Annotated in this window: 50 protein-coding genes and 1 tRNA gene (1 of these 51 running past the window's edge); 21 read left to right on the top strand and 30 right to left on the bottom strand. The window is 48.6% G+C overall.

Going from position 1 to position 57,671, the window contains the following annotated elements; all coding sequences use genetic code 11:
* A protein-coding gene (locus JW878_09985; protein MBN1763382.1) for a lamin tail domain-containing protein crosses the window boundary here: on the top strand, window positions 1-1,598 show its 3' portion. The gene continues 763 nt to the left of window position 1, outside the view; the window shows 1,598 of its 2,361 coding nt (coding positions 764-2,361); its start codon lies beyond the left edge, outside the window; it ends in the stop codon at window positions 1,596-1,598.
* A gap of 148 nt (window positions 1,599-1,746) precedes the next feature.
* Here the strand turns inward: JW878_09985 and JW878_09980 are convergent, their stop codons facing one another.
* Window positions 1,747-2,883 carry a pyridoxal phosphate-dependent aminotransferase gene (locus tag JW878_09980; GenBank protein ID MBN1763381.1) on the bottom strand — a complete coding sequence of 379 codons (1,137 nt, stop codon included), beginning with the start codon at window positions 2,881-2,883 and terminating at the stop codon, window positions 1,747-1,749.
* A 272-nt stretch (window positions 2,884-3,155) separates the two neighbouring features.
* A complete protein-coding gene (gene hisD, locus JW878_09975; GenBank protein ID MBN1763380.1) occupies window positions 3,156-4,412 on the bottom strand; it encodes a histidinol dehydrogenase in 1,257 nt (418 codons plus the stop codon).
* A gap of 109 nt (window positions 4,413-4,521) precedes the next feature.
* Here hisD and JW878_09970 point away from each other — a divergent pair, with 109 nt between their 5' ends.
* Both JW878_09970 and JW878_09965 read left to right on the top strand, forming a co-directional pair.
* Window positions 4,522-5,112: a 50S ribosomal protein L6 gene (locus JW878_09970; protein MBN1763379.1), complete on the top strand. Its 591-nt coding sequence runs from the start codon at window positions 4,522-4,524 to the stop codon at window positions 5,110-5,112.
* 136 nt (window positions 5,113-5,248) lie between these two features.
* A complete protein-coding gene (locus tag JW878_09965) occupies window positions 5,249-5,893 on the top strand; it encodes a V-type ATP synthase subunit D (protein MBN1763378.1) in 645 nt (214 codons plus the stop codon).
* Window positions 5,894-5,965: 72 nt separating this feature from the next.
* On the opposite strand, the gene JW878_09960 is transcribed toward JW878_09965, so the two are convergent.
* The 5 genes from JW878_09960 to JW878_09940 all read right to left on the bottom strand — a co-directional run bounded on the left by JW878_09960 (window position 5,966) and on the right by JW878_09940 (window position 8,593).
* Window positions 5,966-6,493, bottom strand: coding sequence for a hypothetical protein (locus JW878_09960; protein MBN1763377.1), 528 nt, complete (start codon window positions 6,491-6,493; stop codon window positions 5,966-5,968).
* A 60-nt stretch (window positions 6,494-6,553) separates the two neighbouring features.
* Window positions 6,554-7,753, bottom strand: a complete 1,200-nt coding sequence (locus JW878_09955) for a bifunctional 5,6,7,8-tetrahydromethanopterin hydro-lyase/3-hexulose-6-phosphate synthase (GenBank protein ID MBN1763376.1) — start codon at window positions 7,751-7,753, stop codon at window positions 6,554-6,556.
* The gene (locus JW878_09950) at window positions 7,746-8,051 is read right to left on the bottom strand and encodes a hypothetical protein (protein MBN1763375.1); all 306 of its coding nucleotides are present in this window, start codon (window positions 8,049-8,051) and stop codon (window positions 7,746-7,748) included. The genes JW878_09955 and JW878_09950 overlap by 8 nt, the downstream gene beginning before the upstream one ends.
* Window positions 8,044-8,439 carry a methanogenesis marker protein 6 gene (locus JW878_09945; GenBank protein ID MBN1763374.1) on the bottom strand — a complete coding sequence of 132 codons (396 nt, stop codon included), beginning with the start codon at window positions 8,437-8,439 and terminating at the stop codon, window positions 8,044-8,046. Before JW878_09945 ends, JW878_09950 begins: the two co-directional genes overlap by 8 nt.
* A 79-nt stretch (window positions 8,440-8,518) precedes the next feature.
* Window positions 8,519-8,593, bottom strand: a tRNA-Ile gene (locus JW878_09940).
* Window positions 8,594-8,704: 111 nt separating this feature from the next.
* On the opposite strand from JW878_09940, the gene JW878_09935 reads away from it, so the two are divergent.
* Window positions 8,705-8,995: a DUF424 family protein gene (locus tag JW878_09935; protein ID MBN1763373.1), complete on the top strand. Its 291-nt coding sequence runs from the start codon at window positions 8,705-8,707 to the stop codon at window positions 8,993-8,995.
* 49 nt (window positions 8,996-9,044) lie between these two features.
* On the opposite strand, the gene JW878_09930 is transcribed toward JW878_09935, so the two are convergent.
* Entirely contained in the window at window positions 9,045-10,478 is a 1,434-nt protein-coding gene (locus tag JW878_09930; protein ID MBN1763372.1) for an NAD-binding protein, read from the bottom strand.
* Between the two features lie 217 nt (window positions 10,479-10,695).
* Between JW878_09930 and JW878_09925 the strand changes: the two genes are divergently transcribed.
* Complete coding sequence (locus JW878_09925; GenBank protein ID MBN1763371.1) at window positions 10,696-11,361, top strand: DUF115 domain-containing protein; 666 nt, start codon at window positions 10,696-10,698, stop codon at window positions 11,359-11,361.
* 121 nt (window positions 11,362-11,482) lie between these two features.
* Here the strand turns inward: JW878_09925 and JW878_09920 are convergent, their stop codons facing one another.
* A complete protein-coding gene (locus JW878_09920) occupies window positions 11,483-12,877 on the bottom strand; it encodes an FAD-dependent oxidoreductase (GenBank protein ID MBN1763370.1) in 1,395 nt (464 codons plus the stop codon).
* Between the two features lie 185 nt (window positions 12,878-13,062).
* Between JW878_09920 and JW878_09915 the strand changes: the two genes are divergently transcribed.
* Complete coding sequence (locus JW878_09915) at window positions 13,063-14,088, top strand: hypothetical protein (protein MBN1763369.1); 1,026 nt, start codon at window positions 13,063-13,065, stop codon at window positions 14,086-14,088.
* A 249-nt stretch (window positions 14,089-14,337) separates the two neighbouring features.
* Here JW878_09915 and JW878_09910 read toward each other — a convergent pair whose 3' ends face one another.
* The gene (locus JW878_09910) at window positions 14,338-15,480 is read right to left on the bottom strand and encodes a tetratricopeptide repeat protein (GenBank protein ID MBN1763368.1); all 1,143 of its coding nucleotides are present in this window, start codon (window positions 15,478-15,480) and stop codon (window positions 14,338-14,340) included.
* Window positions 15,481-15,737: 257 nt separating this feature from the next.
* Between JW878_09910 and JW878_09905 the strand changes: the two genes are divergently transcribed.
* On the top strand, window positions 15,738-16,634 hold the full coding sequence (locus tag JW878_09905; protein MBN1763367.1) for a shikimate kinase: 897 nt from the start codon (window positions 15,738-15,740) through the stop codon (window positions 16,632-16,634).
* Window positions 16,635-16,696: 62 nt separating this feature from the next.
* Window positions 16,697-17,626: a branched-chain amino acid transaminase gene (locus JW878_09900; GenBank protein MBN1763366.1), complete on the top strand. Its 930-nt coding sequence runs from the start codon at window positions 16,697-16,699 to the stop codon at window positions 17,624-17,626.
* Between the two features lie 66 nt (window positions 17,627-17,692).
* Here JW878_09900 and JW878_09895 read toward each other — a convergent pair whose 3' ends face one another.
* The 3 genes from JW878_09895 to JW878_09885 all read right to left on the bottom strand — a co-directional run bounded on the left by JW878_09895 (window position 17,693) and on the right by JW878_09885 (window position 19,496).
* Complete coding sequence (locus JW878_09895; protein MBN1763365.1) at window positions 17,693-17,908, bottom strand: hypothetical protein; 216 nt, start codon at window positions 17,906-17,908, stop codon at window positions 17,693-17,695.
* Between the two features lie 17 nt (window positions 17,909-17,925).
* Window positions 17,926-18,465, bottom strand: coding sequence for a hypothetical protein (locus JW878_09890; protein ID MBN1763364.1), 540 nt, complete (start codon window positions 18,463-18,465; stop codon window positions 17,926-17,928).
* A gap of 74 nt (window positions 18,466-18,539) precedes the next feature.
* Window positions 18,540-19,496 carry an NDP-sugar synthase gene (locus JW878_09885; protein ID MBN1763363.1) on the bottom strand — a complete coding sequence of 319 codons (957 nt, stop codon included), beginning with the start codon at window positions 19,494-19,496 and terminating at the stop codon, window positions 18,540-18,542.
* Between the two features lie 88 nt (window positions 19,497-19,584).
* Between JW878_09885 and gatC the strand changes: the two genes are divergently transcribed.
* On the top strand, window positions 19,585-19,866 hold the full coding sequence (gatC, locus tag JW878_09880) for an Asp-tRNA(Asn)/Glu-tRNA(Gln) amidotransferase subunit GatC (protein MBN1763362.1): 282 nt from the start codon (window positions 19,585-19,587) through the stop codon (window positions 19,864-19,866).
* A gap of 122 nt (window positions 19,867-19,988) precedes the next feature.
* On the opposite strand, the gene JW878_09875 is transcribed toward gatC, so the two are convergent.
* From JW878_09875 to JW878_09835, 9 genes are read right to left on the bottom strand one after another with little or no spacing between them, the layout of a single operon-like run.
* Window positions 19,989-20,153, bottom strand: coding sequence for a 30S ribosomal protein S27ae (locus tag JW878_09875; protein MBN1763361.1), 165 nt, complete (start codon window positions 20,151-20,153; stop codon window positions 19,989-19,991).
* 15 nt (window positions 20,154-20,168) lie between these two features.
* Complete coding sequence (gene rps24e, locus JW878_09870) at window positions 20,169-20,477, bottom strand: 30S ribosomal protein S24e (protein ID MBN1763360.1); 309 nt, start codon at window positions 20,475-20,477, stop codon at window positions 20,169-20,171.
* Window positions 20,478-20,500: 23 nt separating this feature from the next.
* Window positions 20,501-20,686, bottom strand: a complete 186-nt coding sequence (locus JW878_09865; GenBank protein MBN1763359.1) for a DNA-directed RNA polymerase, subunit E'' — start codon at window positions 20,684-20,686, stop codon at window positions 20,501-20,503.
* Window positions 20,686-21,351 carry a DNA-directed RNA polymerase gene (locus JW878_09860; GenBank protein ID MBN1763358.1) on the bottom strand — a complete coding sequence of 222 codons (666 nt, stop codon included), beginning with the start codon at window positions 21,349-21,351 and terminating at the stop codon, window positions 20,686-20,688. Before JW878_09860 ends, JW878_09865 begins: the two co-directional genes overlap by 1 nt.
* Window positions 21,342-23,744 (bottom strand): phosphoenolpyruvate synthase, encoded by a 2,403-nt coding sequence (ppsA, locus tag JW878_09855; GenBank protein MBN1763357.1) that lies wholly within the window; start codon window positions 23,742-23,744, stop codon window positions 21,342-21,344. Before ppsA ends, JW878_09860 begins: the two co-directional genes overlap by 10 nt.
* A 43-nt stretch (window positions 23,745-23,787) precedes the next feature.
* A complete protein-coding gene (locus tag JW878_09850) occupies window positions 23,788-24,636 on the bottom strand; it encodes a CDP-alcohol phosphatidyltransferase family protein (GenBank protein ID MBN1763356.1) in 849 nt (282 codons plus the stop codon).
* Between the two features lie 27 nt (window positions 24,637-24,663).
* Window positions 24,664-25,668 (bottom strand): HD domain-containing protein, encoded by a 1,005-nt coding sequence (locus tag JW878_09845; GenBank protein ID MBN1763355.1) that lies wholly within the window; start codon window positions 25,666-25,668, stop codon window positions 24,664-24,666.
* A 60-nt stretch (window positions 25,669-25,728) separates the two neighbouring features.
* Window positions 25,729-26,526, bottom strand: coding sequence for a 4-hydroxy-tetrahydrodipicolinate reductase (locus tag JW878_09840; protein ID MBN1763354.1), 798 nt, complete (start codon window positions 26,524-26,526; stop codon window positions 25,729-25,731).
* 53 nt (window positions 26,527-26,579) lie between these two features.
* Window positions 26,580-27,677 carry a GTP-binding protein gene (locus JW878_09835; GenBank protein ID MBN1763353.1) on the bottom strand — a complete coding sequence of 366 codons (1,098 nt, stop codon included), beginning with the start codon at window positions 27,675-27,677 and terminating at the stop codon, window positions 26,580-26,582.
* Window positions 27,678-27,769: 92 nt separating this feature from the next.
* On the opposite strand from JW878_09835, the gene JW878_09830 reads away from it, so the two are divergent.
* Window positions 27,770-28,897, top strand: a complete 1,128-nt coding sequence (locus JW878_09830; GenBank protein MBN1763352.1) for an FAD-dependent oxidoreductase — start codon at window positions 27,770-27,772, stop codon at window positions 28,895-28,897.
* A 48-nt stretch (window positions 28,898-28,945) separates the two neighbouring features.
* Here the strand turns inward: JW878_09830 and JW878_09825 are convergent, their stop codons facing one another.
* The 5 genes from JW878_09825 to JW878_09805 all read right to left on the bottom strand — a co-directional run bounded on the left by JW878_09825 (window position 28,946) and on the right by JW878_09805 (window position 37,836).
* Window positions 28,946-30,907 carry a HEAT repeat domain-containing protein gene (locus JW878_09825; GenBank protein ID MBN1763351.1) on the bottom strand — a complete coding sequence of 654 codons (1,962 nt, stop codon included), beginning with the start codon at window positions 30,905-30,907 and terminating at the stop codon, window positions 28,946-28,948.
* 146 nt (window positions 30,908-31,053) lie between these two features.
* Window positions 31,054-32,049 carry a prenyltransferase gene (locus tag JW878_09820; GenBank protein MBN1763350.1) on the bottom strand — a complete coding sequence of 332 codons (996 nt, stop codon included), beginning with the start codon at window positions 32,047-32,049 and terminating at the stop codon, window positions 31,054-31,056.
* A 115-nt stretch (window positions 32,050-32,164) separates the two neighbouring features.
* Window positions 32,165-35,605, bottom strand: a complete 3,441-nt coding sequence (locus JW878_09815) for a PAS domain S-box protein (protein ID MBN1763349.1) — start codon at window positions 35,603-35,605, stop codon at window positions 32,165-32,167.
* Window positions 35,606-35,815: 210 nt separating this feature from the next.
* Window positions 35,816-37,360: a dihydropteroate synthase-like protein gene (locus tag JW878_09810; protein MBN1763348.1), complete on the bottom strand. Its 1,545-nt coding sequence runs from the start codon at window positions 37,358-37,360 to the stop codon at window positions 35,816-35,818.
* Window positions 37,357-37,836 (bottom strand): Lrp/AsnC family transcriptional regulator, encoded by a 480-nt coding sequence (locus tag JW878_09805; GenBank protein MBN1763347.1) that lies wholly within the window; start codon window positions 37,834-37,836, stop codon window positions 37,357-37,359. Before JW878_09805 ends, JW878_09810 begins: the two co-directional genes overlap by 4 nt.
* A 126-nt stretch (window positions 37,837-37,962) precedes the next feature.
* On the opposite strand from JW878_09805, the gene JW878_09800 reads away from it, so the two are divergent.
* From JW878_09800 to JW878_09780, 5 genes are all read left to right on the top strand, one after another.
* A complete protein-coding gene (locus JW878_09800; protein MBN1763346.1) occupies window positions 37,963-39,828 on the top strand; it encodes a phosphoenolpyruvate carboxykinase (GTP) in 1,866 nt (621 codons plus the stop codon).
* A 175-nt stretch (window positions 39,829-40,003) separates the two neighbouring features.
* Window positions 40,004-41,266: a UDP-glucose/GDP-mannose dehydrogenase family protein gene (locus tag JW878_09795; protein MBN1763345.1), complete on the top strand. Its 1,263-nt coding sequence runs from the start codon at window positions 40,004-40,006 to the stop codon at window positions 41,264-41,266.
* Complete coding sequence (galU, locus tag JW878_09790) at window positions 41,263-42,087, top strand: UTP--glucose-1-phosphate uridylyltransferase GalU (protein MBN1763344.1); 825 nt, start codon at window positions 41,263-41,265, stop codon at window positions 42,085-42,087. The genes JW878_09795 and galU overlap by 4 nt, the downstream gene beginning before the upstream one ends.
* Window positions 42,088-42,099: 12 nt before the next feature.
* Window positions 42,100-43,104 carry an SDR family oxidoreductase gene (locus tag JW878_09785; protein MBN1763343.1) on the top strand — a complete coding sequence of 335 codons (1,005 nt, stop codon included), beginning with the start codon at window positions 42,100-42,102 and terminating at the stop codon, window positions 43,102-43,104.
* 9 nt (window positions 43,105-43,113) lie between these two features.
* Window positions 43,114-44,010, top strand: coding sequence for a glycosyltransferase family 2 protein (locus tag JW878_09780; GenBank protein MBN1763342.1), 897 nt, complete (start codon window positions 43,114-43,116; stop codon window positions 44,008-44,010).
* A 19-nt stretch (window positions 44,011-44,029) separates the two neighbouring features.
* On the opposite strand, the gene JW878_09775 is transcribed toward JW878_09780, so the two are convergent.
* The 3 genes from JW878_09775 to JW878_09765 all read right to left on the bottom strand — a co-directional run bounded on the left by JW878_09775 (window position 44,030) and on the right by JW878_09765 (window position 49,853).
* The gene (locus JW878_09775; protein MBN1763341.1) at window positions 44,030-44,545 is read right to left on the bottom strand and encodes a hypothetical protein; all 516 of its coding nucleotides are present in this window, start codon (window positions 44,543-44,545) and stop codon (window positions 44,030-44,032) included.
* 127 nt (window positions 44,546-44,672) lie between these two features.
* Window positions 44,673-45,581 carry a transcription initiation factor IIB gene (gene tfb, locus JW878_09770; protein MBN1763340.1) on the bottom strand — a complete coding sequence of 303 codons (909 nt, stop codon included), beginning with the start codon at window positions 45,579-45,581 and terminating at the stop codon, window positions 44,673-44,675.
* A 381-nt stretch (window positions 45,582-45,962) separates the two neighbouring features.
* Window positions 45,963-49,853 carry a hypothetical protein gene (locus JW878_09765; protein ID MBN1763339.1) on the bottom strand — a complete coding sequence of 1,297 codons (3,891 nt, stop codon included), beginning with the start codon at window positions 49,851-49,853 and terminating at the stop codon, window positions 45,963-45,965.
* 374 nt (window positions 49,854-50,227) lie between these two features.
* Here JW878_09765 and JW878_09760 point away from each other — a divergent pair, with 374 nt between their 5' ends.
* The 6 genes from JW878_09760 to JW878_09735 form a co-directional block, all read left to right on the top strand.
* Window positions 50,228-51,352 (top strand): NAD-dependent epimerase/dehydratase family protein, encoded by a 1,125-nt coding sequence (locus JW878_09760; GenBank protein MBN1763338.1) that lies wholly within the window; start codon window positions 50,228-50,230, stop codon window positions 51,350-51,352.
* Complete coding sequence (locus JW878_09755) at window positions 51,349-52,389, top strand: GDP-mannose 4,6-dehydratase (protein MBN1763337.1); 1,041 nt, start codon at window positions 51,349-51,351, stop codon at window positions 52,387-52,389. The genes JW878_09760 and JW878_09755 overlap by 4 nt, the downstream gene beginning before the upstream one ends.
* 27 nt (window positions 52,390-52,416) lie before the next feature.
* Window positions 52,417-54,147 carry a flippase-like domain-containing protein gene (locus JW878_09750; GenBank protein ID MBN1763336.1) on the top strand — a complete coding sequence of 577 codons (1,731 nt, stop codon included), beginning with the start codon at window positions 52,417-52,419 and terminating at the stop codon, window positions 54,145-54,147.
* Entirely contained in the window at window positions 54,134-54,817 is a 684-nt protein-coding gene (locus tag JW878_09745; protein ID MBN1763335.1) for a class I SAM-dependent methyltransferase, read from the top strand. Before JW878_09750 ends, JW878_09745 begins: the two co-directional genes overlap by 14 nt.
* A complete protein-coding gene (locus JW878_09740; GenBank protein MBN1763334.1) occupies window positions 54,798-56,348 on the top strand; it encodes a glycosyltransferase family 39 protein in 1,551 nt (516 codons plus the stop codon). Before JW878_09745 ends, JW878_09740 begins: the two co-directional genes overlap by 20 nt.
* A 64-nt stretch (window positions 56,349-56,412) precedes the next feature.
* A partial coding sequence (locus tag JW878_09735) for a hypothetical protein (GenBank protein MBN1763333.1) occupies window positions 56,413-57,671 on the top strand: 1,259 nt, incomplete at its 3' end.

Below are 57,671 nucleotides of genomic sequence, written 5' to 3'. Positions count from 1 at the left end.
ATGCCGAGAATGCATGCCCGATCGACACTACAGCACCGACAACAGCGGTGACCGCGCCTAATTTGCCTGGTGAGCCGAGTCCAATACCGACGGAGCATCAATTGAACTGGACAAATTCGCCGGTGATGCTATCCTTTCTTCGCACTGATGCTAGCGGCGTTGCTTACACTAACTTCTCGACGACGTCGGGCGAAGGAGCGTGGACAACGGTAAACAACACAACCGCTGTCGGTCCGGATGCAGGGCTGGTTTCGGATATCACCGAGCAGACTTTCAAGGTGACGGTAGCTGCAGAGGACGAGACGACGATCTGGTACTACTCGGTGGACAAGAACGAGACGCCAAATGTTGAGACAACGAAGAATTTGACCGTGAGGAAAGACATTGTCAATCCACAGATTATTGCTGTGGACCTTGATCCAACCACGCCCGATCCAAAGGGAGACATACTTGTAACCGTTAATGCCACGGATGCATTGAGTGGTGTCGCAATGGTGACGGCAAATGGCCAGCAACTGACGAAGCAGAACAGTCCGTGGAATGGAACGATAAAGGCCGAATTCTTACCGGGAACGCACGATGTGGAAGTAGTGGTGACCGATAAGGCTGGTAATACGGCAAATGATACGGCACAATATACCGTTCCCGAGGTCTACGGCTTCGAGTTCACCGTTGATGAGAACGCGAAGACGATTGTGCAAGGTGAGACGGCAACATACACCTTAACGGTGACGAACACGGGGAACGTAAATGACACAATCAACATAACAATAGTGTCAGGACCGGGAACGCTGAGTATCAATCCGGAAGTGGCTGTAGCAGTGGGTGAGAGTAAGATGGTTACGTTGTCTGTTAATGGTACCGATGTTACCAATTATGTGACAACGGTGAATGCAACGTCACAGGCCTCAGAGCAGACCGCCAGTGTTACGGTGACGACCACGGTTGTGGCGAAACAGTACGGCGTTACGCTCACACCAGATAAGACCACAGCGATTATCACGGAAGGGCAGACGGTAACGTACACCTTAACGGTGGAGAATACGGGAAATACCGAGGATACAATTAATCTAACAATAGTGTCAGGACCGGGAACGCTGAGTATAAATCCAGAAGTGACGTTAGCGGCGGCTGAAACCAAGGATGTTACATTAACCGTGACCGGTGGCGCTGCAGGAATCTTCGCGACAACAGTAAATGCAACGTCGCAGGGTGATGCAAACAAGACTGCCAGTGTTACGGTGACAACCACGGTTAATAAAAAATCGGGTCCCGTGGGAGGGGTTTCCGGAGGACCAGCACTCGACACCGATGGCGACGGCTACTCTGACATAGTGGAGTGGCTGCAGGGCAGCGACCCAGAAGATCCGTGTGATCCTGATCCGAACTGTGCGGCGTGCGGCAAACCATCAGCAACACCAACCGCAGCACCAACCGCAGCACCAACCGCAGCACCAACCGCAGCACCAACGCCTGTGACAACGCCAGCAGCAACAGCAACACCAACCCCAACGCCTGAAGAGCCAGGTTTCGGAGCAGTGTTCGCAATTGCAGGACTGTTCGCAGTGGCGTACTTGGTACTGAGAAGGAAGCAGTAAAAGCACAAAACGTAAAAAGTAAAAAGGGGCCTTTTTTTTCTCTCCCCTTTTCTGTTATTTTTTTTTTATTCTTTTTCTGTTTGTAGGTTACAATAACTTCACTGTCTGAGTGAGGTGGCTTTCCTTACGTTTCGAGAAGTATCTATTGTCAGATCATCTTTTCGATTCGATCCAACCCTTCTACGATGTCTTCCATAGACGCTGCGAATGAGAACCGCACGTAATCTTTACCTGCGCTTCCGAATGCCGAGCCCGGTGTAACAACGATATACGCCTCTTGTAGCAACCGCTCAGTGAACGCCACATCGTCGCCATGATCTGAGGTATTAACAAACGCATAAAAAGCGCCTTCGGGGTTGACGCAGTGCAGCCCCATAGCGTTCAGCCGCTTCACAATTACCTCCCTGCGCCGTTTGAACTCCGTGACCATTTCAGCCACGCAATCTTGCGACCCGCGAAGCGCAGCTAACGCGGCATATTGCGATATGGACGATGCACAGCTTACCGAATGCTGTTGGATCTTCAGCATCCCTTTCAGTATCTCAGGGGGCGCAACAGCATACCCGATTCGCCAGCCAGTCATGGCATACGTCTTCGAGAAGCCGTTGATGATTATTGTTCGCTCCTGCATGTCGCCAAGCGAAGCGATGCTCGTATGCCTTCGTCCATAGAGGATCTTCTCGTAGATCTCGTCAGAGAGCACGAGTAGGTTGTGCTCGACCGCGAAGTCGGCGACCACTTTCAATTCGTGATCGCTAAGAACATATCCCGCGGGATTGTTTGGACTGTTTATCACCAGCAGTTTCGTTTTGTCCGATATTGCGGATCCCAGCGCTTCGTATGTCAACGCTTCTTCTAACCGCTTCACCCAGCGTGGCTGCCCGCCTGCCAGTTTCACCGCGGCTTCAAAGGTAACCCAGCTCGGGTCGAGCAAGAGCACCTCATTGCCCTCATCCAAAAGGCTCATCATCACTTCATAAATCGCCTGTTTGCCGCCCGGCGTTACGATTACCTTCTCTACGCTCGCCTCGACCTTGTTCTCCTCGCGTATCTTCTTCGCGATCTCTTCCCGTAACTCGGTGATGCCTGCGCTGCTCGTATAGTGCGTGTAGCCAAGGTCCATGGCCTGCTTCGCTGCGTCAGATATGTGCTCCGGGGTTCTGAAGTCAGGCTCACCGAGGGTGAAGTTCAGTACCGCCTTCCCCTCCGCCCGTAATTGCTCTGCTAACTGCCCCATTTTTATCGTTGCTGATTCCGCTATTCTATCCACTCTTTTTGATAGCATGCATCTTACACCATCCATCTATCTGTCCATCCATCACGCCGTAAAGACACGCGCTTATCAGGTTTAAATAATTTCATCAACTTATACTTTACTGCGTGGCGTTGCGTGACTTGACTTGACTTGACTTGGCTTGGCTTGGTTTGGTGTGACTTTGTTACCCTCCCGATCGGAGACACCCTCCAAGTAAACGTGCGCACTAAAATAGCTGGTGCCGTGTTATTCGATCAACATCAGAAGACGACTGGCCAAAGTGGATTCGGCGTAACATTTAGTCAGATAGAGGAATCCGGCAAAAACCGCTCCTCTATCGACCGTGCATGCGCTTCCATGCCTTCTGCCCTGCACGACCGCACGATGACGTCCTTTATCTTCTCTAAACCGCCCTTATCCAGCCATTGTAAGGTGATTCGATGCATAAAGTGGTCGACGTCAAGCCCGGAGAAGAGCTTCGCGTAGCCTGCAGTTGGCAGCACATGATTCGCACCGGTTGCGTAATCACCGGCCGCTACTGGCGCATAATTGCCGATGAACACAGATCCTGCATTCTTGATGCGCTTCAGAACGTCCATTGGCGTCCGCACTATTAGTTCTAGATGCTCTGGTGCATACTCGTTTGAAAATTCGATGCACTCTTCCATGCTCGCACCGACCATTATCCAATATTGCGATCTGCTGCGCGTTTCGTCGGCGGTATCCGCGGCGATTTCGCGCTCCACGTCTGCAGCCAAGCGTGCGGAGTCTGTAAGAAGAACTGCCTGTGACTTCTCGCCGTGCTCCGCTTGTGCACGCATATCCGAGGCAATAAACGAAGGGTTCGCCGTTTCGTCGGCGATGATCAACACCTCCGACGGCCCCGCGGGGAAATCAATTTCAACACCTTCTTCGCGTGCGGCCATCTTTGCTGCGGTTACGTACACGTTCCCGGGTCCCACTATCTTCTGCACCTTCGGAATCGTTTCAGTACCAAAAGCGAGCGCGGCAATCGCCTGAGCGCCGCCAACCTTACAGATCTTCGTCGCACCGGCGATCTTCGCAGCTACCAACGTTAGCGGATCTGCGTTCCCGTCCTTTCCCGGAGGTGTGCAAACCACAATCTCACGTACGCCGGCGATCTTCGCGGGAATTACGCACATTAACGCGCTGCTGAAATACGAGCCCGGGACATACGCGCCGACCACGTCAAACGGCACGTACATCTCACCGAGGAAGAGGCCCTCTTTAAATTCCTCTAACCATGCGCGCTTCTTCTGCCGGTAATGGAAATTTTGTATCGCCGTTGCCGCCTCTTCGATACACCGTACCATCTCGTCATCGACGCGCTCTTTTGCGGCTTCGAGTTCGTCCGGCTTCACTTCTATCTCTGTCAGGGTTACGCGGTCGAACGTTTCGGTATAGTCCAACAGTGCCGCATCCCCGCGGCTCTTCACCGTAGCGATTATCTCCTTTGCAAGTGGCATAACAGCCGCTAAGTCGAATATGCGACTGTGCAATTCCTTGCTCTCACGCACTTCCTTTATCGCTCTTATCATTTTCCGTTCAACGACGTACAAGAAGCGTTTAAAATTTATATAGGTGCTTTATCTATTCTATCCTATTCGACTCTGAACTAAATAAAAAACGAAGTGGTGGTAATTAAAGATGACCGATTCGACGGAAGATACGGACGAAGGTATTAGCGTTACTGTACCGATTCCTGAAGGGGTGACTGTCACGCTAACGGGAAAGGCGGTTATTAAGGTGGAAGGCCCGAAAGGGGCGATAGAGCGAGAATTGTGGTACCCCGGCGTGCGGTTCCAAATAGAGCAAAAGGCTGATGAGGGCAACGCGGTTGTTATACACTGTGGCACGTCAAGGAAGAAGATGCAAGCCATTGTGGGGACGTACGCATCACACATTAGGAATATGATTACCGGTGTGACGGAAGGCTTTTTCTATAAGTTGGCGGTTGTACACGCGCATTTTCCCATGCAGATCGCGCTGACAAAGGAGGGCGACGCCCTTTCCGTCTCGAACTTCTTGGGTGAACGGAAGCCGCGGATGGCGAAGATTGTGGAAGGCGTGAAAGTGGAACTGAAAGGCAGAGAGATCGTGGTTTCCGGCATTAACAAGGAGGCGGTGGGGCAGACTGCGGCAGACATAGAGCAGACGACGAGGATAAGAGGGTATGACCCGCGCGTCTTTCAGGATGGTATCTATTTGGTGGAGAAAGGCGTTGGTATGGGTACATAGCTTTGGTAGTTCCCTGTCCAACAGGATTAAACCGAATCTGCGTGTCTCTCGCCTCGCTCGTCGCGGAGTAGAATAGAATAGAAATTAAATACTAATACCTGCTCGTATTATATCTTAGTGGTAGAGTGAGTGGAGTATGCCGGAGATAATAGAAGGGGTAAGCCCCACGAGGATGGAATTGTTGTACCTGCGTAGAAGGGTGAAATTAGCGGAGAAGGGGCACGATTTGCTACGAGAGAAGCGGGATGCGCTGATTGCTGAGTTCCTGGATGTCGTGGGCGAGGTACGGGGTGCCCGGAAGGAAGCGGAAGAGAAGTTACAGGAGGCTTTTAATTATTTGATACTCGCACAGGCGCGGTTAGGCGTGGATGAAGTGCGGCAATTATCGCTGATGACGCCGCAGGAGATCTCACTGGAGTTTTCGTCACGAAGTATTATGGGCGTGAGTGTGCCCATCTTGGAATTGAAGAGCGAGTTAGCGCGGAACGTTACGGATCGCGGCTACGGCTTTGTGGATTCCTCTGCCGCGGTGGACAAATGTGCGCGCAGTTTCGAAGAGGCGTTGGAGAAGATAATCAAGCTCGCGGAGCTCGAGGAAGCGGTGCGGAATCTTGCAGGCGAGGTGGAGAAGACGAAACGGCGTGTCAATGCGCTTGAATACGTCATGATCCCGCGCTTGAAAACGACGCGGAAATACATCCAGATGCGATTGGAAGAGATGGAACGCGAGAATTTCACGCGCTTGAAGAAGATCAAGATGGTGCTGGAAAGGAAGGACTAATTTCTAAATCAAGAACTAACCTCTTTACTCGTACTGAATTCTGGACATCCTTCGACTAGATTATGCGATCGTTTAGAGCATTGCCAGAACTTGCTGACATTTTTCATCAACTAATTCATAAAAACGATTTAGTTCAGAAATAGCAGATTCTTTCGAGGCATCATGAGTTTCATCCCTAGGATCAAGGAGTAAACTAGTTGAGGGGTCCTCACTTGGTGAGCCACAAGAAACCGTAAAACAAAAGGGGTTATTTCCATGGTGACAAACTCGGTTCCTATATACCACAATCCTATAGTGACAACCCTCTTCGGAATACGGATCTGAAGGTAACGGCTGTCTAGAAGTTGGTGGATGCAGGTTCTCTAATATGGTCTTTATTGGATCATTTGGGTCTTTTTTATTCAGCTCAACACAAACTCGGTTTATTGTCACTTTCTCCGTATCGATTCCGAGACTCTTTGAAGTATTGACTACCTGTGCAAGGAACTCCGTAGCACCCAATAAGTGGAAGAAGAACTCCTGGATCAACTGCTGTCTTTCTTTAGGATCAGCTCCTCCAAGATCTTCACCATCTCTTGTTAACTCTTCTAGGTCTTTCAACCGTCTCCAGGCAAACGATAATCGATCATTTACGGCGTCGAGAGAACTCATCTGTTCTTTCTAAAAATCAGTCATAACCCTGAACTGATCCACCTCTTCGACACCCATCCGCTGCAGGAACGCTCGCGCTGCTCCGTTCACATCCTTTGCCGCGGTAATCGCGCGACCAACCACGAGAATATCCGCCCCGGATTCAAGAGCTTTTTCTACCTTGTCCACACGTATGCCGCCGGCGACCGCAACGAGTACGTTGTTCCCACACACGCGGCGTATCTCACCGATATCGCCCCATGCACTCTCCTGTGCCTGTTCCACATCGATTGCTCGATGCAATTCCACAATGTTCGGCTTCACCGTGAGCTTCTCGAGTACCGCCACCGGGTCTTGCACGTTCAGTGTGTCCATCAGCGAGAGCGCGCCAACTTTCTTGCACTCATCGATAAACTTCTCCATCGTTTTCACGGGCGCTAATCCCGAAAACGCGATCACGTCGGCGGTTGCATCGCCAGCCATCCGCGCTTCTAAGTTGCCCGTGTCCAATGTCTTGAGATCAGCAAGCACAACCGTCTCGGGCCTCAACTGATGGATCTTCTGCACCACTTCAACGCCATACCGCTTGATGAGCGGTGTGCCCGCCTCGATTATGATTGCGTCACTTCTGGGTAAGGCCCTGATAATCCCTTCTACCCGCCTCCAGTCTGGAATGTCCAGTGCAACCTCCAGATAGGGCGGTTTTTTAAGATTATTTATCCTGAATCCTATCATAGCATGTATTGATTTATCTTTCTCTTCTAAAACTTTATCGATATCCGGGAACTTCTGAATCGCTCGTGAGAGTGCGAGCTTTGTCGCGGCATAGTTGTATCGATAGATCCGCTGATAATCCTTGCCTCGGGGATGGATGAAGACGGAAACGATAACCACGAGGTCTTCCACCTGCGCTTTCGGTATAATGCCTTCTTCCACTGCGTCCGCAACGGCCTTGGCAACTGCACTTTGAGCAGGTCCAAACATCTTCTCCGCATCTGCGAGGTTTCGTATGCTCACCTTCGGTACGATCAGCGTCGCTGGTTTGGTCGGAAGATTAGGTCGGATGACGCCAAGGATCGGCGTGTGTGCTTGTCGAGGCTGGGCAAGCGCAGAGGCAAATGCTGCGCCCACAGCAGATCTCTTACTGCCTATAATCAGATCAATATGCGCTATTTCTGGCTCTTCTCCCATAAGAGCCTCGCCCACCAGGAACTCCTCCTCGTTAATCATAGATATCTATTTTGTACTCGTAACCCCGTGCCGTCGCGAAATTGACCAGCTCGCTGTTCTCGTGCCATATCCGTATGTGGAGAAACCCGCCCCGCTCATCCAAACCCATAATCTCCCGTACAAACGTGGGAAAATCTGGAGGAAGGGTTTTATTCGCCCGTATCAGATAATCCAGATAATCCTTAAGCAACGTTATCCTCCCTTCCTTTCCCTTCTCCTTTAATTTTATCTTCAGTTTCTTATGAAACACGCTCTCCTCGTCGTTAAGTTCCTCTTCGTTGCCTTCTTCTTCACTCACTTTGACCACCGATTTTGTTCTTTTTTCCTATTTTGTTCAATGCTACCCGCACTTTAGGAAGCAGTTGATATTCAAGCTCTAATTGATGGAAACCGGGCCGGGGGCCGCCTTTCCTCGTTGCTCTACAGATTCGTGCGTCTCCGATAGGGAACCCGCGCGGCTTTGAAAAGATTCCGTTCGGATCCATCTTCCTCACCTCTTCCGCGATCTCACGTACCCTCGTTGCTTCGCCTTCCAGTAACGCGCCGTAACAGGTCTCTTTTACCCGGACACCGGTGTCGGTCAGGCTTGTATCCTCACTGAGGATCGACAGGATCTTGCTCTTCAACTGTCCGGGCGTTATCTCAGAATCCGGCGCGATCAAAATCACCCTCGTCTCGATCTTCATCTTTCTTCCTCTTTGTTCACCTTTGTACCTACTCTTCCCTTGACCAAGCGCTTCTTCTCGTTTTAAGAAGTGAGTATGATGGGCCCGCGGAGATTTGAACTCCGGACCTCTCGGTTATCAGCCGAGCGCTCCAACCAGGCTAAGCTACGAGCCCCACGCCTTCCGAGCACTATCTCTTTCTACAATCTTATACTATCGTGAACCTTATAACTTTTACCTTTAAGATATCGTATCCTTTTGCTTACTAGGGTGAGCGAGCAAAGCGATGTATGTCAAAGAATACAACTCGGCGTCCGGGCTGCTGGTAGCAGTATGCGACAGGGATTTGCTGGGGAAGAGCTTTGAAGAAGGAGAACTCTCTCTGAAAATCTCTGAACGATTTTACAAAGGCGAAGAAGCGACGGAAGGTGAAGTAATCACGTCGTTACAGCGTGCGACAATAGCGAATTTAGTGGGTAACCGCACGATAAAATGCGCCGTCGACAACGATTTTATCGACGAAGCCTGTGTGATTTTTGTTGATGGCGTACCGCATGCTCAGATGGTGAAACTCTGAAAAGAAAACGATAAGAAAAGCGAGAACGAAGGTACGTGCGTGCGCATACTTATTCGCTCGATTCCTCTTTCATCATCACCGCTAGGAATCGCTTTGTCACCGCATCTTCGACAAGTTGCATAATGGTCTCTTTGTCCTTGAGCCCGCTGAAGATGCCGAGCGGTATCTGCGCAGCAGCCATCGAGGCGTGGCCACCCGCGGAGCCGATATCCCCGAACGCGCGTGCAAAAGCATCGCCTATATTCACCCGGATGTCCTTGCTCCGCCCGGAAATGAATGCCTTATCCTCGTAGAGTCCTATTACGACCACCGTCGCGATTCCTTCCAGATTGAGCAGATAATCAGCTGCTTGAGGGATAGCGTCACGATTCGCCACCATGCCTGCATTCGTGATTAAGTAGCTCCCCTTTATCTTCTTGTTTAAGATCGCATCGCCGACGACGTTTAACATCTCTGTGGACATAGGCGGCGTTTCTATCTGGTCTAGGAGGTCTTTATCAGCCTTTACATGGAGGAACGCTGCGGCGGAGAAATCTGCGGGGTTTGTCTCGCGCTTGAAGCCACTGGTATCCGTTCTTATTCCATGCAAAAGCGCCGTCGCCAGCACCTTATCCACGGGTACTTCCAATTCCCGCAGATATTCTGTCAGTATCGTGGACGTTGCACCGGTATCTGGTCTGATATCGAAAAAATCGGCGTTTACCTTCCCTTTGTTATTCGCGGTATGATGGTCTATGATGATGTCTATATTACCCTCTGGTGGCAAGGGATTATTCATACCAGGAACACTGGCGTCTATAAGCGCCAACTTACTGTAGCCTTTCAAATCGTCCTCGCGCTCTATCCGGACCATCTCTATCCCTAAGATATTCACGAAAGCGCGATTCACATGATGTCCTATCTCCCCGCGGTACGTTATATCCGCAGATACACCTACGTGCTTTGCTATGTGTTTGAGTGCAAGAGCGGAAGCTATTGCGTCAGGATCAGGGCTGTCGTGAACCACAATACCCAATCGCTCTTCTTCGTGCTCTTTTAGCTCCTCTATCATTGTAACCAATTGTTTTGCTTTCATCCGTGACTTTACGCTCTCTAAATCCCCTATTGCAGTTTTTGCGGTTATATCCGGGATGGAGAGGACCACATCAACGCCTAACTCCTTCAAATCCTCTTTATCTGTAGGGTCGACCGCACGCACGACTACACGAGCCTGAGGGGCATCTTTCTTCACATTCTTCAGTGCTTGCTTGTTCCCGGTGCAGTCGTTACTTACGATAAAAAACGCTTCCGCAACTCCTTCGCTTAGGACCTTTCGCGTCACTTCAGGGTCGTTTATATCTCCGACAAACGCAATGAACCCTTCGTCCTTGAGTAATTCCACCTTCTTCTCATCGATGTCCACGATAAGCACATCCAAACCCTTCCCTCGCAACTCCTTTGCTATCGCATAGCCGATTCGTCCACAGCCGAAGATCACTTGCAACACCCTGTCTTTTCCTCTCATATCTACTTTTTCTAATTCTATGCCTTTCTCTTTCCCCTTCTCTTCGCTTTTGCTTTTTTGTTTCGTCTTGCGCTTGGGTGATCTTTTCTCAGCGGTCATCTATCTTTCTACACTACTCTCTTTTGAGATGCATCTTTTATATCTTCGTAAAGACCATTTACATTGATTAATCTTTCTGTTTTCACGGACGCGAGCAATGAAGTATAGCAACTGGGAGCCGATCTATAGGGAGATCCTGAAGGATTTTGGTTTTGACAGAGCGAAGGATGAAGAAGCGGCGAGGGTGGCTTCTGAGCTGATGACGTCGAGGAAAACGAGTGCGGAGAACATCGTAAGAGAGGAAATAGAAGCGCTTATAAGAGGAAAACGAGTGCTCATCTGCGGCAATGCTCCTTGCCTGGAACGCGAACTAAGGGCTAAGGAGAGCGAGTTTGAGGGCTCGTTCTTGGCTCGTGATTTTGTGGTGATAGCGGCGGATGGTGCCACTTCCGTTCTCCTGCGCAATGCTATCATACCGGACATCGTATGCACCGACCTTGACGGCACGATTCCGGATATTATTACCGCAAACCGGCTTGGCTCGATACTCGTGGTGCACGCGCACGGGGATAATATCCCCATGCTGAAGAAGGTGCTGCCCGCATTAACCGAGAACGTGCTCTGCACAACGCAAAGTAAGCCACTGCATAACGTGTACAACTTCGGTGGGTTCACCGATGGCGATCGGTGTGTGTTCCTGGCGAAGGAATGTGGTGCGCGTAGTATCGAACTGATCGGGTTCGATTTCGAGGATGAGCAGGTAACTGCACGGAAGAAGAAGAAGCTGACGTGGGCGAAGCGGTTGATTGGTGAGATTTTGTAAGCATGCCTTGCATCCCATTCCTATACTATGGCCTTCTGGTTCTCCAAAGTTCCAAAAAGGCACAACGTAAACGAACTAGAAAAAAAGAAAGGAAAAAGGTTGGATTTCTGTTTGAGTAAGCTTATGCACTCTCTAAGGCGTTTTTTGCAGCGTCTACTGTTACGTCCTCCAATTGCGCAAGTGACGGGTCGAAGCACCGTTCCATATTTCGGAGTTCCGCTGCGGTCATACCCGTGCGGATGGCAACGGCAAATTCGTTCACTCGTTCGGCAACCGTGGCTTCACCGACCATCTGCGCGCCTATCAATTTCTTGGTGAATGCATCGAAGATCAGTTTCAGGGTCAGCGATGTCGCACCGGGGAAGTAGCGCGCCTTGATGAGCTTCGTGGCCTTACCACTGATTGTTTTTATTCCTGCACGGTTTGCGGCATCGGTAGTCACACCCACGGAGCCCATCAGGAGACCGCCACCGATGTCCGCTACGGTTGGACTGATACAGTATTCATAGGAGGAATACAAACTCGGGAGGTCTTGGATATCGCTGAGTATGTTGTCAGCGATGACTCGCGCCTGAACGACCGCTGTGGAGGCCATTTGATTCAGTTTCGAGCGATAGGTGATGCCGTCAACAACCTCTGCACAGTCACCAAGGGCGTACACAGTGTCCAACGTGTGTCTTCCTCTCTTCACATGCATCGACCGATCAGTAACGATTCCGCCGGTTTCCCCTATCGCGATTCCCGTGTCCTTTGTGAGGTCTGTTTCAGGGACCATCCATTTCCCAATGATCACAATCTCTGCTGGGATTTCCTCTTTCTCCTCGGCCGTCTCGCCGATCACCACCGATTTCACCCAGCCTTCTTTTCCTCGTATCGCGGTTATCTCTCGCCGATCAAGAATAAACCGCATACCTTCTTTCTCCAGTCGCTCTTTGACAAGGTCGCCCATATCGGGATCCAAGCTCGAAGGCAGCAATGAAGGTGGTCCGCCAAGAATAGTGGTTTTGATGCCTCGTTCGGCAAACGCAACTGCCGATTGCAAGCCTATAATGCCACGACCGCGAACAAACGCGTTTTTTACCTCTCTTGCGTTCAGAGTCTCTTCTATTAGACACGCGTCATCTTCGTTATTAAACGTAAAAACGCCGTCAAGTGTCGTCTCTTTCACCGATTGTTTCCTTCCCGTCGCTATGACGAGGTAATCGTAGTTGAGCTTGTCTCCCGTCTTCAGTACCACGTTTTTCTCCTCCAGATTGATTTTCGTCACATCGCTATCAGCTTTGAAATCAACGCCTTGTTCGAGGTAAAACTGTGGTTTCTGTATCTCCGTCCTCTCGAGTTCATACCACCCACGTAACGCGAACGGCAATCCACAAGTGGAGACCCAGCCGCTTTTCTCTCGCTTTATAAGCGTGATGTGCAGTCCTTCTTCCACGTCGTCCTTCTTCGCAAATAAGTTCCGCAAGACGAATATCCCGGCGACCCCACCACCGACAATAACAATCTCTTTCGTCATTTTCTCCTTCTCCTTCTTTTCTTAATGACAAACAAAGGATATGAACTGAATGTATAAATATTTGCCGGTTTTTCATGGTTTTACCCCTCATGAGCGTTTGCACCTGAAGTCCATCAATTTTTCGACTTTAAGAGTAAAATCCATATAGCAGTAAGTTTAAATACTTAAAAAATATTTCATGTATTATGCTCAGCGATTGTATAGTTGCTGCAGATTCTGGAATAATCCGGAGGGGCAAATTTGTTAATCTTACGGGGGTCGCAGTAGAAATCAAAGGGCAATCAGAATTTAGAAGGCACTATTTTGAAATCATAAAGAATTTTTATGAAGAGTATAACATAAATCTGCCTCGATTCGTTTTAAAAACTGAAGATATCATAAAACTAATACCGTCATACGACCTACATGAAGCACACGTAGGATTAACAGAACGTTTATTAAAAATTGAAAATGTTACGCGGATTTACGTAACAGATACCTTCTTGTTTGATAAAGTAGACACTATTAAAGGTCAAATAGACGGACTTGATTTTCTAGAAAAAACGCTACATAATTATTATCCTATTATACCTGTTTGGAGATATTATTGGAATTATCTCGATACTACAGGACATGTCGCTTTAGATGGAATATCGGGAAAGATAACCAAGGCATGGAAATTCATAGGAAAAAAAGCTGAGAAGATAAATATAGTCCCCTACGGAGATCTAACCTATCCTTGCATCTCTTTATGTGACCTCATTTGCGGATATCTTGGAAAAACAGTTCATCATTTTGACGCTAAAGAAATATTCGAACAGCTAAAAGATAGGACACCAGCATTTGTCAAGACAGAATTCGTAGGAGATGCGGAGATCGAATATTTGGCTTCTGACTATCCTCATTCCTTAAAAACAGAACGGCACTTCCCCCATCCACTTATTCTTATCCATAAATCTAAGGAGGTAGACAATAAGATTATTAGGGAGACTGATTTCTTTCAATCACTTTTAAATTTTGCGGGAAAAGAGGGCGGATCGGTATCCTTTGAAGATCTTGTAAACCAACAGATTGCCTTACAGAAGGGGGATTGTATAATATGCTTGGATGAAGAAGGATATTCAAAAATGAAGTTTGTAGAGCGGCTAAATCCTTCCAGAGAAATCAAGGTTTTAAGCGTTGAAGAAGCGTACAAATTGATGGACGAGAAAAATAAACAAACGACTTTATAATCCATATAAAAAAATATTGAAGGAGATTAACCCCCGTGGGGACCAATCTCAATTATTTATAATGTTAACAGCGCATATAAAAGCTTTTCGGTTTTCTTCAAGGGAGAAAAGTATTATCAATCAAAAAAATAGTTCCAGTTCTACGGTTCCTGATTTTTTCGACTTTAAGAGCAAAGCCTGTTTTTATTGCTCCAATTAGGGTTATAATCAGCAGTGAGGAACGGCAAGAGGTCGTACTAAACAGGGATTTTACTTGACGTTCTCCAAACACAATTTTCTATTATAGATCGCATCAACATCCCTCGGATTTATTTCCAGTGCCTTATCGTAGCATCGTATCGCCTCGTTATAGCTGCCAAGTTCATACAGCGCAACTCCTTTGTTATTCCACGCACTTCCATCCCGGGGGTCCAGCTTTAAGACGCTCTCATAGCATTCTATAGCCTCTTCAAGTCTATCAAGATGCCTCAGAGCGAGTCCTTTGTTATTCAAAGCCCTCGCATCGCCGGGGTTGAGCTTCAAAGCCGCATCATAACTGTCTACGGCCTCCTTATACTTACCAATCACATCCAGAGCTATTCCTTTCCTGTTTAATGCGTGATAAGAGTCTGGATTTTTCTCTAATGCATTATCAAAGCATCGTATCGCCTCTTCATATTTACCACGCTCGTATAGATCGAGTCCCTTGTTATACCACTGCAAATCGTCTAACTCGGGCACTCGTGTTTTTGGTTTGAGATCACGCACTTTCAATTCGCGTTTCTCTTGCTCAAACGTATCGGCCTCTTTTAGGGTCTCGATAACCGCTGCTGCACCAGAGCGAACGGCTTCATCTTCGTCTTCCAGAGCCTGAACGAGGGGTTCGACCGCAGGCGTGCCTATCTTTCTAAGAGCCTCTGTTACCGACCGTCGAAGATCGTCGTCGTCATCTTTGAACATCTGAATGAGGGGCTCTACCGCCGTGACATCCTTTATCTCACCCAGCGCTTCTGCTGCCCGACGTCTCACCACTGTATCCTCTTCAGTATCTTCTAAAGTCTGAATAAGAGGCTCTACCGCCTTACCCTCTTGTATCTCGCCAAGGGCCCATGCGGCATTCGCGCGAACAATCCCTCTTTTATCTTCCAGAGCGTGAATGAGGGGCTCTACCGCTCGTTCCACTCGTCTCTTTCCAAGAGCCCACGCGGCACTCGCGCGAACAGCGTCATCCCTATCTTTAAGCGTTTGAATGAGCGGTCCTATTGCCCGTATATCCTTTATCTTTCCCAGAGCTTCTGCCGCTCGCCACCGAACCGTTTTATCTCCATCCTTTAACGCCTTTGTCAGGCCTGTAACATCACTCTTTGCCTCCAGCTTCTTTATGTCTGGCTTGAAGAAGACCAATACGTTCATATCTACGCCCCCTGAATTTATAGCGGCTAATTGAATAGTTTCAGGTATAATTGTAATGCGGGCCGTAATAAGAAAAGGGTATGTACGACAGAGGTATGCTACTATCCCGTAAAAATTTGGTTGCCGGTTCTTTTTGGTAAGGACTCCTTTAAAGTAGGCTTATTTACACTCGCCTCTATTATCACTATCATTAGTTATCAATCCGCTTTGAGCACGGCATACAGAGAAGTCTGGAAGGCACAGGGGGTAGCAAAAGCATGGGCACAGGGAGAAGCGGGAAAGGGCGTGGCAAAGCAAGTGGAGCAGGGACCATAATCAACGCAATAGCGACCTACAAGGGCTCTGCTTTCGGTATCGATTTGTGGACGTATGCGGAAGTGGAGCTCGGCGGGGATTTCAAAGGGATTGAAGGGACTATAGAACAGGCGGCTGGAATTCGGGCGGATACGCGGCTAATAGAGCGATGCGTGGAGTTGGTGCTGACTAAGTTTAATCTACCGTTACGTGCACAGGTAAAGACGCGGAGTGAGATCCCAATTGGAAGCGGGCTGAAGAGCAGCAGCGCGGCGGCCAATGCTACGATCGTTGCTACGCTGGATGCAATCGGAGAAGAGGCGAAAGGCGCAATAGGGACATTGGAGGCGATACGACTGGGTGTCGACGCTGCTCTGGATGTCGGCGTGTCCATAACCGGCGCGTTTGACGATGCCTGCGCTTCTGCGCTCGGGGGGATCGTGATCACGGACAATAAGAAGCGTGAGCTGCTAAAACGCGAGGAGAGGGATTCTAAGGTTCTTATCTTCGTGCCGCGAACAACAGCATTTACCGCGGATACCGATGTGAACCGGTCGCGATTGATCGCTCCGTGGGTGGATCGCGCGTATGAATGGGCAATGAATGGCAGATTTGAAGAGGCGATGACGTTAAATGGCTTTTTATATTGCGCGGCGCTGCATTTTGATCCTGAGCCGATGCTCAAGGCGTTGGAGTGCGGTGTAAAGGGCGTGAGTCTATCCGGTACGGGCCCCTCGTTTGTCGCGTTAGTGGGCGACGAAGAGCAGGAGGAGCGATTACGCGCGGCCTGGCACGAATTAAAGCTTGAAGGGAAGGTAATAAAGCGGCAGATAAACAACAGACCGATCTTATCCTTTTAGCCGGGTATTCTTAAGAGAAAAGTGTTTATACTAAAAAGACAATAATACGAGGGGTGATACTGATGGCAGAGGCTTTTACCGGCGAAGGAAAAATATGGTTGAACGGTGCGTTTGTAGAGTGGAAGGAAGCGAAAGTGCACGTTCTTGTACACGGCTTGCATTATGGATCTGGCGTATTCGAGGGTATTCGGTGCTATGCAACGGAGAAGGGATCGTTCATCTTCAGGCTGAAAGAGCACGTAGAGAGAATGTATCGGTCCGCGGAGGCCTACCAGATGGAAATTCCATATACACGGGACGAGCTGGGGGAGGCGATAAAGGAAACGGTTCGTATCAACAGTCTTGATGCGTGCTACATACGGCCAATTGCGTTCTTCGGGTACCATCACTTGGGGCTGAACCCCACGGAGTGCCCGGTGGATTGCGCTGTTGCGGCGTGGCCTTGGGGTGCTTATCTTGGCGATGAGGCGGCTGAAGGTGGTATACGCTGCACGATCTCGTCATGGCGACGAATAGATCCCAGCACCTTGCCGGTTACCGCAAAGGCGGTGGGCCACTATCTTAATTCGATTTTGGCGTCGTTGGACGCGAAAGGACGAGGCTTTGGCGAGGCGATACTGCTTGATACCAAGGGCTATGTGGCTGAAGGCCCGGGTGAGAACGTCTTCATTGTGAAGGATGGAACTCTGTACACGCCGGAAGCGGGGTCGTCTATTCTGCCAGGAATCACACGGGCTTCGGTCATCGAGCTTGCGCACGATATGGGCTACGAAGTGGTGGAGAAGCTCATATCGAAGGATGAATTATTGAATGCAGACGAAGTCTTCTTTACCGGTACGGCAGCGGAAATGGCACCGATACGCGAGATCGACAACGTAACAATAGGCAGCGGTAAGAAGGGCGAAGTGACCGGCGTGCTGCAAAAGAAGTTCTTCAATGTGCTCAAGGCGCGCGAGGAGAAGTACATGAAGTGGTTGGATCCGGTGAGGTGAACGAACAAATAACTAGAAATGCGTTTTCGCTTTCGAGAAGAGAAGACGCTTCTACACGGATGCCATTTAAACCGCATCCAAGTAGTTTACCGCACCAACCGCAACCGTGATCGCATTTTCTACCGCTTCTTCCGCCTTCTTTTTGTATACACAGGCCAACGGTTCCTGCTTCTCGTCTTTATATGCGTGCTCATCGTTAGCCAGATTGCCAACGACGCCCAGCACGGCACCCGCACGTAACCCTCTCAGTGCGGCAACGGTGAAAATAGCGGAGCATTCCATATCAAAGCTCACTATCCCTAATGCTGGTAGCGCGTCATCACACCTTCGAAATCAGACGCACCGTAAAAAGCGTCATTCGTCCGCACGGTTCCTACACGGTGTCTTACTGCTGTCTCCTTTGCTGATTTCCGTAACGCGGCAACAACTTCCGGGGTCGCAACAGCAGCGGGATCTCCATTGCCAATGTATTCTTTCGTCGTGCCGTCGTCCCGCACCGCAGCTTCCGGTATTACCACCTCGCCAAGTTCTATATCCTGCCGAATTGCACCGGTTGTGCCCACTCGTATAAACGTCTTCACCCCACAATTCGCAAGCTCTTCCACCACGATCGCCGCAGACGGGCATCCAACACCCGTTGAAGTCGCACAGACCTCCTTCCCTTCAAGCTCACCTTTGTACGTGACAAATTCCCGCTGCGCTGTTACCCGCGTGCAGTTTGAGAAGTTCTTGGCGATCTCCAACGCTCGCTCTGGTGCACCGGGTAAAAAAGCAATCTCCGCTGCTATTTCCGCGAGGTTTATGTGCGGCTGAATGCCTTTAAAATATCGCGCGATCATTCGGTCGGCTTCGTTCCCTGTACAGATAGATTGAGTCTACAAGCATTTGTATTCGCTACACGCGTATGCAACCTTTATCTGATACAATCGGTAATCTCTGCTCTCTGTATCACGGCATCTTGGCAAATTACGCAATTATGGAGCGTGGTTTCAGCCACCTGCGCTCCGGGGAAAAGCACTGAATTATACAGTTTGCTGTTGAGTACCGTTGCATGGTTGCCGATAACTGCAGGGCCTCGTATCACGGAATTTTCAATCGTCGCATGGTCGCCAATGGCAACAGTGCCCTGAATATCGCCCTCTTTTATCTCCGCAGTAGCTGCGCATTCAGCACCTTTACGCTCCAATATCCACTGGGTTGCATCCAGATAGCCCTCCAAATTGCCTACGTCTGTCCAGAATCCTTCAACCACGCACCCGTAAACCTCGCGTTGCGCTACGAGCAGGGGGAATAAGTCCTTGGAGAAATCGAATGCACGGCCTTCTGGCACGTACTCCATCGCCTCCGGTTCTATGATATACAAGCCAGTATTTGCAAGATTGGAGAAGCATTCATTCGGAGCAGGTTTCTCCTTAAAAAGCCGTATTCTACCAGTGGAATCTAGTTCAGCGATCCCATATAAAGACGGATTCGGCACGGGCAGAAGCGCAATGGTCACCAGTCCTTCGTGCGCTTTGTGGAACGCCACTAGCTTTCCTACGTCTATCTCCGTGATATTGTCGCCCTGTATGATCACTATCGTCTCGGTTACTCCGGCGTTTTTAACCGAGCCTGCGGTTCCTAACGGCGACGGTTCCTCGGGATAAGTGATCTTCATATCCTTCCTGCTGCTGTTGAGATACGCTATCGTCTGCTCCCTCAGGTAATTCGTGGTGATAACAAACTCCTTCAAGCCATACCCCGCCAAATAGTCCAGGATATAATCGATTACCGGTCGATTGACGAGCGGAATCATCGCCTTCGGCGTACTAAACGTAAGCGGCCTGAGCCGTGTTCCGTAGCCTCCTGCGAGTATTACTGCCCTTGTCATCGTCACTCTTATAGAAAGAAGCTTTAAAAAGAATTCATGTTTTTCTTTTAGTACAGGGGTTCTTTTTTCTAAAAAGAAGAAGTGCGTTATGATTAAGAAAGAGGAGATAGAGCACATCGGCTGGTTAGCGCGGATAAAACTGAGCGAAGAGGAGAAGGTGCTATTCGAGCAGCAATTAAGCTCGATATTGGATTATTTCACGGTTTTAGACGAGGTGGATACCACCGATGTCGAGCCGACCTATCACGTCATTGGCATAACGGATGTGGTCAGGCAGGACGAACCGAAGGCAGCGTTAGAGCAGTCGGAAGTGCTGCGGAATGCGCCCAAGAAGGAAGATGGGTACATAAAAAGTCCGAGAATGCTGTAATGTTTATGCTATGCTATACTCTGTTACGGATTGAACAAATCAGATTGCAAAAATAGAAAGAACGGGTGAGAGGAAGAGTACTTATATTGTACTCACGTGCGCTCCTCCGCCCAGGCAGGCTATTACTTCCTGAATTCGGTATACCCGCATTTACCACAGGAATACCGGTCTTTATGCTCTGCTAAAAACACCCCGGCGCCGCACCGTGGGCATACCTTCCGCTTTCTGCGTGCCGTTACCTTGCCTTTTTCTTCAACTACCTCGTAAAAATCATGTATTGCGGCCATTTCCTTTATTCTCCTTTATTCGCCTTCGCCTTCCTCTTCTCCCGCACCTGCAGCAAAGTTCCGCTTCAGTATATGCTCTCGCTCGATCTCTTTCAGCCGCTCTTCATCCTCGTATACCTTTGCATAGCCAACGGTCTCTCGCTTCCCGAACTCCGTATCCATCTTATCTATAACGAGGAGGTTTGAAGTGCACTTAAGCGCCTTTATCAAGGCTTTCCGTGCTACTTCCCTGCTCGGCGACGCGCCGTCATGATGCAGCGTAAATTTGACTTCCTTCCGTCTCAGCAACTGATTCTTCTTCTCTTCTGTTATCTCTATCTCCATCTTATTTGTCTACCCCTCTTTCTTCACCTCACTTTCAATGCATACTTTCCCGCTTTCTTTATTTCTAATTTTTTCGCGATCTCCGAGCCTTCCGCATCAATAATCGCAACATACCCGCTCCAGTCCTGGCTCATCGAGTTCGAGCCGCATGCGCACACCGCCTTGCCGCTCTCGATTATCCTGTGGCAATCCCTACACGCCTTCTCCATTATTCCTGCTTGCTCTCCTTATTCTCGCGCTCGTGCCCTTCCTCTGCCTTTTCCACTTCCTTCGTTTCCTTCGCTTCTGTCGCCTGCCCGTGCTTGCTTGCCTTCTCTTTCCGCTTCTCCTTCTCCATGTCCTCTTCAATCCACTCTATTTTGCCCAGGCCAGGCTGCCGCATCGTCAATCCGATTTTACTATCACTGGGATCTCGCTCATTGAGCGAAATGGCGACGAGTCGAGCCCGTACTTTATCGCCCTCGCCCAACGTCCTGCCGGTCTCCTTCGTCACGAGCTTCGCATTCTTCTCGTCATACGAGATGTATTCGTCGGTGATCTGGCTGATGTGTAACAAACCATCCAACGGCCCGATTTCCACGAAAGCGCCAAATTCAACAATCTCCACCACGGCGCCCTCGACGATCTCCTGCATCCTCGGTCGGAAAATGAGTGCATCAAAAACGGTCTCATAATAAACGCCGGCGTCTCCTATCATTATCCGACCTTCTTTGATGTCCACGACGTCCAGGATCGCAATAAACATCCCGATCTTCTTATCCAATCGCCCTTCCAGCTTCTCCTGGAGCATCTCCTTTACGACTACCTGCAACTCGTCACCCATCCGTTCCGGCGGCGTTCTTACGACATCTAATGCTCGTATCTTTACGTACATTTTCCAATTCGCTTCTCTACTTCCGCGACATTTAATCGCGTTGAAATAACAGCATCCGAGTTCAACGACATCGAGTCGATCCCACACTCCACCAGGAACTCGGCGAACTCGGGGAAATCGCTCGGTGCCTGTCCACAAATCCCTATCTTCCGTTTGGGCTCGTGCTCATGCGCAACCTTGATGACATGCTTCACCAGCCGCTTCACCGCTTCGTTCCGTTCGTCAAATAGATGCGCTACAAGGTCTGAATCTCTATCAAGCCCCAGTGTCAGTTGCGTCAGGTCATTCGAGCCTATGCTGAACCCGTCAAACACCTCTGCAAATTCATCTGCTAGAATAACATTCGAGGGGATCTCACACATTACGTACACTTCCAATCCATTCTCCCCTTGTTTCAGGCCGAACTCATCCATCGTCTTTATTACCTTCCTGCCTTCTTCCGGCGTCCTGCAGAATGGGACCATCACCTTGATATTGGTCAGCCCCATCTCTTCCCGCGCCTTCTTTATCGCTTCACATTCCAACCCGAATGCCGGTTTGAATTTCGTATCGTAATAGCGGGAAGCACCTCGCCACCCGATCATGGGATTGCTCTCCTCTGGCTCGTACAGATACCCGCCGACCAGATTGGCGTATTCGTTCGTCTTGAAGTCTGATAATCGCACGATAACGTCATTGGGATAAAATCCCGAGGCGATCTTTGCGATGCCCATTGCCAAATTATCGATGAAGAACTGCACTTTGTCCGCATACGATGCGCTACGCTCGTCTATCTCATTAATAATACTCGTAATCTTCGCGTCTCCTTGTGCCTGGCTCTTCAGCTCCTCATAGTCAAGCAGCGCCAGCGGATGTATGCCGATATAAGAATTGATAATGAACTCCTCGCGGGCCAGCCCTACACCATCATTTGGAATTTGACCTTGGGCGAATGCATTTTCCGGCACTCCGGCATTCATCATTATCTGAGTGCACGGTCGTGGAAGGTTCTTTGTTATTAAAGTGTCCACGCGATATTTCAACTTCCCTTCATATATCCGCCCTATGCCTTCCGTACAATCGACTGTAACCTCCTTTATCCCTTTTAAAACCTCTGTACCATTATCAGTCCCGATCACACAGGGTATCCCAAGCTCCCGGGAAACGATAGCGGCATGGCAGGTTCTTCCCCCTTTGTTCGTAACAATTGCACCAGCTATTTTCATTATCGGCTGCCAGTCAGGATCGGTCATCGTCGTGACTAGAACCTGCCCTGACCTGAATTTGTTGATATCGTTTGCATCTTCTATTATATTCACCTCGCCAGAACCAATCTTTTTACCCACCGCCTCGCCTTGAACGAGCAATTTACCTTTCTCTTCAAGCACGTATGTCACTAAGCCCGCGAGATCGCTCTGTGAATGTACCGTTTCAGGTCTCGCCTGGACAATGAAGAGTTCATTGGTCAGTCCATCCTTTGCCCATTCGATATCCATTGGCATCCCGTAATGTTCTTCAATAATGCAAGCCCAGCGGCCGAGCGTGAGTACTTCATCATCACTCAGCACAAATTTCCTCTGCTCTTCCTTCGTGACTTCTTTCTGCTCGGTCCCTGTCTCCTTGTAAACCAGTTTCAGTCTCTTCGCGCCCAGTTTCTTCTCCACTATGGGGCGGAAATCGTTCTTCAACGTTGGCTTAAAGACATAAAACTGGTCAGGATTGACCGTACCCTGCACGACGTTCTCGCCCAATCCATATGCGCCCGTTATGTAAACCGCATCTCTGAAACCAGATTCAGGATCTATGGAAAACATCACACCAGCAGAGGCTAGATCAGAGCGAACCATCTTCTGCACGCCAACCGAGAGATAGACGCTGAGATGGTCAAAGCCATTATCAACGCGATAGGATAGTGCCCTATCAGTGAATAGAGAAGCGAAACAATCCATAACCTTTTCCAACAGTTCATCCTCACCCGTTACATTCAGGTACGTCTCCTGCTGCCCTGCGAAACTTGCGGTCGGGAGATCTTCTGCCGTTGCACTGCTTCGCACCGCGACGTCAACATTTTCTCCGTACCTCTGCTCCATCTCACGATAAGCTGCTCGTATCTCATCCTTAAGATCCTCGGGACACGGTGCATTTCGTATCATCTCCCGTATCTTACGGCCTCGCGTTTTCAAATTCTCCATATCGTGCGTATCCAAATCCGCCAGTGTCTCGCTGAGTATCTCACGTATGCCGGCCTCCTCTATCACGTATTTGTACGCTTCTGCAGTGATAGCAAACCCGGACGGAACGCTCACGCCCTTCCCTTGCAGATTCCGTATCATCTCCCCGAGAGATGCGTTTTTACCCCCAACAAGGGCGACATCTCCGGTCCCCACCTCTTCAAACCACTTTACGTATTTCATAATCTGCTCCCGATTTGATCTGCACTCATATAAACAACAGGATTCACATAAAATTTTCCCTTTTCTTATATAATAAGGGGCTGCAAATATAAAACGCTGTTAATACGGCCACAGCGATTGCGGGATAAATAAATGCCGAAGACGTGATATAAAGGGCGAACAGTGTTAAAAACACCATCCCTGCCGGTATTGTTATTCGTTTATCTCGTATGTTCCGGTATCGTATCCTGCTGGTCATCAAGAGGCAGAGCAGGCCTATTAGTCCTATAAGAATAGGAACGCTTAACGGGATGGGAACCTGTGGTTGTAGTTCGATGGTCAGGAGCATGAACGAAGCTAAAAACGTCGCACTGCCGGTAATGGGGAAGCCCTCGAAAAAGCCGTCAGACACCTTTTCTTTCCCAAAAAGGGAACCTGTGTTAAGAGTTGTTGTTTCCTTGGTGAAGCATTCTTTTTGAAAGAAAGGTTTTGCGTCAAATCGTGCGAGCCGGAGCATGCCGCATACTACATAAGCACTGCATACTGCCAGTACAACACCAGTATACGTGGTGGGAACCCGTAAATGGCTCTTGAAGAGCACATAGGCGGCAATCGCCGGCGCAACACCGAAGGAGACCATATCGGCAAGCGAATCGAGATATTTGCCGATTGGGGAGCTTCCCATCTTCCGCGCTACCGTGCCATCCAAGCAGTCAGCAACGACCGCGAGTAAAATCAGGATAAGCGCATTTTCCAGTGCTCGTTCGGTAACGCTTGTGCCATCAAGCACGAATAGTATCGCAGCGAAGCCGAAGAGCGCGTTGAGGATAGAGAGCAAATCGGCTGGTTTTAGCAGCTTTAACAAGCTCGTGTTCTTTGCGTTTGCGTCTGTGTTTTTCGTTTTAGTAGTCATGCTATCGGTGTGCATTCCGCTATTATTCTATTCTTGCCTCTTCGATCCTTGTAATTGTTTTTTCCCCTTATCTGTGCCCAGATAGAGGAACCGATCCAATCGCCAGCTAAAATCGCTCCAGATGCCCTCTTTACCTTTCTCTTCCTCGCGCTTCTGGAGCTGCAGGAACTCCTTGAGTTGTGAATCGAGCATATCCGCATAACATAACGCTTCCGCCTCTGCGAACAGCGGCTTCACCGGGGAGCCCCATTCGCCGTGCTTATGATGGCTCAGGATGAGATGCAGCAATCGCAGCCGAAGTTCCTCCGGGAAGCCTTTCAGTCTCTTTATTTTTGCCTCCACCCTTTGGTAGCCCAGCACGATGTGGTTAACAAGCCCGCCCTCCTCTGTTATGTCTATTCGGAAGGTATACTCGTACGTCTCGGTCTTTCCGATATCGTGCAGGATGGCGCCCGCAAGCAGCAAGTCACGATCAAGCTCAGGGTAAAGCTGGGCGATGGTCTCGCAAATCGCCGCAACAGACTGCGTATGCTCGATCAGCCCGCCGATATAACTGTGGTGATGTATCTTAGCGGCCGGAGCTTTTTTGAATGAAGTTACAAACGCGGCGTCATTGAGGAAGGCGAAAACCACACGCTTTAAATTCTCGTTCTCCATACTTTCCGCCGTCTTTACTAACTCATCGAATAGGCGGTCGATATCCTTCGAAGTCCGTGGCAGGTATTCCGTGATATCGTAGGTTTTCGTGCTTCGTGCGATTCCGTCTGGCGTGAAGATCACCTGTAAGCGCCCCTTGAAGGATTCCACGACGCCCTTTACGCGCACAATATCCCCGAGTTCGAACCGCGACGCAACGGCCTCCGCCCGATCCCAGCACCGCGCCCATATACTGCCCGTGCTGTCGCCTAATTTCACCTGGAGATAGTAGCCCCCTTTCGTGATGAATTCCCTCAGCTCCTTCTCCATTACGAGAAACGAGGAATCTACCGAGCTGCCGACTTTTAAATCCTTCACCTTCTTATTCCCACTCATTTTACCTCCTTCCTCCGGTTACAATAAATAGAATGATAAAGCGCTTGGTTTAGTGTAACTCTATCCCAGTTCACTCAGCATATCGTCCATCGAGTATATCTGGCCGCTTTCTTTACCGCTGATCCATTCAACAGCCTTGATTGCACCCCGAGCGAGTGCTTCGCGGCTCTGTAAACGGTGGGTTATCTCCAGGCGTTCTCCTTTGCCCGCATACAATACGGTATGCTCGCCAACGATCTCGCCCGCGCGTACTGCATGGATTCCGATCTCCGCATTCGTGCGTTCGCCCGTTATACCCTGTCGGCCATAAACAAACGATCTCGCACCCTCTGCGGGATAGTTGGCTAAAATCTCCGCGGCTTTCAACGCTGTTCCGCTCGGCGCGTCCTTCTTATGCGCATGATGCATTTCGATGATCTCCATGTGGTACTGATAGGGGTGAAGCTGTCGCGCAGCTTCTGCAATCAATTTCCAAAAGACGTTCACACCGATGGAGAAGTTCGGGGAAATAATAGCAGGGACGTTACCCGCAATAGCCTCTTCCAGCTCTTTAAACTGCTCCGGTGAAAAACCCGTCGTGCCAACCACGAGCTTGACGTGATTACGCGCGGCGACTTTTATGTTCTCGACGGCGGCTGTAGCGTCCGTAAAATCCACGAGCACCTGCGGCTTGACCGCCGTGAGCACCTTCTCCATCTCCTCAGGACTTGACACGTTCACGCCGGGCGCCAGCTCGTCACCCACGCCATGAAGGTCGAAACCAGCCACCAGCTCCATCGTCTCGCTCTCTAAAATGCCCTGCACGATTTGACCGCCCGTCCTCCCCTTGGCGCCTGCTACCGCTACTTTTATTGCCATGATGAGTTAAACATAGCTCACCGTTGTTTATAAGCTAAGCGGTGCGGTTTGTTTTATCGTCGCGTCACGATGCTCACCACATCGCCGTCGACAAGCACGTGCGAGAGCCCGACACGCTGGCCGCCGTACTTCGCGGACGCGCCCCAGATGCGTGCATAGCGGAACTTCTCGATGAAATCACGATGAATGGTGGAGCAGACGTCAGCGATCGTGGAATCCAGCTTTATAACCAGCGGGTTATCCATATCCGGCGATCCGCCGTGCGGCTTCATATAAATGCTTATGAATTCCAGCTCGTCATAGATCCTATCTTTCAGTGCGTCGGTGTTTATCCCGACCGCGGCGGAAATCACCGCGGCGTCGGGGAACTGATGCTTGAGAGCCCGGAGCTGCGTGGGATTTACCAGATCCATCTTGTTCAAGATCGTGAGTGCACGGATGTATTTCCGGTTTCCCGCGACCGTGTCAATAAGCTCATCGAGTGTGATGCGTTCGCGTATAAGAACCTCAGCATTGTGTATTTTGTACTCTGCTAATACCGCTTTGATCATCCTCTCATCAAGTTCGAGGTCGACGGTGCTGTTAACGGTGATGCCGCCGCGACTCGCTTTACGGATGGTAATCTCAGGCGGTTTCGCATTAATTCGAATGCCTGCGTCGTATACTTCTTTTACCAACGTATCGTACTGCTGCGGATGCAGGACGTCCACAATGATAAGAATGAGATCTGCGTTTCGGATTATCGAGAGCACCTCTTTTCCGCGTCCACGTCCCGCCGCAGCGCCGGAAATAAGACCTGGGACATCGAGCAATTGTATTCGTGCACCTTTGTAAATCAGCGTGCCCGGAATCACGTCGACCGTGGTGAAATCGTACGCGGCAACTTCGGCGTTAGTGCCGGTAAGGCAATTGAGCAGTGTAGATTTGCCAACGGAAGGATAACCCACCATGACGACCGTAGCATCGCCAGATTTCTTAACTGCGTAACCTGCCCCCTTACTCGCGGATTTCGCGGTCGCCCGTTTTTGCAAATCATCCTTCAGCCTGGCAAGTTTCGCTTTGAGCCGCCCGATGTGGTGCATAGTCGCCTTGTTGTACGAAGTCGTCCGTATTTCGTCCTCTATGTCCTTGATCTCATCTTCGATGGTCATGCTCACTCACACACGCGATGATCTCAATAAATCTGCGGGAAACGGGGTTTACCATTAAATTATAGATAGATGGGCGTTGATATTGTTTTACTATGAAGGTTGTCGTGCTGGGCTGCGGATTCGGCGGCGTGGAAGTCGCACGTACATTACGAAAGCATACAAAAGATCTCGACCTTATCTTAGTAGACCGTAGCACACGATTTGAGTACCAGCCGGCCTATCCGGAGCTTTTGAGCGGAAAAGTCACCCCGGAAGAGATCTCGAGCGATTTGAACCGATTCGCAGCGAAGAATAGTGCGCGATTCGTACACGCAGAGGTTGTGGATATTGACTTCCAGGCGAAACTCGTGAAGACCAGAGACATGATCCAGGGCGAAGAAAATGACATCGCGTACGATTTCCTCGTCATCGCGCTCGGCGCGGAACAGACGTTTTTCGGCATCCCCGGGGCAGAGGAGTTTTCGCATACCGTGCATACCTTACAGGCGACGTTAGCGACCAGGGACGCAGTTGTTGCCCTTGAGCATGCACAAAAGCCGACTATTATGGTTATCGGAGCAGGCCTGAGCGGAGTGGAAGTAGCCGGTGAACTGGTCGATTATTTCAAGGCTCGACGCTTAGCCTTAGACGCCCGAATCTGCCTCGTCGAGATGATGCCGCGAATGCTCCCCGCCTGTCCCTATGACAAAGTAGCAGACTGCGTCGAGGAGTTCCTCTGTGCTCGCGGCGTGGAAGCGTTGACGGAGACGGCGGTGCAGGAGGTAAGCGCGCACAAGATAACGTTCAAAAGCGGACAGAAACTCCCGTACGATCTAATTATCTGGACCGCGGGGATAAAACCGAACAGCCTGCTGGAGCGACTCAATCTTCCAAAGGTGAAGGGCTGGCTGAAACTGGATCAGTATCTCCGTGTGGAAGGCATGGAAGAGGTGTTTGCCGTTGGCGATACCGCGTACTTCGAACGTGACGGTGTCTGCTCGGGCCAGAACGTCGAGGAGGCGGAGTATCAGGGCAAAACCGCGGCGAAGAATATCCTCCGTACACTGAACAACCAGGAATTGAGCGCCTACAAGCCCAAGAACACTAGAGCGAATCCGCGTGCCTTAATATCAATGGGTGCAGATAAAGCCGTGGCATTCTCAGGCAGACGCATGTTTAAGCCTTTTGCGTACCATATCAAGAAATTTGTCGAGTGGCGCTACATGAGACGGTTTCGATGAAGCTGCTGCTCGCTGTTGCGTGTTGTGGATTTTAAGGAAAAACTCCCTTCATTTCAACGTCCGTTCCTTGAGTGCGACGAGGGGTATCAGGATGAGTGCCGCGGCGAGTGCCGGATTTATGTGGCTAATAACCCCCATCTGGGCCATAATAGCCTCAATCTGGGGAAGGAGCCCTTCAGCAGTTACGGCAGCACTCACTGCAATTCCGAGTTCATTGGCTATTCTTCCTATAGTCGAAAACGCTCTCTTTATTCGTGATCTCTCTTTCGGTGCATGCTTCTCCAATTCCTGCTGGATTTCGGGGTCTTCAAGCAGTTTGATGAATTCTTGTGCGAACTGAGTGAGCTGCTCTTTGTTAGCCGCTTTTAAATCATCAGCTAACGTTTTCAACTCGTGTTTATCTTCCGCTTTGAGCGTAACACCTTTTTCTTCGATATCCCGTATAATTTGATTACACGACGACTCTATTCTTCGAACATACCCCAGTAGCTCATCGATTTTTTCTGAAAGACGGATATGCGGTGTCACATAAACGATGATTTCATTTAGCAGTCCTAATTTATCCTCGAGATATTCTGCAGATGAAATGGTTTCAACTTTGTTGAGAACAAAAATTCGCTCAGCTTCCGGAAGGCTCTCGCCCATGAATCGTAGATTAGGAATGAGCGCTTCAACACGTTTTTCTAACTCATCTTCGTTCCTTATCTTGATGAGCTCTCGAACTTCCTTGCAGGTGGGGTAAACGTAGTCTTCGGCTTTTGTGCCGCTTGCAGCATCGCAGAGAATTTTCGCCTTTTTGTCAATTTCAGCAAGTAATTCTTGTATCTTCCGATTGATTATCGGCAGTCCCCTTTTGATCAATTTCGATGCCGTGGGTGCTTTTTCTTCGGTGGTGCGGAGGAGATCCGCAGCCCGATCACAGTATTGCTTGTACGCTTTGAGATCGCTTTTCATCATGTCGAAATCCATTTTTGACGCATCCTGAACTTCTCTAAGAGCATCCGCGAGATTTTCTACGGCTTCGAGGAGTTTTTCTTTACTCTCTGAGCCCCACGTTTCGTTTTTAGCCTCGGCAAGATAGCTCTGCACCTCAGCTTCCGCTTCCTGTTTCTTGAACGTAATCATATAAAAAGAGCGGTAAAACGGAAGACAGAATCTTGCAGGGTTTTCGTAAAGCCACGATTCATGTGAGGTTTGTTCAAAAAAGGATAAAGCATTTTCAATCTCTTTGCGGAAATCTTCTTCAGTTTTTGCCTCGGTGGCCTTGAGTATAGAAGCTCTGCCGAGCGCGTAATTCGCCTGAACGCGCACATCACTGTCTTCGTCGCCGGTGAGCCGGTGGAGGTTGTCCCAGGCCTCTTCTCTGTCAGGGACGTGCGTAAACGCCGTGCCCAGTGCACCCGCAGTTCTCCCGCGCACAGAACGGGCATCGTCACCGGTGAGCCGGTGAAGGTCGAGCCATGCCGCAGCTTTGTCAGGGACATAAGGGAAGGTGGCTCCCAGTGCATTCGCGGCTTCACACCGCACATCTCTGTATTCGTCGTTCGTGAGCCGATGCAAATCGTGCCATGCCGCTTCTTTGTCAGGAACGTGGGTAAAGGCCGCGCCCAGTGCATTCGCGGCTACCAACCGCACATCGCTGTATTCGTCGTTCGCGAGCCGATGCAAATCGTGCCATGCCGCAGCTTTGTCAGGGACATAAGGGAAGGTGGCGCCCAGTGCATTCGCGGCTACCAACCGCACAAGGCAGTCTTCGTCGTCCATTAGCCGATGCAAATCGTGCCATGCCGCAGCTTTGTCAGGAACGTGGGTAAAGGCCGCGCCTAGTGCATCCGCTGCTCTCCAACGCACATCTCCGTTTTCGTCGCCGGTGAGCCGGTGGAGGTCGAGCCATGCCGCAGCTTTGTCAGGCAAATCAGCAAAATCGCTTTTAAGGTGCTTGAGTGCCTCTCTGCGTTCCTCGACTTTTCCACTCTCGCTTTTCCGGTGAATTTCTGCCTGATCTATCACCACAACTCATACCACCTTATCCTGAACTAATGCACACGTGCGTTAAGTATGTTTCCATTTTTCTCGTGATTTACAAGAAAAGAAGGTCGCAGGGTCAGGCTTATCTAGATACCGTGGTGAATCGTCCTTTAAGACTTCTTTTACGCTCACAGCACCGCCGCAACCCCAAGAATCACGATGAGTGCAACAGGAATCAGAATCATGCCCGTGAAGGCATTCTTCGTTATCGCTTTGACTTGTTTCTTGATTGCCTCTTTGCTGCTCCCTTTGTTCAAACTGCTTTTAAATGCTGGTATGAGCCGAAAGCTCTTTGCCGTGAAGTACATCGGTAGCACGAGCAGCAGAAAAAGCGGGTAGGGGATGCCGATATCGAGGAAGAGCAGGGGGATAAATGTGAGCCAGGAGCACAGTGTCAGCGGTAGATACAGGCTGGCCGCCACGTGCTTGCCCCAGCGAACAACCAGGTTCCTGCGGTTTATTAACCCGTCGCACTCGAAATCCGGTATTTCGCGCGTTATTTTCAGCTTGAAGACGTCGATCACCCAGGGCAGGGCGACGATCGTCGGGAGCCAGCTCACGTGGCCTGCTTGCAGATAGTAGCCGCTGAAGACCGTTATCCAGCCTACACCGGTCGTTATCGCTACTTCGCCCAGGCCGTGGTACGAGAGCCGCGGGCCGCGTGAATAAGCGTACGCAATGAAGATACCGATGAGACCGATGGGCAGCGTCAGAATCCCGGTATGGAAACGGAACTGCAAGAGCACGCCGAGCGGTATCGCAGCCACGACACAGAGATACGCGCCGATATCCGCCTGCTTCGCCGTTATCAGCCCCTTCGCGAATGCGTTGAATCGGCCGCTGGCCGCGGTATTATGAAGCCTGCTTGCGCCCGCGATATGATCGGGATCGAATCCTTTTCGCTTTAGATCGGCGTAGATGCTGCTCGCATTGAGCACAAAGCAGAACTCGGAAATCAGGAATACGGCAAGCAACGAGATTGCGAGTACCGGGCCGTCAAAGGTACCGGGGTCTTCGACCCAGGCGACGACCGCGCCCAGGAGAAAGGGAATCATGGAAGTTGTGAACTTTGGGAATCCAGAAAGCTCAAGCCAGCCGGCGAGTATATCTTTCGTTCGCGTCATCGTTCCTGCGGTATCCTCTTTTCTTTTAGTACTCGTTCTTATTTAAAAGCACATTCGTCCTCTTTTATGGGACGTACAACTTCCTTCTCTTGTTCGCCGTGCTCTTTTTCTCGCTTCACACCACGAGCAGCGTAAAACAGACCGTAGTGCCTTTGCCTATCTCCGATTCCATCCAGATTCGACCGCCGTGCACCTCGATGATCCGCTTCACGATCGCGAGCCCGGCACCCGATCCTTCACCATGTGCGTCCACACGATAGAACAGCTCGAAGACCTTCTCGTGCTCTGTTTTATCTATACCGATGCCATTATCCTTCACGAAGAACACGGTTTCTTTATCCTCTGTGCGATACCCGATCTCAATTTTCGGATGCGGTTGTTCGCCCCGGTACCGCACGCTATTCCCAATAAGGTTCACCAGCACCTCTGCTATCCGCATCCGATCCACGTGAACCGTAGGCAAGTCCTCGGCCACGGATACCTCAACGCCACTCGACTTTATCTGCTCTGTAGTCTGCTCCAGTGCGTCTTGAACAATTGCTCCAAACGGCACATCCTCGGGTGGATTTGCTATGCGCCCGATACGAGAGAGCTGCAGTGTATCACGTAAAAGGCGGTCCATCTTTGTCGTTGCGTTTGCTATGTACTGCAAATCGGTCTTCGCTTTCTCTTTGTTATCCCGTTCTAAATCGTTTTGGAGCATACCGGTGAATCCCTGTATGGTAACGAGTGGCGACCGTAAATCGTGAGAGACGGTGTAGGTGAATCGTTCGAGTTCGCGGTTCTTTGCTTCAAGCTCTTTAAGAATACGATCTCGCTCCTCCTCTGCTTGCTTGCGCTCGGTGAGGTCGCGAAATACCGCTCTACTTCCTGCATACTCGCCGTCACTATCATAAACAGCAACAACCTTTATTTCACCGTAAATCTCTTCCCCATCCTTTGTTGCAAAAGTAGTTCCAAGACTGATTTTTCCTTCTGTGATGAATTCCTCCCAGTTTGGTTTGAAATCTTTTTCCAACGATTCCTTACTTAAAAGCTGAGTAATAGGCATTCCAAGCAGTTCTTCTCCGGAATATCTTAACGTTCTGGCCATTGATTGATTTACATCAGTAATCTTTCCATCTTTGTCCGCAATGAGCATTAAATCGCTTGCAGTGTCTACAAAAGTTCTGTACTTTTTTTCGCTCTCCTTGAGCGCATCCTCTGCACGCTTCCGTTCGGTAAGGTCCGCAAAGGATACCACACTCCGTTTTGTTCCGGGGATGAGTGTAGCGGTCACGTAGATGTTCCGAAGATTTCCGTAGCGGTCTTTGAACAGGAATTCATAGTTCATGGGAGCTTGATCGGGATCGGTTCTTCGTAATCGGTGGATTTCTCGCATCATCTCAAGATCTTCTTTTTTCGCGATGAACTCGGTCCAGCTCTTCTTGCCTTCCAGCTCCTCTTTGGTGAATCCCGAGATTTTCGCGCCTTCTGCGTTTACCTGATAAAAGGTCCCGTCCTCGTCAAGAATCACGGTAGGGACACCAGTAGCTTCGAAGAAGGTCCGGTACAGGGTTTCCGATCGCCGGAGTTCGTCTTCCATCCGTTTGCGCTCGGTGATGTCTTGATTCGCGCCGTAAGTCTTGACCGTACGACCCTGATTATCTTTGAGGATAAAGAAGCGGACGGTGATGTAGCCGATCTCGCCGTCGGCATAGATAATGCGGTGTTCCAGTTGGCGACTGAAATGGGGATCTGTGGTTTCAATGGCTTTCCGAATCTCGATACCGACTACCTCTCTATCGTCGGGATGCACGAAAAGTTGAGCGTAACGAGCAGATGACATCGTATAGCCGCCGACTTGCTCAGCCGAGGTGCGAAAAATGGCGTAGAAGTGATCGTTGAAAGTAAACAGGTCTTTAGCTACGTCATACTCCCAATACCCCAGTTGAGCGATTTCCATGGCGTTGGACAGTTGGGCTTCGCTCTCGCGCAGTGCCGCTTCTGCCCGCTTCCGGTCAGTGATGTCTACAGAGGAAACCAACACCCGAGACCACGAATCTTCATAGCCGGGAAGCACAGACCACTGGACGATAAGGTCAAGCATCTCGCCAGTCAGCGTCTGATTGATAGCCTCAATTTCAAAATCGGTTTTTCCTTCAAGCAGAGCAATAAGGTTCTCTCGGAATGCATCGAATGACTCTGGAACGAAAATGGAGGTTAAACCGCCCAGTAACTCTTCCTTGCTCCTCGCGTTATACAACGTAAGGGTTGCCACATTCACATCAAGCACCTTCATCTGAGTTGCACAGGTGGCAACAACTTCAGGGTGGTGCTCACTATAGGCCCTAAAATCGCTGACGCCCGACGCTCGTAATGAATCGAAAAAGTTCTTAATAGCAGAGAAATCTTCCAGCCACAGAGCAATGGGAGAATCCTCAAAGAGACTACGATACCTCTTTTCACTCTCCCGCATCGCTTCTTCTGCCTGCTTGCGTTCATTGATGTCACGCGTTACTCCAACTATTCCAGTGGGGCGGTTATTTTGATCTACCACGAAGATAGCTGTTATTTCACACCACACCCTAGATCCATCTTTACATATCTGTTCCAGTTCCATCGTCACTGGTTTATGGTTTTCCACTTTCATGCGCTGATTAATGAGCTCCATTGCGGTCTTATAAGATTCCGGAGTTAGGAGTTGATTGAACGTTAGTGAGCGGATTTCGTCAACCGTGTATCCTGTTATTCGTTCGATAGAAGGTGTTACGAAGGTGAAGTTTTCTTTTAAATCCATGCTCCATACAACATCCGTGATCTGATCGGTGACTAAACGTACTTTCTCTTCGCTCTCCCGCAGCGCATCCTCCATCCGCTTCTGCTCGGTGATGTCCCGGATGTATGCACCTACGCCGATCTTGTTGTCACCGAGTCTGACCGGGAATTTCAGGGTTTCTAATATTCGATCACCAGCTTGTTCTTCGGTTACCACAACAGTTCCTGCCGCGATGGCTTTTTTGTCGGTGTTTCTGCACTGTTCAGCTGCAGGTTCGGGCATGAAGTCAAAATCCGTCTTGCCGATGATTTCTTCTGCCTTCTTCCCAAAGTATTCGGAAAGAGCTTTATTGACGAGTATAAATCTGAACTGGTCGTCTTTTAGAAATGACAATTCCGATGTTGAATCCAAGAAGGTGCTATATCGTTCCTCGCGCTCTCGCACCGCATCCTCGCGTTCAGCCCTTTGCTCGCTCACATACCCGATAACGTACGCAACGAGGACGAAAATAGCAGCTCTTCCAAATTCATTCGCGGTAAGCGGGGCTGGCGAGAAATACGTTATGAGAATGTGCACGATGCCGAGAAATAGCGCAACGGCAACAGCCTCCTTCCTCCTGTACCACATGCCGGCTAACAGGATAGGGATATAGAAAAAGTGGGTATAAACAATGGTTACCTGCTCGACAAAGCCAGCATAAAGCGCAGTGAGCACGCTGGCTACCACCATGCCGAGTAACACAAGAAGCTTCGCCTCAAGCTTTACACCACCACGAGCGGTCTCTTTCTTTTTTTCCATTCCAATAATTCCTTCATCGTTAAGTTAAATCAAGTTAAGTCAAGTAACGTAACACATAACCTGATTGTAGAGCTTCTTCTTTTATCTCACTCACTATTATCCCTCATGATCCAGCAATATTGCAGCTCTAGGCGAAAAGTTCTTCAATCCAAAAACAGACCTCGGTTACGTAATGTATTTTCTGGCGACGTACCGTCGTACGCCCGGCTATTAAAAGAGCGTTTCGTCTTGCTCATAACTCCGATCCAATCGTAGCGCGAGTTCGGCTTTTGCCAGCTCTTTGCCCAGGTATGAAGCGTGCTCGAGTCGTGAAACCAGATCCAAGCGCAGGATGGTATCCATTATCTCTTGCGCGCTCTTCCCTATTATCCGCCTGCCGGAAGGCGAATGCTGCGCGCAGATCATCTTATCGTCCTCCTTACCGGCGCCGTCTACCTCCCCAATAGAGATCCTGAAGCAGCCTTTAGGGTCAAGATTCCACGTTTCGTTCCTCGTCGCCACGATAAACTTCTCGTCATGAGGGATGCTCTTGACGGGTTTTCTTCGCTTCTCCTTGAGCGTTAAAAGATCGATTCCGACATCCTTCGGCGCACTGCCGCGTGCCTTCGAGAGTATCATCATCTCCGACGCTATCCGCAGCTCTCTTACGCTCCCGCGCGCTTTATCACTGCATTCTGTAGTGAAGAGGATATCTGCGCACAGTTCAGAGGCGATGCCTGCCAGGGTCGCGTTTATCCCTATCGAATCCGCGTCCGTAAGCTCGGTAACGTTGCCAATGCCGAAGAAAAGCGGCGTATCCCTTTCTTGCAATCTAAACCGATAATAGTTGTACAAGGATTCCGCAATTCCGTAGCCAATGGTGTTCAAGAGGGGATCGGCAATGATGCGCGTTATGCCGTGCTCTTCCGCCATTTTCAGGTTTGCAAGCAAGCTCTCGAGACTCTCGTGTGTACCTTCGCTGTCAGGAATTACGACCGCTGCTACGTCCCTTTCTGCTACTACATCACCCACCGCAGGGATATTATCTTTATTCAAGCTGAGCACCATATCCACGCCGTTTTCGATACCCACGCGTATGAGCTCGGGATCCAGCGTATCAATGGAGATAGGAACGTCCGGTGCGAACGCCAATGCGGCTTGTACCGCACTATCCACTTCTGCGTGCGTCGCGCCGATATGAACGCCGATATCCAGAATGTCCGCGCCGCTCTTCAGGTAGTGCTCTACCATTCGCGCTATCGCATCCTCGGTCATCAGCGTTGCGTCCACGAGTTCTGCACAGACCTTCATTCGTGCGCCGCCACCGATTTTCACGCCCTTTACGGAGAATGTCTCACGTACTCTACGTTCTAACTCGTCCAGCTGCTGTTTCGCATTTGCTCGCCGCTTCTCAGCCAGGAAGACATCAGCAGGCGTATGTGGCGAGAACTCCACCTCTTCTACGAACTGTAATGCCTCGTCGATGTCGTACGCATGTCGGGGTCCCAATCTGATTGGTGTGGCTATCTCCTTCTCTAAATCGCTGAAATCCGCTGTGCAAAACCCGGAAACCAAAATGAGATCCCTACCTATCTTTTCGGATGCATCACAGTTCTCAAGTGCCTTCTTTAGCGAACGAGGCGTGGAAAAAGCGGCGATATTCAAGCTCTGCGTAAGCACTTCGCAGGTTATCTGGGGCGCACTCACAGTCGCAGCTTTCACCGCAGCTTTAACCATCTCTTCCGCTTTCCGTCCGGTAGCTAACACGACCCTCATGTGCGTAAACACGCTAAAAACGCGTCCTCTGGTTTATCCTTTATCGTTTGATTCACTATGAATGTTTCCGTCCGCTCGACGGCGTCAAAAGACTGTAGCGCCCTTAAGAACCGGGTCATTTCTTCTTTATCCTTGAATAGGAGCTCCATAAAGAAGTCAAACCGGCCGAAGAGGAGATGGATGCTACGCACATGCTCACTCGTACGCAGGAATTCAATGAGTTCTTCTCGCAGCTTCCCCTCAGGCTTCGCGATCATGAGCATGTAGGCTTGAAAAGCGAACCCGAGTTTTTCCGCGTCTAAAGAGACCGAAAAGCTCTTTAAAACACCCCTTTCAGATAGCTTCTTCACGCGTTCCAAAGCCACCTGGCGGCTTACTTCGCACCTCCGCCCCAGCTCCGAATACGAATACCTCCCGTTCTCCAGCAGCGCCCGAAGTATGCATTTGTCCTTATTTTTCAGCTTCATTTCCGCCATTTGTTAAAAATAAATATCGAAAAGTTTATAAATAGCTATCTTTCTATTCCTTTTGGTTACGCTTACCCAACCAAACGAGAGGAAAGCGAATGAAATGGAGGATAACCGATGGAAGATGAGAAGACCATGAATGTGCTGAAGGGCCGATTAGGGGCTGAAAATTATCAGAAACTTATGAAGATCGCTAACCCCGAGCTTCATCATTTTATTGCTACGTACGTCGAGCTGTGCAATCCGGATAGGGTGTTCGTCTGCACGGATTCGCCGGAAGATATCCAGCATGTCAGGCAAGAAGCGATAAGAGCTGGAGAGGAAATGGAGCTTGCGTTGAGCGGGCATACGGTCCATTTCGACGGCTATTATGACCAAGCACGGGATAAGAAGAATACGAAGTTCCTTCTACCGGAAGGTGTTGATTTAGGCTCGAATATAAACGCGATGGATAGAGCGGAGGGGCTCAAAGAGATTCGTGAGATACTGAAAGACATCATGCAGGGGCATCAGTTGTTTGTGCGCTTCTTCTGTTTGGGGCCGCTCAATTCGGAGTTTTCTATCCCCTGTCTCCAGCTCACCGATTCCGGCTATGTGGCGCATTCGGAAGACCTGCTGTATCGGCAGGGCTACGAGGAATTCGTGCGATTGGGTAAAGCGGCGCGGTTCTTAAAGTTCGTGCATTCCGCAGGCGAACTGGACGAGCGGAAGACCTCAAAGAATATTGCTAAACGGCGGGTGTATATCGATCTTGAGGATGAAACGGTGTACACTGCGAATACGCAGTACGGCGGCAATACGATAGGCCTCAAGAAGCTGGCTATGCGCCCTGCAATAAAGAGAGCGTCACAAGAAGGGTGGCTCACTGAGCACATGTTCATCATGGGTGTGCACGGCCCAAGTGACCGGATAACGTACTTTACCGGCGCCTTTCCTTCGCTCTGTGGCAAGACTTCTACGTCGATGATAAAAGGGGAGAGCATCGTTGGTGATGATATCGCGTACTTACGGGCAAAAGCGGGCGTGCTACGTGCAGTAAACCCGGAGAAGGGTATATTTGGCATTATACAGGGCGTAAACTCCCGGGATGACCGCATTATCTGGGGCGCACTCCATAGCCCGGGCGCGGTCATTTTTTCTAATGTCCTGGTCACGGAAGAAAAGGGTGTCTACTGGATTGGTAAGGATGGCAAACCGCCTAAAAGAGGGTTCAACCATTCGGGAGCATGGCAGCTTGGGAAGCAGGATGCCGAGGGTAACGAGATACCGCCGTCACATCCAAATGCACGGTTCACTCTGGACATGAAGCGGTTAGAGAACGTGGACCCCGAACTTGACAATCCTGATGGCGTCGTTATCGGCGGGATAATCTACGGTGGACGCGACTCAGACACGAAAGTGCCGGTAGAAGAATCCTTTGATTGGGTGCACGGGGTTATTACCATGGGCGCGGCACTGGAGTCAGAAACGACCGCGGCAACGTTGGGGCAAGAAGGAGTGCGAAAAATCAACCCAATGTCAAACCTCGATTTCCTCTCCATTCCCCTTGGTGACTATATAACGCACCATCTAAAATTCGACACGAAATTGCAAAAGCCGCCTCGTATATTCTCCGTGAATTACTTCTTACGAGACGCGGCGGGCAGATTCGTGAACGATAAAACGGACAAAGCGGTCTGGCTCAAATGGATGGAACGGCGCTCACATAATGAAGTTGAGGCTATAAAGACGCCTACCGGACTCATACCGAAATACGACGACCTCAAGCAGCTGTTTAAAGCGGTACTTGATAAGGAATATCCCCTAGAGGATTACGTCGAACAATTCACGGTGCGGATCGCGGAGAACTTAGCGAAGATCGAGCGCGTGACGGAGTTCTACAAGACAGAAGTTCCTGATACGCCGCAAGAGCTCTTTACGGTCTTGGAAGAGCAACGAGAAAGGCTCATCGATGCGCAGAAGGACTATGGGGATCACATACCGCCCTTTGAGTTCGCTTAGAATGCACGTTTAATCGAATCGGAACACACACACGCACAGCGATCTTTTCTTTTACAAGGCTTTTTATAAAAAGAAAAAGCATGATGTTGATTGGTGTTAGATGGCCTGTTTGATGAAGGGGCAGGGATAAATGATTATTCTAACACTTTGTAGGACCACACAAAAACAAAATAGCATGAAAATCAGCATAATCGGGTGCGGCTATGTTGGCACCGTAACAGGAGCAGGTTTTGCCGAACTGGGGAATGAGGTACTTTTCGTTGATATCGATGAGGAGAAGATTAATACCCTAAACTCGGCAAGATCGCCGATATTCGAGCTAGGTTTGGAGGAACTCATTGTGAAAAACAAAGGGAGACTTCACGCAACCGTGGATTACAGAGAACTCGAATATAGCGATATCACCTTTATATGCGTGGGCACGCCCTCGAAGGCTGACGGGTCGATTGATCTCAAATATATCAAATCTGCGGCGGAAGATATAGGCAAGGTTCTCGAAAAGAAGACAAACTTCCATGTGGTGGTCGTCAAGAGCACCGTTGTACCGGGAACGACAGAAGAAGTCGTAAGACCGATAATCGAAAGCGTATCACATAAAAAAGCAGGCGATGATTTTGGGCTCGCAATGAATCCCGAATTCCTCAGGGAAGGCAGTGCAGTTGAAGATTTCTTCAAACCCGATAGAATCGTTTTTGGTGTGGAAGATGAGCGCTCAAAACGGACTCTGGAAGAGCTCTATCAACCTTTTAGCGGTCCTAAGCTGAGTACTGGCATAAAGACGGCCGAGATGATCAAATACGTCAGTAATTCGTTCCTTGCTACCAAAATTAGCTTTGCAAACGAGATAGGTAATATCTGCAAGAGATTGGGAATAGATGCCTACGACGTATTCAAGGGAGTGGGGCTTGATGGCAGGATAAATCCGTCATTTTTCAGAGCGGGCATCGGATTCGGGGGTTCTTGTTTTCCTAAAGATGTCAGAGCCTTGATAGCGAAAGCAGAAGAGCTAGGCGAAACGCCACAGATTCTGAAAGCGGTGATTACCGCGAACGATGAACAGCCTTTAAGATTGGTCACGGTCCTCAAAAAGCATATTCCTGAGTTAAAAGGGCGGAAGATAGGTGTTTTAGGCTTAACGTTCAAGCCAGATACGGACGATATTCGCGAAAGCAGAGCGGTTCCGATTATCGAGCGATTGATTGAAGAAGAGGCTCATGTGGTGGTTTATGACCCCAAAGCGATGGATGCCTTCAAAAAGCGGTATCCTCAGATGGAGTGCGCTTCACCCGAGGCGGTGCTCGACACCGACGCCGTGTTGATTGTGACGGAATGGCGCGAGTTCGAGAGTTTAAACTATACGGGTAAGATCGTGATAGATGGAAGAAGGGTTGAGAAAGCCAAGAAAGAGGCTGCGATTTATGAGGGGGTGTGTTGGTGATGAGGATAAAAAAGGCGGTTATCCCGGCAGCGGGTTTAGGAACACGATTTTTACCCGCAACGAAAGCACAGCCCAAGGAGATGCTTCCTGTCGTTGATAAGCCCGTTATACAATACGTGGTGGAAGAAGCGATAGCGTCAGGGATAACTGATATCCTGATTGTAACGGGGAAGGGTAAAAGGGCGATAGAGGATCATTTTGGTAAAAGCGAACTGAACAACAAGTTTTTAGACGAGATCGACGAGCTGATGAAAGGAGTCAATCTCTTTTATACGCGGCAGAAGGAGCCTCGTGGGCTGGGAGATGCGGTTTACCACGCGAAGAGTTTTGTAGGTGACGAGGCGTTTGCTCTGCTTTTAGGCGATACGATTACAATCCCCGCGTGTACCGCGGAGTTAATCGAGAAATACGAGGAATTTAAGGCTGCGATTATTGCTGTTGAAGAGGTGCCAAAAGAGAAACTGAGCAGCTATGGGATAATAAAAGGAAAGGAGATTGAGGGAGATACGTACCTCGTTGAGGATTTAGTGGAGAAACCTTCGCCCGAAGAGGCGCCCTCAAATTTGGGAATCCTGGGTAGGTATATCTTGACCCCCGCGATTTTTGATGCACTTGAGCAGACGCCGCCAGGGAAAGGGAATGAAATCCAACTTACCGATGCGTTACGTCTCACGAGCGAGAAGATATACGCTTACGTCTACGGGGGCAGGAGATATGACATCGGGAACAAGCTTGACTGGATAAAGTCGAATATTGAACTTTCTTTAGGAGATGAACGATTTAAAGAAGCGCTCAAAAGTTTCATTGCAGGCATTCATTAAAGGTGGCTAAAGATGGAGACAAAAGAGATCGAAGAAATACATAAAGATCTCGGCACTATAAGCGAAGATATTGAAGGCAAGCGCGTCTTGGTTACCGGAGGAGCAGGCTTTTTAGGCTCCTGGATTTCTGAAACGCTTGTAGAGGAGGGAGCGAGCGTCATTTGTCTGGACAATCTCGTCAGCGGCTTGAAAGTCAATATATCACATCTGCTGGACAAGGATAATTTCAGGTTCGTCCAGCATGACATCGCACAACCTATTTTCTTCGATGAACCACTGGACATCGTCATGCATCTTGCAAGTAGGGCGTCTCCTTTTGAGTTCGAGCAATACCCTATCCAGATTTTAAAGGCGAACACCCTGGGAATATGGATCGCTCTGGGTATAGCGAAGAAGCATGGAGCACGGTTCCTTTACACTTCGACATCCGAGATCTATGGTGCGCCTCCAGAGACAGAGATACCGACGTCAGAAGAGTATCGCGGCAATGTAAATCCAATAGGGCCGAGAAGCTGCTACGATGAGGCAAAACGCTGTGGAGAATCGTATGTGATTGCATACAGGATGCAGCATGGTTTAGATACACGAATAGCACGAATCTTTAATACCTACGGCCCGAGGATGAGGGCAGAGGGAGTTTACGGGCGGGTCATTCCCCGATTCATCGAGCAGGCATTGGGCGATAAGCCGCTTACTATTTTCGGGGACGGAACACAAACACGGAGCTTCTGTTACGTTACCGATCAGGTAGAGGGGCTGCTCAGACTTGCGTTCTTAGACGATGCAGAAGGGGCGATCGTAAACATCGGGAGCGAAGAAGAGATGACCATTTTAGACCTTGCGAGCGTGATAAAAGAGCTCACAGAATCGTCTTCGGAGCTGCACTTCTATCCGTTGCCAAAAGACGACCCGCCGCGAAGGAAACCCAACATATCAAAAGCAAAAGAGATTTTACGTTGGGAGCCCAAGATAGAATTGAGGGACGGGTTAGAACGGACGATCCGGTATTTTAAATAAAGAGAAGAAATGAGATTAAAAACATCGCTGATAATTCCGGCGTATAATGAAGAGAAGGGGTTACCCTTAGTCATTGATGAATATTCGGATAAAGTTGACGAGATAATCGTCGTTGATGACGGCTCTTCAGATCGGACCTTTGAGGTGGCAGCGAGCTATGATGACGTTAAATTGTACAAACACGAGACGAACAGAGGGAAAGTTGCTGCATTACGAACAGGTGTCGAACACGCAACGGGCGACATTGTTATCTTCACCGATGCTGATTACACTTATCCGGCGAAATATGTACCCGATTGTATAGCGGAGATTGAAAAGGGCGCGGATTTAGTCCTGGGCTCGCGGCTCAGAGATGTGCGGAACATGCCGTTGTTAAATAAACTGGGAAATCACATCTTCTCCTTTCTCGCTGCGTATATAAGTTGTATGACGATCACCGATAGCCAGACGGGATTCAGAGCATTCAGGCGGGAGATGTTTGACAAATTGAACGTCAATGCGAAGAGTTTAGAATTCGAGACGAAGATGACGGTGCGAGCGGCGAAGCACGGCTATAAAATCGTCGAAATTCCCATTGAGTACCGGGAACGCGTGGGGAAATCAAAATTACGACCAATCCGGGACGGCTACAAAATGTTCGCGGCGTTGCTATCCGTGGCATTTTCTGAGACCTCACTGCTCGCAAAGATGATTATGCTCCCTTCGTTCTTTTTTATTGTGGTAGGATTGATAACGGGTTCAATCGCCGTTTACGAACAAATCACGTTCGGCGGATTAACGCACGAGTATTACCCCCTTCTTACGACCTTTCTCATTTTGATCGCCATACAACTCATCTCTATCGGGCTCATTATCGATTATCTGACGAAGAAATTGGACAGGATCGAAGAGAGGCTATTAAAATAAAAAGGAAACGATCGACGTACTATTCCATCCGCTCTAACAGCCCGGCGATCTTTGAATCGTAGGCCCGTAGGTATTCCAAAGCGTCCCTTGCTAAACGCAGCTTCATGTCGCGAGTGACTGTTCCTTCCCGTCTTAATTCTTCAATTATCTCATTATATCGTGAAGGATCTACGATAACCGCGACGTGCTCAAAGTTCTTTATCCCGTTACGGAGCATAGCGACACCGCCAATGTCCATCTTATCCAACGGCTTTTTGGATGTGGATGCAAGGTCTAGAGGTATAAGATTCACGACCACGAATCCTATTTCCCCGGTTGCGATCCCAGCGTGAATGCGAGGATGTAACGTCTTCACCTTCCCGCCGAGCAGCTCTGGAAAGCCCGTGAAGTCGGAAACTCTGGTTACCGGCATTCCACTTGCTGAAATCGTCCGTGCAGTGCCTTCGGTTGCGAGCAGCTCTATTTCTTGCTCATGCAGGGCTTTTGCGAATTCTGCCACTCCTGCCTTATCGAATACACTTATTATCGCTTTCATCTCCCCCCGTTTCGTTCCTCAATTCAGCAATCCGTCTCATCTATGTGGCTGAAATGAATGCGCAGTGTAAAGGGCAAAAATCATACTCGTCGGTGGCTTAACTGCTTGTAGAGGCAGTGCAGTAAAATTACGTAATCCCCAGACCCATAAGATTACCCCCTTCTCGCGACGCGTATGGCGAAAGGATATCTATGTTTAATCGGTTCACCAGCTCCTTGTATCTATCCCGAATGGTAATCTCCGTGGTGCCCGCGACTTTGGCTATCTCCTTCTCCGTTATCTTCTCGCCACTTAAAATCGCCGCGATATAAATTGCGGCCGAGGCGGTACCAATCGGCCCCCAGCCCTTCGCCACGCCGGTACCCTTGTCATCCTTCAGTATTTCTATCGCACGCTCCCGGATCTCCTCGCTCAACCCAAGGTTAGAGCAGAAGCGGGGGATGTAAAGCGCAGGATCGGCCGGAGCGAGCTTTATCTCCAATTTCCTTATAAGGAAGATATATGCCCTTCGTATCTTTTTCAGGGGACTCCTTGAGACCGCCGCGATCTCCTTGAGCGTTCGCGGGACTTCATACCGTCGGCACGTAATATAAAGCATCGCAGAGACCAGTTCCTCGATACTCCGCCCCTTAATCAGACTCTTCTTCATCGCCTTTCGGTACAATACCGACGTCTCCTCCTTGATGTTGTTTGGCAACTTCAGTGCACACGCCATCCGGTCGATCTCCACGAGCGCGAGGGCAAGGGTCTTATCACTGGAGTCGATGCTTATGCCTCGCAATCGTTTCGTGCGTGCCGGCAGCCCAGGCATCGGTGTACCCAACCCCTTGTCGTGTATCCGATAACTCATAGGTGGGCCGGTACGTATCCTCTTAGCAGCTTGCTCTTCGTCGTAAGAACGCCATTCGGGGCCGAGGTCAACGATATCCTCGACTAATACCACCCCACAGTCAGCACAATAAAGTTCAGCATGCTTAGAATCTACCACAATACTTTTCGATCCACATTCGGGACATTTCCGTATTCTCTCACTCATTTTTTATCTCATCATCACCTCTGAACGAAAAAGGAATTAAAGCTCTCGCTATCGGTCCCGAAAGTCACGAAACCCAAAGTACAATAACTCTCTTCCTTCCTTCCCTCTCTTTCCATTCTAGGGATGTTCATTCTTCCTACGATGTGTTATACTATTACCAAGTCGTCATATTATAAAAAGCTATAGGAAACTGACCTCGGTGTGAGCAGACGGGCAAAAAAGATCTTTAAACGTGCAAAAAGGCAGAAAACCAACATTGAGCTGTCGCAGGTGCAGCAATGAGCATGCATGGTGGAGTAATAAAGGCGTGTAAATAATCACTAACTCCATCTATAAACCACGAGTGACGGGGAAACCCGTTAAGAAAAACGATAGAAAAGTTCACTCCAGGAGGTCTACTCGTATCGTTCTCCCATCTATAACCTCTTCTTCGGTGATTCGGACCTCCTTCTCGACATCCCATACGATCGTATCATTCTCGAAATGACCTGCCTTTAGTGTGTACGGGGCGACAGAGACATCAAAATTCGTACCCCCATCCATAGGGCCTTCGGTTGAATACGGCACGATAAACTCATATGAGTCATTAGCTGCGGCTGTGGTATCCAAAGCATACGTAAATGTCCTTCCATAGTTCGTGGTTATATCTGTCGATATCGTAATCAAAGAGCCATTAGAAGCAGTCCCTTCTATTCGTGCGCCCTCGACGTATTCAAAAACTTTCACGAAACTCACGGGCTGGATGTATTCGGGCGTCCATGCTTTGACATTCGACTGCCCGGTCTTGACTCCATAGAGATAAACCTGCAACTGACCATCGTCCTTGTTAATGATGAATATGTTATTGTTGATCTCATCACGGATCGTCCACTGGCCCTCACTCACCTTGCTCACGGTGCTCTGCTCAGAGAACGGGATGCCAGAGGAATTAAAGGCCATCGTTAACATCTCAGGCAGCTCTTCCTCATTCAGGGGGTCTTCGATCCAGGGGCCGACGGGGAGATCGAAGAGATGCCCGTGCAGAATCTGCGCTTGGGTGGCGGTTGTACTATAATCCGCGGAGAAACTTCTCCAATACATCGCTCCGGTATTCTCATCCATAATGATCATGGGGAGGACAAACGTCGGTGCTTCGTGCACCAGACGATAGTGAGCCAATGCGGGGACGATCATGCCATTCACATCGGTTTGGGCACCGTCGAACATATGTAACCGTGCCTCCATCGTGGTATAATAGTACGAGAGGCTACTGTACCGTTCCGGGTCACCAGCCCAGACGGTCATCGCGCCGTACTTGTTGTAGTAGGCGTTCCATATATCAGCCATCATGAAGTCGCTGATCACGTATCGTACGCCGAGTGTGTCGGCGACCTCGTTGGCCTCTTCTTCGGTGTTTAATATAAAGAACGTGCTAGCTCCGGGAGGGTCTTCTCCTATTGGCTTACCGATACCTTGCTGGAACGGGTTGGCGTTTGGGATACGATGTGCAATCCAAGTGATCATGTGGCCGTAATCCCACCAGCTCATGACACCATATGCTGATGAAGGGTAGTTATAATCCTCTCTGGCACCAGTGGTGTCATTTAGGGGAGGTTCATCATACAATCCATAATAATCAACACCGGGCTCTGGCGTATTGTTCCGCATCCAGCGCAGCGCTTCATACCAGTTTTCGTCCGCGCCAATACCCCGCTCGGCGGTATTTATGGCGTAAGCTGCACTTAACGGTAGATTTGAGGTAGAGGGAAAGGGCTTGGCAATGGCATTCAAGGGGAACGGATAGAATACAATAACCATAATGAGCAAGATGGCAAGCGTTTTTCTGAGTGGTCTCTCTATAGTCGCTTTCTTTGTGTTTGCCACATGCATCCAGACAAAGAAAATCGCGACGATACCAGCAAGTGGAATGAGAGATTCAATGCCAACCTGGATGAGGCCCAAGATGGCGATGGCCATGATGGCGAATGCAAAGACGATAAGCCGTAAATCAAGCGTTGACTCACTGCTTTTCGCTTTTGCCCCCTTCTTAGCGGATTGAATGGTTGCTGCAGATTCTTCTTTTTTTTCTGATTCGCCGATATCTGTTAATGCGTCAAAAGCAACGGCAGCAAAGAATCCCGTAAGGATCGCGGCATTGACGGTGTAATAATAAGCGAACCGATTCATTCCGATGGTTTCAATGCCAAATACCCCAAATCCTCCAACTGAAATCATTATGATAACGCTCCACACCAATAGCAAAACCTCTTCCGACCTGTCTCGCTTCACGACGTTTATAACCAGGAGTGCCATGGCGAAGAGTGAGACGAAGAACGGCATTCCAAACCATATCCAGGCCGTTTCCGTGTCCATTGGATGGTTCTCCGCTATAGTCAGGAGCACGCCACTGGGCGAGAACCAGTTGAAAGCGTTTAATATTGACGGGAAGAATACCCAGGACAGAACAAAGAGTACGAGCACCGTAAGGCTAGGTAAGAGGAACTCGTAGTGGGCGATCTTTTCCAACGGAGACGAGCCACTTATAGACTCAATTCCTGATTTTTTAGCGGCGCTTAGCTCGGGATGGTCAGCGAAGAATTGTTTAATCACTTTGCGGTTGCTTTTTGACTCACCTTCACTACTATGTTTCCGTTTTATATGCTCTACGATCCCAACGGTTTTTGATTTCTTACCGCAGATCGGGCACACGTACTCGGTTCCACTTGTTTGTGGCTTATTGGGCTCAGCTTTACCGCGCTCTTCGCTTGCGAACTCGTGTCGGTATCCGACTTTCGTAGTAAGGTATTTGAACAGGGGCGGAATGGAAAAAACGATGATGCCCATGCTTAACGTAGCGACATGCCGGATATCGTAGGGGAACGGGCGCCCGAAGAACGGGAGGATCATCAGCAGCGCAATGAGGAATACCGGAATGAGCGTAACGCAAATATATTCGTTTGACTCGCCACGCAGGCCGTTTATAGTATAGTGAATAACGCCGTATGCGAAGATAACGAAAATGAAGACCAACCCAGCAAACCAGGTGAGGAGATAAAATCCAAGAGCCAGACCTGCTAAGCAGGTGTAAAGAAGATATGAATCAGGCTTTTTCCAGACGGTGAATATGAGCGGTGCGAGAAGGAAGAGGATAAACGCGAGAAAAACCCACCACGCCCACGGTATCACGTAAAAGAGAAATACAATCAGGGCGATATAGCAGAGGAAGGGGGAGTTCTTGCTCTTCAGCCACTCTTTGGGTTTTTTCTCGAACCAACTCAACATATCTCCTTCAGATATATCAGCCTTCGCGCGTTTCAGCGCTATTATAAGAATCATCATCAGTATGGTGCTCAGTAATGCTTCCGCAACGTGGTGATCGGTAAACCCGATGATAGAACGAGAGAGGAACTGCCCCGGCAGCGTTGCAACTAATACCGCAGCTACAAAACCCGCGTATTTGTTGTAAAGCTCCTTGCCGATGATATACACGGGAAAAACGACCAAAGATCCAAGTATAGCAGGGAAATATGCACCGACGGCTTCCATTACCGCTTTCGTCGGTGCACCAAGACTAATAATCCAGGTAGCGAAGATGATAATTTGCTCGAAGAGCGGTGCAAAATGGAGATACGTTCCGTGCGGGAAGAGGGTATAGGCATCGAAGAACGGTCGAGACGGAAAATGGTCACCGAATAAAGCGTTCTCAACCAATCGCATATGAAATACCGCATCATCAGAGGCGAACCGTACGGTATCTTTGAAGACGGTATCGTAAGGTAATACCGTTCTAATAACGAGGGCAAGCCCGAAGATAATGAAAAGCACGTTGAAAAACGGGAGCTTTTCAAAGACCATTTGCAATTTTGTCCCTTTAAACAAATCGGCATAGCGCTCGTTTGTGATGAGGAGAGGAAGAACGGCCAAACCCACCGCGACAAATGAGAGCACGGATATCCAATTGTATTCGATGCCAAAGTACGGGCTGAAGGCAACGATGAATGGATAGATTAACAGAAGAGGTTCGATCAAGATAAGCGTGGCATAAAAGCCCCATCTCTTCTCTGCCCAGATCCCGTAGGCAAGGGGGAACGCAGCAAGAGCAACGATATGTAAATAGCCCTGTGCGTTCAATCTATCGGGAGCGAGCAGCAGTGAAATGAGCGATTCCACACCGAGAAAGATGAACAGTAGCGTAGCAATTTCTACGCCGAGGGGCGGTACGGGAATCTTCATCCCGATTTTGCGTGCTCGCTTTTCCGCTTGTTCATGCTGTCGTTGCATTCTTCCTATCACTAAGTATCCTCCTTGATATAAAAGTGCTTTTGGTTTTCTGACTGAGCCCCCCAGAATAAGATATAATAACTGGCACTACTGCAGGATCTCGGAAAAAACATCGCACAAGGATATTTACGAAGGCATCGTTGCAATATACTAAACAACTTTGTCAGATCAAGGCGTTGTAGGTCAAGTCAAGACGACGGAAAAAGCGGAAGGGAGCATGATTGAGTTGGCAGAATTATACGGCCGCTCAACTGCGTTATTCCACTCCTAACCGCCAAACAGCGGTAGCTATTGGTAATTGAGAGTTCGAATTATTTTTCGCTCAAGCAGAAAGCTATAAATGCAAACCATTTCTAACGGGTTAATAGAATAGGAGGGAGCGATCGATCATGAAAATTTTAGTAACGGGCGGCGCAGGGTTCATTGGAAGCCATCTGGTGGATAAGCTCGTGGAGAAGGGCAGCGAAGTATTGGTGCTCGATAACCTGGAGCCGCAGGTCCATACAAAAGGAAAGCCAGATTATCTTAACAAAAAGGCAACCTATCGTTTTGAAGATATCCGAGATGAACGGGTTCTAGCTAAGGCGGTCGAAGATACTGAGGTAGTGTTTCATCAAGCTGCTGCGGTAGGCGTTGGTCAGAGCATGTATCAGGTCGAGAAATACGTGGACGTGAACACGATGGCGACGGCAAAGCTGCTGGATGTGTTAGTGAACGAAGAGCATTCAGTGAAAAAAGTGATTGTTGCCTCTTCGATGAGCATTTACGGCGAAGGCGCATATGAATGCGAAGATTGCGGTATCGTACATCCGAAGCTGAGAACAGAGGAGCAGTTAAAGAGAAGAGAATGGGAAATGCGATGTCCAAATTGCGGTAAAATCGTACACCCAATCGCTACGAGCGAAGATAAGCCATTACAACCGACGTCGATTTATGCTATCACGAAACGGGACCAGGAAGAGATGTGTTTAACCGTTGGTAGGGCATACGGCATTCCTACTGTTGCACTTCGCTATTTTAATGTCTATGGACCACGACAATCACTTAACAATCCCTATACGGGCGTCTGCGCGATTTTTTCCTCTAGAATAAAGAATGACAATCCTCCGTTGATTTTTGAAGAAGGCTTGCAATCGCGCGATCTCGTTTCTGTTCACGACATCGTGGAGGCAAACCTATTAGCAATGGAAAACGCAACTGCAAATTATGAAGCATTCAATGTGGGAACGGGGAACCCAACGAATATTTTAGATATTGCGCAAGTACTTTTAGGTTTGTATAACAAGGATAAAGTGCTGGAACCAGAAATAACACAAAAATACCGAGCGGGTGATATACGACATTGTTTTGCGGACATTACGAAGCTCACGAAAAAGCTGGGCTACAAGCCAACGGTCGATTTTGAAACGGGAATGCAAGAATTTGTGAAATGGGGCGAGCGAGAAGAAGCAGAGGATAAGTTCAAGGTGGCGCATAAGGAACTCTTGAAAAGGGGGTTGGTGGAAAGATGAGAATATTAGTAACGGGCGGCGCGGGCTTTGTGGGAAGCCATGTTGCGGAATATTATGCAAAACAGGGCGACGATGTTGTGGTATTTGATAATCTCTCTCGTTCGGAGCTTTTGGGCTATGAAGCAGTAGATGTGCTGTATAACTGGAATTATCTCAAGCAGTACGAAATGATCGAGTTAATCAAGGGTGATATTCGAGATGCGGATAAACTAACAGAATTAGCGAAGGATGTGGATGTACTTATTCATACAGCGGCGCAGACGGCGGTGACCACATCCCTAGAGAATCCAAAAACCGACTTTGAGATTAATGCACTTGGAACCTTTAATGTGTTAGAAGCAGCACGATTAAGTGAAGTCAATCCCTGTCTGATTTACTGCTCGACGAACAAAGTTTACGGCGATAACGTTAACAAAATAGCGGTTCTTGAATCCTCGAAGAGATATGAATTTGCTGATGATATCTATCGGGAAGGGATACCAGAGGATTTTCCGACCGATTTGTGCGAACATACGCCCTACGGGGCCTCAAAATTTACGGGTGATATCTACGTGCAGGATTACGCACGTGTTTATGGCTTGAAAACCGGAGTCTTCAGGATGAGTTGCATCTACGGAACAAGGCAATTTGGTGTTGAAGACCAAGGGTGGGTTGCGTGGTTCACGATTGCGACATTGTTAGGTAAGCCGATCACGATTTATGGCGATGGAAAACAGGTTAGAGATGTTTTGTATATTAATGATTTAGTTAAAGTTTACGATTTGTTTATCACTAGTAATTCAAAGCAGGAAGTGTTCAATATCGGCGGCGGGTATGAAAACACTTTATCCCTTCTGGAGCTTTTGGATTCCGTAGAAGAGATAACGAGCAAACGGACAAAAGTGGGTTATTCTAACTGGCGACCCTCCGACCAGAAGGTATATATCTCAGATATATCAAAAGCGAAGGAAGAGCTGGGATGGAGACCAGAAGTCAATCCGAGAGAAGGTGTTGAGAAGTTAGTGGAGTGGGTGAGGGCGAATAAGGCCCTTTTTTGATTTTTATATTGAAATTGTGAAGACAAGATGAAGATTTCGTGCGTAGTGCCTGCGCATAACGAAGAAGGGAATATTGAGCGGTTAATAGAGCGGTTAGTACCGACTTTAGAAAATCATGCTGTGACAGAGGACCATGAACTCGTTTTGGTAGATGATAACAGCACGGATAACACACCGTTTATTATTGATGCGCTAGCACGTAAGAATCCGCATATTAAACCGGTACACCGATCAAGCGTACCTGGATTTGGAAATGCACTAAAGGAGGGTTTCAAGCACGTTGAAGGCGATGTCATCATTCCGATCATGGGAGATTTGTCTGACACTCCTCATGACATTCCAAAACTGGTGGAGAAGCTAGAGGCGGGGTATGATGTTGCTTATGGCTCGCGTTTTATAAAAGGCGGTTCTGCAGAGGATTATCCAGCAGCGAAGCTCTTTGCAAATCGAATTTTTAACAACACCGTCCGCTTTCTCTTCGGAATACCACATAAGGATGTAACCAACGCCTTTAAAGCATACAGGAAGGAGGTAGTGGATTCGATCGGTATTGAGCACTTGGAGGCAGAAGGATTTGACCTTACTGTGGAGTTGCCGTTGAAAGCACATATTCTGGGCTTTAAGAGCGCAGAGGTGCCAGTCACCTGGCATGGCCGAGAGCGAGGCGAGGCGAAGTTAAAATTATCGGAGAACGGGCTCGTGTATGGTAAGCGATTGCTCAAGCTCTTCGTCTGGGGCAATCTCATCGCTCTGGCTGATTTATTCCGCGCGGTCGTGTGCGGTTCGTGGCTCGGTGTTCTTCTAGCACTGCTCCTTGGCGTACTTATTTTAGCTGGTATTTTCACCTTATCCGGTTTCTCGGAGGTTTTTGGCCTTTTACGGACGGTTTCGCTCTCCTGGGTGGCGTTCTGTTGTGGGGCAATTCTCTTGACCTTTGTGCTGCGAACGTGGCGGTGGAGCGTTCTGTTGAGAAGCGCTGGATACGTGGCGTCACGCGGGATACTCTTCAAATGCATCATGTTCAGCTGGTTTTTGAACTATTTATTGCCTGCCAGAGTAGGTGATATCGCACGAGGTGTGGCGTTAAAGACAACTGAAGGGAAGCCGCTTGGCATGAGCCTCTCGACAATCGTGGTAGAACGGATATTCGATCTGATAGCACTTGCTTTTTTATTGGCGTTGCCCGCGACTCTGTTCTATCGACCACAATTCCTCTGGCTGATCGCCCTATCGCTTGGAATTGCCGTCGCATTGCTTATAGCGCTCTTAATGGTCTACAAATTCGAGAAATCTTTCGTAAAGTTGCTGGGAAGGAGATTCCCGAGTATAGGCGAGTCTGTTGCGCTCTTAAAGGCCGGGTTAGATGAAATACGTGGGAATGCAGCAGCACTATTACTCTGCTTCGTGCTCTCGTTACCGATCTGGTTCTTTGAGATTTTCAGTATCTTTTTCGCTGCAAGAGCAATCAATATTGATCTTCCCTTTTTGTTTGCGACCGTTTCGGGCATCGCAGCGTTCATAGCGCAGGCGCTTCCGGTGACGCCCGCGGGTATCGGGATACATGAAGCATCAATTACGGGTGTCCTTGCATTGTTCGGTGTGTCTACCAGTGTCGGGACATCAATAGCATTGGTCGATCATATTGCAAGGGGCGTAATAATTTATATTTTCGGGGCGATTTCTGCAGTTCATATAGGGTTTGCGTCGAGGGGGTATTTTAAGGTAAGGGCTGGGGTGAATAAAGATGGGAACAAGTGACACGTATCAAGAAATGTATCGCAGAAGATTTGGCGAAGATGTTGAATTCCGACAGGAAATGTATCAGGTGCTTTGTTCAGAATTTTTTCAGAAATACATCCCAGAAGATGTGACCATCCTTGAAATTGGTGCTGGATACTGTGAATTCATAAATAATATCGAAGCAAAGAGAAAAATTGCTCTTGATTTAAATCCTGACGTTAAAAAATTTGCTGGGAATGATGTTGAGATAGTTATGGCTAGCTCTACCGATATGAAACAAATCAAAACCAAAAGTATCGGTTTAGTGTTTGCCAATAATTTTCTTGAGCACTTGAGCAAGGAAGACATTATAAAAACAATCAGAGAAGTTTACAGAGTTCTAAAAGGGGGAGGAAAATTCTTGATTTTACAGCCTAATATCAGATTTTGCTTCAAAGATTACTGGATGTTTTTTGATCATATAACCCCTTTAGATGATAGAAGCTTGTCTGAAATCTTAGAAATTAACGGGTTCAAAGTTGTAGAGTGTAGACCAAAATTTTTGCCTTATACTACGAAAAATAAACTTCCAAAATCAGTCTTCCTTCTGAAATTATATCTTAAGTTTCCACTTTGCCATAAAATATTTGGCAAGCAAGCATTCATTTACGCTAAAAGGGTGTGGGAGTATGAGACTGATGCGAAATAAAAAGATGCTAAGAGAATGCCAAAGTGAACTGATACTAATCACAGCTTGCATTTCATATCTTATAGTAAGGTTTTACCTTGCTACATTATCCTCTTACCCTATCCATGGCTGGAATGAGGGGCACTACTCGCTCATAGCAAAAGGCTATTTCGACCATTCACTTTTGATTCAAGAGCGAGGAGGGAGCATAAACTGGGCGGTTCCGCCTTTTTACTCATGGATTGTGTTTGCTTTTTTCAAGCTATTTGGCATTTCTGATATAAATGCGAGGCTGACCTCCATTTTCGCGGCGATATTCGCGGTTTTTTTCGTTTATCTATTGGCAAAAGAGCTTTTTGACCCAAATGTTGCGATACTCTCTTCGTTATTTTTTTTAGTCATTCCATGGGTGGTGCGTCTTTCTGGAAAGGCTCAGACCGACATGGTAATGACTGCGTTCATGACGGCTTCGATCGCATGTTTTGTTTATGCTTATAACCACAAAAAGAGCTTTATACCGTTTGGAATATTCTTCGGATTGGCTTTGTTTACAAAGCAGCCTTCGATTTTGATACTGGCAATTGTAGGGGTTTGGGTAATTTTTGTTAAAGATGTGCGATTAGAAGTTTTGAAGAGATCAGTTATTCCCGTTTTGATAGGATTTATTCCGATATTGGTTTATTTGATATATCACATAGTCAACGGTGGCACTTCAGGTATTGCGCAGCTTGTTTACGGGGTAGCCTTGCACAGGACATCGTTGTTTTCCAACTGGAACAATACTTTAGGAGGATTACTCGTTGGGATATCCCCGTTGGTTTTGCTATTTACGTTGTACGAGCTGTATAAATCGAGGGATTTGAGGACTATATTAGTAATTTGGCTAGTAGCGTACGGAGCGTTTGTACTTGCAAGAACGCCACCTAGCCATGAATATTACATACTTCCGTTGGCGGTGCCCTTTGCGATCTTAGCATCTAAAGGCGTTTTTAGTTTTAAAGATGCGTTTGCATTGGAGCAGAAGTCTCGAAAAAAGATAGGAACTATAGTCGCAATAGTGGTAATATTCTCTACGATGCCCGTCTCTTTTGTGTTCTTATCCTACCACGGAGACCTTGGTTACACATGTACGAAAGATGTTGTAGATTATTTAGCTGGCACTGACCATGGAGATGAAATCCTGATTCTGACGCCAGACAGGTACGATCCTCAGCTTCGGTGGTATTCGGAATTGAACGGATTGAAAGCAGAAGTAGGTGAGCTCCCTAATGATCTTTCTCTGGTGTCCCTAGCAGATTTAAGGGATTTATCGAGTAGTACAGAGGCATCAAAAGTATTCCTAATTATAGATGGGCGAGGGGGACTTGAGGAGCGGTTAGAAGATGGGGGATACGAGCGTGTTTATTCTTCCTATTATTGGACGAAGCTTCCAAGTGCGCCTTTTGAGATTTACACCGGAGAAAAAAGCGAGAGTGAATACTTTGAGCAGCATTTATCCGTGTATAAACTCAATTATGAGGAACTTCTAAGGAGGGGCTTGATGGAGAAATGAAGTCACTTGTTATCAGAGGGGGGAGTAGTGCACAGAAAACCATCAGAAATTGGAGGTTTTTAGAATGCCAGGAATAGTCGGTATCGCCGATGAGTGGAACACAAATGAGAACATTTTAAGTAGCATGATTAGTGTGATAAAACACGAATCATGGTATAAGATAGATAATTTCATCAAAGACAATTTTGCACTTGCCCGAGTGCATTTGGGGATTTTAAATCCTGAACCCCAGCCAATTTACAACGAAGATGAAAATTTATGCATTTTTATGGACGGTGAAATCTTCGATTATGAAAAAGAGAAGGAAGAGTTAAAACAAAAAGGGCATAAATTTTATTTTAATAACGATCCAGAATTTTGTTTACATCTTTATGGGGAATATGGTGATACATTCGTTGAAAAATTAAACGGCTCTTTTGTTATTGCATTATTAGATATGGAAAATCAGAAGTTATTAATTGTAAATGACCGATACGGATTACGACCTTTATATTATACGGAGGATAACGGAAGACTGCTCTTTGCGTCTGAGGTAAAAGCAATTCTACAGGATAAAACGTTTAAGAAAGAAATAAATGACGAAGCATTGGCTGAGTTCTTTGCTTTTAGTCATTTGTTAGGGGACAAAACGTTCTTTAAGGGAATTAATCTGCTACCTCCAGCTTCCATCTTAACTTGGCAAAGAGGAAGAACATCATTAGAGCAGTATTGGGAATTTAACTACGAGGAAACAGATCAAAATCATCCAGAAGAATACTATGCAGAGGAATTAGTTAAACTATTTAAGCAAGCAGTTGAGCGAAGGATGAGAGGGAGCCATAAAATAGCTGTATCTTTAAGCGGTGGTCTGGATTCCCGAGCCGTGGTTGCAGCTATCGACAAAAAGCATGACCCTATTAGTACTTTTACCTTTATATTCCCGGGTATAGATGAGACTCCAACAATTGCTCAACAAGTGTCAAAAAAAAAGGGAACAGCACACCAGCAGTTCGAAATAACCCAAGATTTTCTCGTTGACTACGCAGAGAGTGCGGTTTATCTTACCGATGGCATGTTATCTCTCGTTCATTTCCATGAAATTAGCTTGCTCGAAAGTGTTAAAAACTATGCTAATGTGGCTCTTATTGGTTGGGAGCCAGAGACTACATTTAAGGGGGAGTTCTTGAGCAAAAGGATATTATCCTCCACAAGTTATAACGAGCTAAGCACTATTCTATTTAAAAAATTTATGATCACAACTGGAAAAAGTCTAGAACTCATATTCACTCCTAGCTACTATGACAAAATTAGAGATTTAGCATTTAAATCATTAGAGTACGAAGT

This window comes from Methanomicrobia archaeon (genome assembly GCA_016930255.1).
Lineage (GTDB): Archaea > Halobacteriota > Syntropharchaeia > Alkanophagales > Methanospirareceae > JACGMN01.
This window is presented reverse-complemented; position numbering and strand designations above follow the sequence as displayed.

Excerpts from the sequence above, each read along its gene's own strand:
- JW878_09980 (MBN1763381.1), bottom strand. The coding sequence starts at position 2,883 with ATGCTATCAAAAAGAGTGGATAGAATAGCGGAATCAGCAACGATAAAA.
- hisD (MBN1763380.1), bottom strand. The coding sequence starts at position 4,412 with ATGATAAGAGCGATAAAGGAAGTGCGTGAGAGCAAGGAATTGCACAGT.
- JW878_09970 (MBN1763379.1), top strand. The coding sequence starts at position 4,522 with ATGACCGATTCGACGGAAGATACGGACGAAGGTATTAGCGTTACTGTA.
- JW878_09965 (MBN1763378.1), top strand. The coding sequence starts at position 5,249 with ATGCCGGAGATAATAGAAGGGGTAAGCCCCACGAGGATGGAATTGTTG.
- JW878_09955 (MBN1763376.1), bottom strand. The coding sequence starts at position 7,753 with ATGATTAACGAGGAGGAGTTCCTGGTGGGCGAGGCTCTTATGGGAGAA.
- JW878_09945 (MBN1763374.1), bottom strand. The coding sequence starts at position 8,439 with ATGAAGATCGAGACGAGGGTGATTTTGATCGCGCCGGATTCTGAGATA.
- JW878_09935 (MBN1763373.1), top strand. The coding sequence starts at position 8,705 with ATGTATGTCAAAGAATACAACTCGGCGTCCGGGCTGCTGGTAGCAGTA.
- JW878_09925 (MBN1763371.1), top strand. The coding sequence starts at position 10,696 with ATGAAGTATAGCAACTGGGAGCCGATCTATAGGGAGATCCTGAAGGAT.
- JW878_09920 (MBN1763370.1), bottom strand. The coding sequence starts at position 12,877 with ATGACGAAAGAGATTGTTATTGTCGGTGGTGGGGTCGCCGGGATATTC.
- JW878_09915 (MBN1763369.1), top strand. The coding sequence starts at position 13,063 with ATGCTCAGCGATTGTATAGTTGCTGCAGATTCTGGAATAATCCGGAGG.
- JW878_09910 (MBN1763368.1), bottom strand. The coding sequence starts at position 15,480 with ATGAACGTATTGGTCTTCTTCAAGCCAGACATAAAGAAGCTGGAGGCA.
- JW878_09905 (MBN1763367.1), top strand. The coding sequence starts at position 15,738 with ATGGGCACAGGGAGAAGCGGGAAAGGGCGTGGCAAAGCAAGTGGAGCA.
- JW878_09900 (MBN1763366.1), top strand. The coding sequence starts at position 16,697 with ATGGCAGAGGCTTTTACCGGCGAAGGAAAAATATGGTTGAACGGTGCG.
- JW878_09895 (MBN1763365.1), bottom strand. The coding sequence starts at position 17,908 with ATGGAATGCTCCGCTATTTTCACCGTTGCCGCACTGAGAGGGTTACGT.
- JW878_09890 (MBN1763364.1), bottom strand. The coding sequence starts at position 18,465 with ATGATCGCGCGATATTTTAAAGGCATTCAGCCGCACATAAACCTCGCG.
- JW878_09885 (MBN1763363.1), bottom strand. The coding sequence starts at position 19,496 with ATGACAAGGGCAGTAATACTCGCAGGAGGCTACGGAACACGGCTCAGG.
- gatC (MBN1763362.1), top strand. The coding sequence starts at position 19,585 with ATGATTAAGAAAGAGGAGATAGAGCACATCGGCTGGTTAGCGCGGATA.
- JW878_09875 (MBN1763361.1), bottom strand. The coding sequence starts at position 20,153 with ATGGCCGCAATACATGATTTTTACGAGGTAGTTGAAGAAAAAGGCAAG.
- rps24e (MBN1763360.1), bottom strand. The coding sequence starts at position 20,477 with ATGGAGATAGAGATAACAGAAGAGAAGAAGAATCAGTTGCTGAGACGG.
- JW878_09865 (MBN1763359.1), bottom strand. The coding sequence starts at position 20,686 with ATGGAGAAGGCGTGTAGGGATTGCCACAGGATAATCGAGAGCGGCAAG.
- JW878_09860 (MBN1763358.1), bottom strand. The coding sequence starts at position 21,351 with ATGTACGTAAAGATACGAGCATTAGATGTCGTAAGAACGCCGCCGGAA.
- ppsA (MBN1763357.1), bottom strand. The coding sequence starts at position 23,744 with ATGAAATACGTAAAGTGGTTTGAAGAGGTGGGGACCGGAGATGTCGCC.
- JW878_09850 (MBN1763356.1), bottom strand. The coding sequence starts at position 24,636 with ATGACTACTAAAACGAAAAACACAGACGCAAACGCAAAGAACACGAGC.
- JW878_09845 (MBN1763355.1), bottom strand. The coding sequence starts at position 25,668 with ATGAGTGGGAATAAGAAGGTGAAGGATTTAAAAGTCGGCAGCTCGGTA.
- JW878_09840 (MBN1763354.1), bottom strand. The coding sequence starts at position 26,526 with ATGGCAATAAAAGTAGCGGTAGCAGGCGCCAAGGGGAGGACGGGCGGT.
- JW878_09835 (MBN1763353.1), bottom strand. The coding sequence starts at position 27,677 with ATGACCATCGAAGATGAGATCAAGGACATAGAGGACGAAATACGGACG.
- JW878_09830 (MBN1763352.1), top strand. The coding sequence starts at position 27,770 with ATGAAGGTTGTCGTGCTGGGCTGCGGATTCGGCGGCGTGGAAGTCGCA.
- JW878_09820 (MBN1763350.1), bottom strand. The coding sequence starts at position 32,049 with ATGACGCGAACGAAAGATATACTCGCCGGCTGGCTTGAGCTTTCTGGA.
- JW878_09815 (MBN1763349.1), bottom strand. The coding sequence starts at position 35,605 with ATGGAAAAAAAGAAAGAGACCGCTCGTGGTGGTGTAAAGCTTGAGGCG.
- JW878_09810 (MBN1763348.1), bottom strand. The coding sequence starts at position 37,360 with ATGAGGGTCGTGTTAGCTACCGGACGGAAAGCGGAAGAGATGGTTAAA.
- JW878_09805 (MBN1763347.1), bottom strand. The coding sequence starts at position 37,836 with ATGGCGGAAATGAAGCTGAAAAATAAGGACAAATGCATACTTCGGGCG.
- JW878_09800 (MBN1763346.1), top strand. The coding sequence starts at position 37,963 with ATGAATGTGCTGAAGGGCCGATTAGGGGCTGAAAATTATCAGAAACTT.
- JW878_09795 (MBN1763345.1), top strand. The coding sequence starts at position 40,004 with ATGAAAATCAGCATAATCGGGTGCGGCTATGTTGGCACCGTAACAGGA.
- JW878_09785 (MBN1763343.1), top strand. The coding sequence starts at position 42,100 with ATGGAGACAAAAGAGATCGAAGAAATACATAAAGATCTCGGCACTATA.
- JW878_09780 (MBN1763342.1), top strand. The coding sequence starts at position 43,114 with ATGAGATTAAAAACATCGCTGATAATTCCGGCGTATAATGAAGAGAAG.
- JW878_09775 (MBN1763341.1), bottom strand. The coding sequence starts at position 44,545 with ATGAAAGCGATAATAAGTGTATTCGATAAGGCAGGAGTGGCAGAATTC.
- tfb (MBN1763340.1), bottom strand. The coding sequence starts at position 45,581 with ATGAGTGAGAGAATACGGAAATGTCCCGAATGTGGATCGAAAAGTATT.
- JW878_09755 (MBN1763337.1), top strand. The coding sequence starts at position 51,349 with ATGAGAATATTAGTAACGGGCGGCGCGGGCTTTGTGGGAAGCCATGTT.
- JW878_09750 (MBN1763336.1), top strand. The coding sequence starts at position 52,417 with ATGAAGATTTCGTGCGTAGTGCCTGCGCATAACGAAGAAGGGAATATT.
- JW878_09745 (MBN1763335.1), top strand. The coding sequence starts at position 54,134 with ATGGGAACAAGTGACACGTATCAAGAAATGTATCGCAGAAGATTTGGC.
- JW878_09740 (MBN1763334.1), top strand. The coding sequence starts at position 54,798 with ATGAGACTGATGCGAAATAAAAAGATGCTAAGAGAATGCCAAAGTGAA.